36 protein-coding genes, 3 tRNA genes, 2 pseudogenes and 2 riboswitches are annotated in these 42481 nt (G+C 58.2%); of the genes and pseudogenes, 23 read left to right on the forward strand and 18 right to left on the reverse strand.

Features of this window, described 5'->3' with window-relative positions; all coding sequences use genetic code 11:
• The 3 genes and pseudogenes from HMPREF3055_RS00005 to HMPREF3055_RS00015 all read left to right on the forward strand — a co-directional run.
• Nucleotides 1-196 (forward strand): annotated as a pseudogene (locus tag HMPREF3055_RS00005) (amino acid ABC transporter substrate-binding protein); the annotation flags it as partial.
• Between the two features lie 28 nt (nt 197-224).
• A complete protein-coding gene (locus HMPREF3055_RS00010) occupies nt 225-899 on the forward strand; it encodes an amino acid ABC transporter permease (RefSeq protein WP_049346553.1) in 675 nt (224 codons plus the stop codon).
• Nucleotides 892-1641 (forward strand): amino acid ABC transporter ATP-binding protein, encoded by a 750-nt coding sequence (locus HMPREF3055_RS00015; protein ID WP_070505786.1) that lies wholly within the window; start codon nt 892-894, stop codon nt 1639-1641. Before HMPREF3055_RS00010 ends, HMPREF3055_RS00015 begins: the two co-directional genes overlap by 8 nt.
• A gap of 99 nt (nt 1642-1740) precedes the next feature.
• Here the strand turns inward: HMPREF3055_RS00015 and HMPREF3055_RS00020 are convergent, their stop codons facing one another.
• Nucleotides 1741-2532 carry a trimeric intracellular cation channel family protein gene (locus HMPREF3055_RS00020; RefSeq protein ID WP_070737205.1) on the reverse strand — a complete coding sequence of 264 codons (792 nt, stop codon included), beginning with the start codon at nt 2530-2532 and terminating at the stop codon, nt 1741-1743.
• 272 nt (nt 2533-2804) lie between these two features.
• Between HMPREF3055_RS00020 and HMPREF3055_RS09255 the strand changes: the two genes are divergently transcribed.
• On the forward strand, nt 2805-2978 hold the full coding sequence (locus HMPREF3055_RS09255; RefSeq protein ID WP_168162422.1) for a hypothetical protein: 174 nt from the start codon (nt 2805-2807) through the stop codon (nt 2976-2978).
• 42 nt (nt 2979-3020) lie between these two features.
• Entirely contained in the window at nt 3021-3671 is a 651-nt protein-coding gene (locus HMPREF3055_RS00025) for an L-alanine-DL-glutamate epimerase (RefSeq protein WP_070593076.1), read from the forward strand.
• A 129-nt stretch (nt 3672-3800) separates the two neighbouring features.
• On the opposite strand, the gene HMPREF3055_RS09525 is transcribed toward HMPREF3055_RS00025, so the two are convergent.
• The 3 genes from HMPREF3055_RS09525 to HMPREF3055_RS00040 form a co-directional block, all read right to left on the reverse strand.
• A complete protein-coding gene (locus HMPREF3055_RS09525; protein WP_371326322.1) occupies nt 3801-4325 on the reverse strand; it encodes a GNAT family N-acetyltransferase in 525 nt (174 codons plus the stop codon).
• A gap of 73 nt (nt 4326-4398) precedes the next feature.
• Entirely contained in the window at nt 4399-4929 is a 531-nt protein-coding gene (locus HMPREF3055_RS00035; RefSeq protein ID WP_049327399.1) for an alkylhydroperoxidase, AhpD family, read from the reverse strand.
• A 3-nt stretch (nt 4930-4932) separates the two neighbouring features.
• Nucleotides 4933-5514 (reverse strand): peroxiredoxin, encoded by a 582-nt coding sequence (locus tag HMPREF3055_RS00040; protein ID WP_070689975.1) that lies wholly within the window; start codon nt 5512-5514, stop codon nt 4933-4935.
• A 223-nt stretch (nt 5515-5737) separates the two neighbouring features.
• Here HMPREF3055_RS00040 and HMPREF3055_RS00045 point away from each other — a divergent pair, with 223 nt between their 5' ends.
• The gene (locus tag HMPREF3055_RS00045) at nt 5738-6370 is read left to right on the forward strand and encodes a GNAT family N-acetyltransferase (protein WP_070737208.1); all 633 of its coding nucleotides are present in this window, start codon (nt 5738-5740) and stop codon (nt 6368-6370) included.
• A 36-nt stretch (nt 6371-6406) separates the two neighbouring features.
• Here the strand turns inward: HMPREF3055_RS00045 and HMPREF3055_RS00050 are convergent, their stop codons facing one another.
• Nucleotides 6407-6724, reverse strand: a complete 318-nt coding sequence (locus HMPREF3055_RS00050) for an acylphosphatase (RefSeq protein ID WP_049334014.1) — start codon at nt 6722-6724, stop codon at nt 6407-6409.
• 281 nt (nt 6725-7005) lie between these two features.
• Between HMPREF3055_RS00050 and HMPREF3055_RS00055 the strand changes: the two genes are divergently transcribed.
• Both HMPREF3055_RS00055 and HMPREF3055_RS00060 read left to right on the forward strand, forming a co-directional pair.
• Nucleotides 7006-8589 carry a DHA2 family efflux MFS transporter permease subunit gene (locus tag HMPREF3055_RS00055; RefSeq protein ID WP_070737211.1) on the forward strand — a complete coding sequence of 528 codons (1584 nt, stop codon included), beginning with the start codon at nt 7006-7008 and terminating at the stop codon, nt 8587-8589.
• Nucleotides 8590-8744: 155 nt separating this feature from the next.
• A pseudogene (locus HMPREF3055_RS00060) lies at nt 8745-8882 on the forward strand (C4-dicarboxylate ABC transporter substrate-binding protein); the annotation flags it as partial.
• A 176-nt stretch (nt 8883-9058) separates the two neighbouring features.
• Here the strand turns inward: HMPREF3055_RS00060 and HMPREF3055_RS00065 are convergent.
• Complete coding sequence (locus HMPREF3055_RS00065; protein ID WP_049350464.1) at nt 9059-9667, reverse strand: DUF1269 domain-containing protein; 609 nt, start codon at nt 9665-9667, stop codon at nt 9059-9061.
• A 170-nt stretch (nt 9668-9837) separates the two neighbouring features.
• The gene (locus tag HMPREF3055_RS00070) at nt 9838-10689 is read right to left on the reverse strand and encodes a transcriptional initiation protein Tat (protein WP_070737213.1); all 852 of its coding nucleotides are present in this window, start codon (nt 10687-10689) and stop codon (nt 9838-9840) included.
• 232 nt (nt 10690-10921) lie between these two features.
• Here HMPREF3055_RS00070 and HMPREF3055_RS00075 point away from each other — a divergent pair, with 232 nt between their 5' ends.
• The gene (locus HMPREF3055_RS00075; RefSeq protein WP_070737216.1) at nt 10922-12010 is read left to right on the forward strand and encodes a C4-dicarboxylate ABC transporter substrate-binding protein; all 1089 of its coding nucleotides are present in this window, start codon (nt 10922-10924) and stop codon (nt 12008-12010) included.
• Between the two features lie 178 nt (nt 12011-12188).
• Here the strand turns inward: HMPREF3055_RS00075 and HMPREF3055_RS00080 are convergent, their stop codons facing one another.
• The 4 genes from HMPREF3055_RS00080 to HMPREF3055_RS00095 form a co-directional block, all read right to left on the reverse strand.
• A complete protein-coding gene (locus HMPREF3055_RS00080) occupies nt 12189-14312 on the reverse strand; it encodes an AMP-binding protein (protein WP_070737219.1) in 2124 nt (707 codons plus the stop codon).
• A gap of 418 nt (nt 14313-14730) precedes the next feature.
• Nucleotides 14731-15573 carry an ABC transporter permease gene (locus tag HMPREF3055_RS00085; RefSeq protein WP_070615486.1) on the reverse strand — a complete coding sequence of 281 codons (843 nt, stop codon included), beginning with the start codon at nt 15571-15573 and terminating at the stop codon, nt 14731-14733.
• A complete protein-coding gene (locus HMPREF3055_RS00090) occupies nt 15573-16637 on the reverse strand; it encodes an aliphatic sulfonate ABC transporter substrate-binding protein (protein ID WP_070615489.1) in 1065 nt (354 codons plus the stop codon). Before HMPREF3055_RS00090 ends, HMPREF3055_RS00085 begins: the two co-directional genes overlap by 1 nt.
• Before the next feature lie 64 nt (nt 16638-16701).
• A complete protein-coding gene (locus HMPREF3055_RS00095; protein ID WP_012904246.1) occupies nt 16702-17538 on the reverse strand; it encodes an ABC transporter ATP-binding protein in 837 nt (278 codons plus the stop codon).
• A 4-nt stretch (nt 17539-17542) separates the two neighbouring features.
• A riboswitch (SAM riboswitch) is annotated at nt 17543-17639 on the reverse strand.
• A 175-nt stretch (nt 17640-17814) separates the two neighbouring features.
• Nucleotides 17815-17923, forward strand: a riboswitch (SAM riboswitch).
• 114 nt (nt 17924-18037) lie between these two features.
• Between HMPREF3055_RS00095 and HMPREF3055_RS00100 the strand changes: the two genes are divergently transcribed.
• Both HMPREF3055_RS00100 and HMPREF3055_RS00105 read left to right on the forward strand, forming a co-directional pair.
• The gene (locus HMPREF3055_RS00100) at nt 18038-19465 is read left to right on the forward strand and encodes an LLM class flavin-dependent oxidoreductase (protein ID WP_070634277.1); all 1428 of its coding nucleotides are present in this window, start codon (nt 18038-18040) and stop codon (nt 19463-19465) included.
• A gap of 169 nt (nt 19466-19634) precedes the next feature.
• Nucleotides 19635-20078 (forward strand): YchJ family protein, encoded by a 444-nt coding sequence (locus tag HMPREF3055_RS00105; protein ID WP_070666917.1) that lies wholly within the window; start codon nt 19635-19637, stop codon nt 20076-20078.
• A gap of 142 nt (nt 20079-20220) precedes the next feature.
• On the opposite strand, the gene HMPREF3055_RS00110 is transcribed toward HMPREF3055_RS00105, so the two are convergent.
• Nucleotides 20221-21669 carry an NCS2 family permease gene (locus HMPREF3055_RS00110; RefSeq protein WP_070737222.1) on the reverse strand — a complete coding sequence of 483 codons (1449 nt, stop codon included), beginning with the start codon at nt 21667-21669 and terminating at the stop codon, nt 20221-20223.
• Between the two features lie 346 nt (nt 21670-22015).
• Nucleotides 22016-23482 carry an NCS2 family permease gene (locus HMPREF3055_RS00115; protein WP_070737225.1) on the reverse strand — a complete coding sequence of 489 codons (1467 nt, stop codon included), beginning with the start codon at nt 23480-23482 and terminating at the stop codon, nt 22016-22018.
• A gap of 359 nt (nt 23483-23841) precedes the next feature.
• On the opposite strand from HMPREF3055_RS00115, the gene HMPREF3055_RS00120 reads away from it, so the two are divergent.
• Both HMPREF3055_RS00120 and HMPREF3055_RS00125 read left to right on the forward strand, forming a co-directional pair.
• Entirely contained in the window at nt 23842-24207 is a 366-nt protein-coding gene (locus tag HMPREF3055_RS00120; RefSeq protein WP_070737228.1) for a DUF2218 domain-containing protein, read from the forward strand.
• A 315-nt stretch (nt 24208-24522) separates the two neighbouring features.
• On the forward strand, nt 24523-25926 hold the full coding sequence (locus HMPREF3055_RS00125; RefSeq protein WP_070737232.1) for an FAD-dependent oxidoreductase: 1404 nt from the start codon (nt 24523-24525) through the stop codon (nt 25924-25926).
• A gap of 356 nt (nt 25927-26282) precedes the next feature.
• Here HMPREF3055_RS00125 and HMPREF3055_RS00130 read toward each other — a convergent pair whose 3' ends face one another.
• A complete protein-coding gene (locus tag HMPREF3055_RS00130; protein ID WP_049358906.1) occupies nt 26283-26864 on the reverse strand; it encodes a hypothetical protein in 582 nt (193 codons plus the stop codon).
• Between the two features lie 950 nt (nt 26865-27814).
• Between HMPREF3055_RS00130 and HMPREF3055_RS00135 the strand changes: the two genes are divergently transcribed.
• From HMPREF3055_RS00135 to HMPREF3055_RS09050, 6 genes are all read left to right on the forward strand, one after another.
• Nucleotides 27815-27887, forward strand: a tRNA-Glu gene (locus tag HMPREF3055_RS00135).
• 68 nt (nt 27888-27955) lie between these two features.
• Nucleotides 27956-28029 (forward strand) — tRNA-Asp (locus HMPREF3055_RS00140).
• Between the two features lie 73 nt (nt 28030-28102).
• Nucleotides 28103-28175 (forward strand) — tRNA-Phe (locus HMPREF3055_RS00145).
• A 201-nt stretch (nt 28176-28376) separates the two neighbouring features.
• On the forward strand, nt 28377-28859 hold the full coding sequence (locus HMPREF3055_RS00150; RefSeq protein ID WP_371326324.1) for an ATP-binding cassette domain-containing protein: 483 nt from the start codon (nt 28377-28379) through the stop codon (nt 28857-28859).
• A gap of 86 nt (nt 28860-28945) precedes the next feature.
• On the forward strand, nt 28946-30145 hold the full coding sequence (locus tag HMPREF3055_RS09180; RefSeq protein ID WP_141758460.1) for a hypothetical protein: 1200 nt from the start codon (nt 28946-28948) through the stop codon (nt 30143-30145).
• Nucleotides 30129-31394: an aromatic amino acid lyase gene (locus tag HMPREF3055_RS09050; RefSeq protein WP_168166570.1), complete on the forward strand. Its 1266-nt coding sequence runs from the start codon at nt 30129-30131 to the stop codon at nt 31392-31394. Before HMPREF3055_RS09180 ends, HMPREF3055_RS09050 begins: the two co-directional genes overlap by 17 nt.
• Nucleotides 31395-31590: 196 nt before the next feature.
• On the opposite strand, the gene HMPREF3055_RS00160 is transcribed toward HMPREF3055_RS09050, so the two are convergent.
• Nucleotides 31591-33429 carry an alpha,alpha-phosphotrehalase gene (locus tag HMPREF3055_RS00160; protein ID WP_070737237.1) on the reverse strand — a complete coding sequence of 613 codons (1839 nt, stop codon included), beginning with the start codon at nt 33427-33429 and terminating at the stop codon, nt 31591-31593.
• Nucleotides 33430-33844: 415 nt separating this feature from the next.
• Between HMPREF3055_RS00160 and ilvD the strand changes: the two genes are divergently transcribed.
• Complete coding sequence (gene ilvD / locus HMPREF3055_RS00165; RefSeq protein WP_070737240.1) at nt 33845-35689, forward strand: dihydroxy-acid dehydratase; 1845 nt, start codon at nt 33845-33847, stop codon at nt 35687-35689.
• Between the two features lie 252 nt (nt 35690-35941).
• On the forward strand, nt 35942-36976 hold the full coding sequence (locus HMPREF3055_RS00170; RefSeq protein ID WP_049338253.1) for a hypothetical protein: 1035 nt from the start codon (nt 35942-35944) through the stop codon (nt 36974-36976).
• 113 nt (nt 36977-37089) lie between these two features.
• Here the strand turns inward: HMPREF3055_RS00170 and HMPREF3055_RS00175 are convergent, their stop codons facing one another.
• Entirely contained in the window at nt 37090-37368 is a 279-nt protein-coding gene (locus HMPREF3055_RS00175) for a putative quinol monooxygenase (RefSeq protein WP_044150828.1), read from the reverse strand.
• Nucleotides 37369-37672: 304 nt separating this feature from the next.
• Between HMPREF3055_RS00175 and HMPREF3055_RS00180 the strand changes: the two genes are divergently transcribed.
• Together HMPREF3055_RS00180 and HMPREF3055_RS00185 are read left to right on the forward strand one after the other, a co-directional pair.
• On the forward strand, nt 37673-38869 hold the full coding sequence (locus tag HMPREF3055_RS00180; protein WP_070541814.1) for an RNase H family protein: 1197 nt from the start codon (nt 37673-37675) through the stop codon (nt 38867-38869).
• Between the two features lie 232 nt (nt 38870-39101).
• Complete coding sequence (locus HMPREF3055_RS00185; RefSeq protein WP_246826862.1) at nt 39102-40202, forward strand: YdcF family protein; 1101 nt, start codon at nt 39102-39104, stop codon at nt 40200-40202.
• A 139-nt stretch (nt 40203-40341) separates the two neighbouring features.
• Here HMPREF3055_RS00185 and HMPREF3055_RS00190 read toward each other — a convergent pair whose 3' ends face one another.
• Nucleotides 40342-40899: a hypothetical protein gene (locus HMPREF3055_RS00190; RefSeq protein WP_049340248.1), complete on the reverse strand. Its 558-nt coding sequence runs from the start codon at nt 40897-40899 to the stop codon at nt 40342-40344.
• Between the two features lie 63 nt (nt 40900-40962).
• Nucleotides 40963-42441 carry a cardiolipin synthase gene (cls, locus tag HMPREF3055_RS00195; RefSeq protein WP_070737244.1) on the reverse strand — a complete coding sequence of 493 codons (1479 nt, stop codon included), beginning with the start codon at nt 42439-42441 and terminating at the stop codon, nt 40963-40965.
• Nucleotides 42442-42481: the final 40 nt, after the last annotated feature.

Here is a 42481-nt window from a genome sequence, read left to right on the forward strand (position 1 = left end):
GGAGCACCCGGACGCCAACCTGCGCCTGCTCTCCGGTGACCTGGGCACCGGTAGCAACTCCTCCATCCTGCTGCCTAAGGGTCAGGATGCCCTGCGTAACGCTATCGATGAGTCGCTGAAGAAGCACCTGGAGAACGGTGACATCAAGGCGATTTACGAGAAGTACGTGGGCGAAGACCTCTCCCCGAAGAACTAACACTCTCATAAGGAGCTGAGTTCCGCGCATGGAACGCTACCTCAACCTCTGGGCAGAATCACTGCCGCAGCTGCTGACCTCGACGGTGGCAGTGACCATTCCGCTATCGCTCATCTCCTTCGCGCTAGCGCTGCTGGTGGGCATCATCTCCGCCGGCGCGCGCACGAGCCGCTTCGCCCCGGTGAACTGGCTGGCGTGGCTGTATATCTGGGTTTTCCGTGGCACCCCGCTGCTGGTGCAGCTGTTCATCGTCTTCTACGGCTTGCCGAAGGTTGGTATCGCCCTGGACGTGTGGAGTGCCGCGATCATCACGATGAGCCTGCACACCGGCGCGTACGTGGCGGAAACCTTCCGTTCCGCGGTGGCGGCTATTCCGCGCGGCCAGTTTGAGGCGGCGGCAACCCTGAACTTCACCCGCATGCAGACCCTGCGCCACGTGGTTATTCCGCAGGCGGTGCGCATTGCTCTGCCGAACCTGGGCAACAACTTCATCGACCTGATTAAGGGCACCTCGCTGGTGTCGGTTATTTCGATGGTTGACCTGTTCCAGACCGGTAAGCAGATCGCGTCGCGTACCTTCGAGCCGCTGGCAATGTACTCCGAAGTCGCCATTATTTACCTGGTGATTTTCACTCTGCTGACCGCCGCGCAGTCGGCCCTGGAGAAGTACAGCAACCGTTACGTGAGGAGCAACAATGCTTAGCGTTGATTCCCTGTCGAAGAGCTTCGGCGAGACGCAGGTGCTCAAGAACATCAGCCTGGACATCCCCGACGGTGAGACCACGGTGATTCTGGGCCCCTCCGGTAGCGGCAAGTCGACCCTGCTGCGCTGCCTGAACCTGCTGGAAACCCCGCAGTCCGGCACGCTCACCATTGATGACGCGCAGGTGGATTACAGTCAGAAGCTCACCGACGCGCAGGTGCGTGATATTCGCTCCCGCTCGGCGATGGTGTTCCAGCAGTTCAACCTGTTCCCAAACTATACGGCGCTGAAGAACGTGGCGCTCGCCCCGACCCTGAACGGCACTCTGAGTGCTCAGCAGGCGCAGGAGCGTGCCCGCGAGCTGCTGGCGAAGGTGGGTCTTGCCGATAAGGTGGATTCCTACCCGGATGCCCTTTCGGGTGGTCAGCAGCAGCGTGTGGCGATTGCCCGCGCCCTGGCGCTGGAGCCCTCTTACCTGCTCTTTGATGAGCCGACGAGCGCCCTGGACCCCGAGCTGGAGGCGGAGGTCATCCGCGTGCTCATGCAGCTGGCGAAGGAGGGCCGCTCCCTGGTCATCGTGACGCACAATATGGCGTTTGCGAAGAAGGTTGCGGACCGTATCGTGTTCCTGGAGAACGGTACCCTGCGCTATAACGGTGAGCCGAACGGCTTCTTCGCCTCGGATGATGAGCGCATCCGCAAGTTCCTGACCGTGTACGACAGCACCGAGTACACGATTTAGCCGTACTGCATATAGTAAATATGGGCTGTTTTCTGCCGTCAGATAAGCATCTGACCAGCGGAAACCAGCCCATATTCTATATTCAGCATATATTGGCTTTTATTCCGAAAGCCCCTTAGAGCGGCGGTACTCCTCCAGCTGCTCAGCGTTAATAACCTCAAGCTGCTCAGTGAGCGGCTCACCGGGCGACCAGCCCTCATTAGCGACGGTGCGGTCCTCCTGCTTACCAAAATTGAAGAGGCGCGGGCGAGGCACACGAAGCTCAGCCGGAGTGGTCGGCAGCTGCCAATTCTTCATATGGGAGAGCACACCCAGCACCAAACACAGCAGAATGGACAGACCCATCGCCAGGTTCGGGCGGTGGAATAGGCCCGTCACGAGGGCGGTCTCGGCGGCACCCACAAACGCCACGGTAGCGTACAGAGAGTTACCACCAAAGATTGCCGGAATACGGTTGACCATGATGTCACGAATAACGCCGCCACCGACCGCGGTGGTCACACCCAGCGCGATAGCGGGCAGCCAGTGCAGACCCAGGTTCAGGGACTTAATGGTGCCGGTTGCCGCCCACGCGCCCATGCCGATGAAGTCAATGATGAGCATGGTTCGGGTCGCCCAGCGGGCACTCAAATCGATGCTGTACGCCAGAATCGAGGAGCCGATAGCGCCCACCCAGTAGCCGCCGTCGGTGAGCGCCACGGGCAGACCCGAATTCAGCAGGATGTCACGGATCATACCGCCGCCCATGCCGCAGGCGACCGCGAGCAGCAGGAAGCCCACGATGTCGAATCGGAAGGCGCGCGCCACGGCACCGCCGAGCAGGCCGTTGGCGACAACGGCGGCAATGTCGACGATGCGGAATACCTGGTCGGGGTCAAAGAACTCGTGCATGGGCTCTCCTGCGTGCGTAATGTGTGCTGTGGGGTGCCGACAAGGGGAGGAGCGCGCAACGGGGGGGGGTCGGGTGACGACGTTATCACCGCATCCGGCTCTGTCAGCCTGTGCTCGCACCTGATATGGCACCGATTCATTGTAGACCCGCCGCCGCTCCTGCTCCTATTTGAAAGGTGCTCATGACGAGCTCTGAGACGGAACCAAGAAGCTTGTGGACGCGCTAAAAGATGGGCGTAGAATGAGTGAATCTCCACCCCCAATGTTCTGTCATGATTGTTTTTGCGCTGGGTTCTTTCCAGTACGGTAACGGCATCATTTCTTCGCTACTGTTGGCGTTGAGCCCCCTGAATGCGGTGGAGTCCATGGCGGTCATGATGTTTGCCGGCACGGCGCTGTCGGCGCTCATGGTGTGGTTGCCTTCGCGTAGCCGGAACGCTCGCTAAGCTGGGACTAGACGAAATCTGCGTAAGGTGAAAGGAGCCGCTGTGGCGGTATCTCGCGACGAAGTTTTCGGGGTCCTGCAGGGAATCGTACCCCGTCTGGAGGAGGCGCTTCCCGGCTGGTCGGTGCGCCCCAACATTACGGGTACCGGCGCGGTGGGGCTCTATCTGGACGGCCCCGCAATCTACCGGGACGGCGAGCCCCTGACCGGCGTGAACGCCGAAGGTGAGCCGGTCGTTCGGCACCTGTGCGGCACGATTCAGACCGCTGACCGCGGCCTGCCGCAGGAGCTCGGGCAGGTGCGCTACCAGTACATCCTGGGCGTGAGCGTGGCGGAGCACGAGAGCGAGTATCCCGAACTGGCCGACCTGGCGAGCGTGGGGGAGCCGAGCTGGGTTCCTGCGCTGAGGGCCCTGGAGGCGCTGGTGGAGTTCGAGGGCCGCGAGACGCTGTTCATCAGCCGCGGCGGGTACGTGCCCGGTCGCCGCGCCCTGGGTAAGCGCCGCGTGGCGCTGCGGCGCGAGTTCTTCCCCGGTAAGCCCTGGCTGGGTTTGGGCACGATTGACTGGTGTGCGGGCGTGCGCTCGACCCCGGTGTACGCCGAGGATCTGGTGGCTCTGGTGGCCGCGGCGACGCGCCTGGCGAGTAGCTGGGATGCAGCCCTGCGCATTGGCGCTGCGGACAGCCAAAAGTAGTTAAAACAAAGCGGCGCATCCGACCCGTGATGGGGTGGATGCGCCGCTTCTGTGTGTGCTCTAACGCTGAGTGGGTTTAGTCCAGTGCCTCAGCCAGTTTGAACGAGTCGAGCCGTATGAGATATTGCCTCATCGATAGCATGCAAGGGTGATGCATCCTGCTACCTCTACGGGGGCGTAACCGTAGCATTTGTAGAGCGCAACGGCGTGTTCACTAGCGACGTCGGTAGTAATGAGTCGCTGTCGAATGTCTTCTCGGTCAAAGTCATCAATGACACGCTTTAGAAGCGCAGAGCCAACGCCCTGACGCTGGGCGTGTGGATGCACTAGGAGGTCCTGAATGTAGGCGATAGATTGTCCGTCCCCGACGGCGCGGACTAGCCCGACGAGTCGTCCCGTTCCGTCCGTGGTTGCCTCTCGTGCGGTGTATAGATACCGCGACCCTTCCAACATCGGGATGAGACGTTCGGGCGTTTTGGTATAGGCGCTCCAGCCCACAGAATCGTAAAGCTCAGTAAGTTCTTCTACGCTGGGAAGAGGGCTGGTGGAGTCCAAAATACAGTACCGCATACAGGCATTGTATAGCGCCAAATCGAGGGAGCTAGGAAAGCCGTCCAACGCGTTTTTAGCTACTGCAGGGCTTGATGTGCGCATAAAGGAAGCGGCGCATCCGACCCGGAAAAGGGAAGGATGCGCCGCTTCTGTGTAAGCTCTAACGTTTAGTGGTTTAGCCCAGTGCCTCAGCCAGCTGAATGCCCTGTGCCACGCCACCGAGGGTTGCAGCAATACGGATCAGGTCGTTGACCTGCTCCTTGGTTGCGCCCTCTTCACGCAGGGTGTGCTCGTGAGCCTCAACGCAGTGGGAGCAGCCGTTGACTGCGGACACTGCCAGAGCGAACATCTCGAAGTCCAGCTTCTCAATGCCACCGTTCTTACCGATGATCTGCATACGCAGGTTTGCGCGCTGGTCATCGTATGCACCGTTCAGGAAGCCACGGGTGCGGTAGAAGATGTTGTTCATGCCCATGATGGATGCAGCACCCAGAGCAGCCTCGTAAGCGGTGTCGCTCAGGTGCTCCTTAGCCTCTGCAGCAATCTCAACAACAACAGAGTCAACCTTGGTTGCTGCTGCGGTTGCGAGGATTGCGCCCCAGAGCTGCTGCTCGGACAGGGAGGTGATGCGGGGCAGGGAGGACAGGTTGAGGTTCATGTCCTTCGCGTAGGAAGGCAGAGCCGAACGCAGGTTATCGATGCTCATGGATTACTTCATCTCCTTGAATGCGTCGATGGTCTCTGCACCCTTCTTCCAGTTGCATGCGCACAGCTCGTCGGACTGCAGTGCGTCCAGCTGGCGGAGCACCTCGTCGGTGTTACGGCCGACGGAGTCAGCGGTAATGGAGACCGACTGGATGGTGTTGTGGGGGTCGATGATGAAGGTTGCGCGGTCTGCAACGCCGTCCTTGTTCAGGATGCCCAGTGCGCTAACCAGCTCACGCTTGAGGTCGGATGCCATGACGATGGGCAGGTCCAGGAGCTCTTCGTGGGAGCGGCGCCATGCGTAGTGGGTGTACTCGTTGTCAACGGAAACACCAATCACCTGGGTGTCGCGTGCCTCGAACTCGTCAGCGAGCTTGCCGAATGCTGCAATCTCGGTGGGGCAAACGAAGGTGAAGTCCTTCGGCCAGAAGAAGACGACGCGCCAGGTGTCTTCGTCCAGACCCTCGGAGGAGACGGTGGTGAAGTAGTCTTCGGGCTTGGTTGCTTCGATGTCAGCCAGCTTACCGGGGACAACGCCGGTGAGCTCGTATGCGGGGAACTGGTCGCCGATGGTCAGAACTGCCATAGTGTTCTTCTTTCTGCTTTGTGCCGCGCGGATTCGTTGCGCGGCGCTTATTCTTACTGCCCAGTGGGCGGGCTCGATAACTATTTTATTATGAATAATTCATAATAATCAAGTGATGTTGGATTAAAACCCGAAGGTTTAACTATGATTTGCATCACCGAGTATCCTGGGATGCTCACAAAAGCTTTTCCGGCGTACAAACCTGAGGGTTTAAGCTCGAATCATGACCCCCGAACACAGCGACTTTTCTGAGCACAGCGAACACGTAGAGCCCAACCAGCCCGAACTCATTACCGAGCGCCTCACCCTCCGCCACCTGTGCGAGGCGGACATCCCCGACATCGTGGAATCCTGCCGCGACGAAGAAACCCTCCGCTACACCCGCCTCCCGTTGAACTACACGCGCGCCGACGCCGAAGACTACCTGCTCACCACCGCCCGCCAGATTGCCGCCGGGCAGATTCAACGCTGGGCGATTGACGCCTCCGGCGTGTTTGCCGGGACCATTGAACTGCGCCTGCCCGAGGGCACCCCCGAAAGCCCCGGAACCCGCGCCGAACTGGGCTATTATGCCGCCCCGAAAGTGCGCGGCAAGGGCTACATGACCGAGGCGCTGCGTGCCGTCCTCGGCTACGCTTTCGACCCGCTTGGCTTGGGGCTTGAGAGTGTGCGCTGGACCGCCCTGGCGGGTAACGAGCCCTCGGAACGGGTGGCGGTTAAGGCGGGTTTCACCGGCATCTACGACGATATTGACCCGAGCTCCCGCCGCCCCGACGAGAACGGCCACCCGGTGCAGCATCGGGTGCGCCGCGCCGATATGACCCGCGCCCAGTTCGCGGCGCTCTGGTCTGACTAGCTCTGGGCTAGCTAAACCGCGCTACTTTAGTCCGCGCTACCTGATGCCGAAGCCGCGGAACGAGCCGGACGGCTCCTCCCACTCGACGAGCACCTCATCCACGCGGCCCGCGGTGTCGCCGCCGCGCAGAATATCTACCAGGCGAGCGCAGGAGACGGCGGTACCTTCCGCAACGACTTTCACGCGCCCGTCGTCGAGGTTTTCGGCGTAGCCGGTCAGCCCCATGGGCTTGGCGGTTCCGGCGCACCACCAGCGGAAGCCCACGCCCTGCACTTTGCCGCTGACGAAAGCGACGAGGCGGATTTCGGCGGGTTCTGCCGGGGTGCGGTCGGTGAAGAAATCAAAGAAACCCATGGGTCCTCCCGTGGTCGTCTCGTTGAGGGTGGTTTGATGGGGGTGAGCGCCGGTTGCGGCGCCCGGATTAGCTTTATAGCTTCAGTCTAGTGGGTTCAGAGTGCTTCGGGGTGGCATCAGGGCGCCTGTTGCCTGGTTGCCTCGCGCACGCGTCGTGAACAGCTGAATTAGGGTAGAGCAACCGGAGCCGTGCCCACAAGGGGAGTAAGATGGGGTGATATTTATTAGCGGCAACGCTGAACACGCAGACTGTACCCGCAACGCTCATCCACTGGAGGATCATGAGTTCCCGCCCCAAGAAAGCGCCTCTCGTCGGTAACCCGGCGAAGGCACCGTACAAGCCCTGGCCTGCTCTCTGGTCCCTGGTTGTTGGCTTCTTCATGATTCTGGTGGACGGCAATATTGTCACCATCGCCCTGCCGCACATGCTGCAGGATTTGGATGCGTCGCTGTCGGCGGGCATGTGGGTGACGAGCGCCTACCTGCTGGCGTATGCGGTGCCGCTGCTCATTACCGGCCGTATGGGTGACCGCTTCGGTCAGAAGAACCTGTACATGATCGGTATGGCTATTTTTACGCTTGCCTCCCTGTGGTGTGGTCTGTCGCCGAATGTTGAGTCGCTGATTACCGCCCGCGTGGTGCAGGGCCTGGGCGCGTCGCTGATGACCCCGCAGACCATGTCTCTGATTACGCTGATGTTCCCGCCGAATGCGCGCGGTGTCGCCATGAGCATTTGGGGTGCGACTGCGGGTGTCGCCTCGCTGGTCGGCCCGATTCTGGGCGGCGTGCTGGTGGATACCCTCGGCTGGGGCTGGATCTTCTTCATCAACATTCCGGTTGGCCTGGTCGGCCTGTTCTTGGCGTGGCGTAACGTGCCGGTGTTCGAGCAGAAGAAGCACAGCTTCGACTGGTTGGGCGTGGTGCTTTCGGCGGTCGGTCTGTTCCTGCTAGTTTTCGGTATTCAGGAAGGTGCCACCTACGACTGGGGCACCATGACCGATTCGTTCCTGGGCACCGGTATTGCGGTGAGCGTGTGGGGTCTGATTATTGCCGGCATTCTGGTGCTGGGTCTGTTCATTGGTTGGCAGGCTATTAACCCGCGTGAGCCGCTGGTTCCGCTGAGCCTGTTCAGCGACCGTAACTTCTCCGTGTCGAATGTGGCCATCGCGGCAATGGGCGTGGTCGCTATCAGCATGGCATTCCCGCTGACCCTGTACCTGCAGCAGGTGGAGGGCCTGGACCCGACCCAGGCTGCGCTGATGACCGCCCCGATGGCGTTGTTCTCGGGCGCGTTGGCGCCGGTGGTGGGTGCGCGTCTGAACCGTAACGACCCGAAGTGGATTGCCGTGATTGGCTTTACGCTGATGGTTGTTGGTTTTGCTCTGCTCCGCCCGACGATGGTTGCGGACGGCAACCTGTGGCTGATGGTTGGTCCGATGATTATTCTGGGCGCGGCGAACTCCTGCATTTGGGGTCCGCTGTCGGTGTCTGCGACCCGTAACCTGCCGCCGCAGCGTGCCGGTGCCGGTTCGGGCGTGTACAACGAGACCCGCCAGATGGCGTCGGTGCTGGGTTCGGCTGCGATTACGACGATTATGGCTTCTGCGATTACCTCGCACCTGTCCGCGTTGGGTCCGGCTGCCGCAGCGGGCGGTAGCTCTCACGGCAGCGCTGCTGGAGGCGTGCTTCCGCAGGTCCTGCGTGAACCCTACGCGGCGGCAATGGCTGATTCCATGATGCTGCCCCTGGTTGCCGCGGCGGTGGGCGCGGTCGTGTGCCTGTTCTATGCCTCCAAGAAGACCTCCGAGGCGAAGGCTGCCGCGCAGAACGCTGAGGCAGAGCCTGAGTCAGAAAACACTAAATAGAAGGCTTATCAGAGCGCTTTTACGGCATAAGCGGTGCATAACCTGAGATGCGGTGCAAATACCGGGACAAACTAGATGCACTCTGTGTATGATGAAGCGGGTTATTGTTGCCCTGAGGTGTTGAAACCTCGTGAGAGCGCAATAACCCGCTGTAGAAGGACATCTTCGTGGAGATGGATTACATGCCCGGCCTGCTCGCCAGCGAAGAAGAGCTGGACCGCATCACCGAATCCTTCGCCCAGCTTCCCCTCCGCAACCCGAACGGCACCACCGGCATCAACATTCACCTGGAGAAAGAGAGATGGCTAAAATCCCCACCTTGAGTTTGGTATTTTTGCCATTGTCTTCCTTGATTTGTTCAAGATCTTGAGCCAAAATCCTCACTTCCTCTTTCTAAAATCTAGTTTTTAAAAAAAATAGGCTATCTACCAGAAGTAGATAGCCTATTTTTTATGAGATGCTTGGGTGCTTACGCTTCCAATTTGTCAAACTTTGCTTTGACATTCGCCTTGAATTCTTCACGCTTAGCCTTGCGTTCGGCTTTACGTTCAGCCTTCATCTGTGCACGCGCCTGGTTGTAGAGGTCTTCTTGGACTTGCAGAGCTGCTTCGATTTCGGCTACGACGGTTGCTACATCCCAACGCATGATTTGGGTGTCGTACTTGGTGAAGTAAGCATCGATGACTGCTTCGTTGTCTTCTTGCACCAAGGCAACAACGGCTGTTTCACCGTTAGTCAATTTCTGAGAAACAACGTCAATCAGGCCAGCTTCTGCCGTATCAACGGTAGCACCAGCAGCCAAACCATAGAGGCTACCCATACCATAACCAAACAAGACGCCGATAGGACCACCCAAAAGCCCGATAACTGCACCGAGCAAGCCACCTTTTAGGGTTGCATCCGTCGTTGAATCTTCAAAATCATAGCGTTCTTTTTCAACGATATGACCGTTTTCATTTTTGACCAGGGCGATTTGAGCAACCTTGGTCGTCTGAGTTTGGCGGAAAGCCTTCAAATCCGCAAAGGACTGATAAGCTTCGCTTTCGGTGTTAAAGACTGAAATTACTAGGTTTTCCATAGTTGGTACCTCGTTCCTAAAGACTATATATACATTGTAATACAGTTCTCTTTTTTTGGGAACTACTTTTTGCGACAATTTACCTCGGCGGCAGCCGGTAGGCTGAGTCCTAAAGCAGAGGGGCCCGGCATCCAGTATGGATGCCGGGCCCCTCTCTGCTTGCTGTGGCGTTAGCGGCTGATGGTTGCCGAAGCGCGCAAACCAGCCAGGTCCTGGAAGGTGTACTCGCCACCCTCGGTCAGCTGCATTGCGACGTTACCGCTGGTGATCTGAGCGGTGGTGGTCAGGGTGTAGCTGGAGGTCACCTCGGTGAAGTACACCGGAACCAGCGAAGCCAGAACCTGCGCGTAGCTCACGCCGTCCTTCGCGGTGGCTTCCAGGTAGTCGGAGGTGCGGATGTCCAGTACGCCGGTCCAGACGTTGTCCTCGATGGTCGGCTCGTAGAACTTCGCAGTGTATGCGATGCCGTTGAACGCCGCCACGGCGGGGTTGTTGGTCTTTGCGCCGCCCGCACTCTTGGCGAGTGCCGGGATCTCAACGTCGTTCTCGGTGTCCCACAGCAGCGGGTCGGTGACATCCGCGGCGGTGGGGAAAGTGAACTCGAAGGTCACCTGCAGGTGCGCCTGAGGGTACAGCCAGGAGCTACCCTGGAACTCGCCCTTGGAGTTGATGGGTGCAGAAATCCACAGGCCCGCACCACCGTACAGGCCTGCACCGACGCTACCGCCGGGGGTGAAAGTGCCGCCGCCGCGGCTCTGCGGGGTGGTGGAGGTTGCGGTGATGTTGGGTACCTGCACAGTGTAGGAGTCCAGGCCGTAGCGGGTATTAAAGTCGTTGGAGGGGTTCGAGTTGAACGCCTGAGTGAAGACACCGAACCTCATGGTCGGGGTCTCCTGCGCGTCGGTGGATGCCGCGTAGGCGGGTACCGCTGCGGCGGTTGCGATAACGGGGGCGCTCCAGACGGCACCCTTGACGAGGGAGCGGCGGTTCAGGTTGCGCGCGGTATTAGGGGAAGAAGTCATGGGATCTCTCTTGTCATTAAGAATGTGGTGATGCGTGTGATTTGAATTACTGATACTCTAATGTAATTCAGCTCATCTTCAAAATTATCTCAACTATTACCTCAATGTATGAACATTACGGCACCCAGCTCACCTAGCGCGTGAAACGGGAGCATCATGGAAACCGTGGAGAACGTCCTCCCGGCAAGCTCCACCGAAACACCACCGGTCACCACACACTAAGGAACACAACATGGCATTTCTGAAGAGCGCACGCGTCACGCTTGCCTCCCTCGCAGTGCTCTGCCTGGGCACCATCGCAGCCCCCGCGGCAAACGCCTACAGCCCCGATATTGACGGCGACGGCATCCCCAATACCTGGGAAATGAAGGGCTATGACGCCGACGGCGACGGCAAAATCGATGTCGACTTCCCCGCACTGGGCGCAGACCCCAACCACAAGGACATCTTCGTTGAGATGGACTACATGGCAGGCCTGCTGCCCAGCGAAGACGAGCTGGACCGCATCACCAAGATTTACGCCGACCTGCCCCTGCGCAACCCCGACGGCACCCACGGCGTGAACATCCACCTGGACGCCGGTGACGCCCGCAGCGCCAAGTACAACCTCGGCGGCGGCAACGAAATCAGCTACCAGGCACTCGACAGCGAATTCAAGGCGCTCCACCGAATCAAGGCAACCGAAGGTAAGTTCAACCCCGCCCGCGAAGGCACCTTCCACTACATGATCTGGGGCGACTACTACGACAACAGCTACTCCTCCGGTATCGCTAACTTTGGCGGTCGTAACTTTATGGTCACCGTCGGCCCGACCTTCTGGGGCGAGGCAAGCAGCAACATCCGCGTGGCAGTGTTCGTGCACGAGCTCGGCCACAACCTCGCACTGAGCCACGGCGGCTGGGACGAAATCAACTACAAGCCCAACTACTACAGCGTCATGAACTACCAGTACACCCTCACCGGCGTGCCCATGGCTGACGGTAGCCGCTACTTCGGCTACTCCACCGCCGAATACCGCATGCTCAACGAGGCGAAGCTGTACGAGGCGCGTGGCTTCGGTCCCCGCGCGGCTGGCTTCCTGTACAAGGGCAAGCCCGCCAACCAGCCGATTGACTTCAACGGCAACGGCAAAATCGACACCGAGCCGGTGTCCGTGGACCTCAACGGTGACGGCATGATTACGAACCTGGGTGCCGCAAACGATGTGAAGATGATCCGCTTCCAGGCGACCGAGCACCCCGAGAAGGACAAGGGCCCCGAGCACATTGAGCCGAGCGGTATTACCGCCGAACACGCTCGTTCGCTGGGCCTGATCAAGTAGGCTGACTGGTCGGAATCTAACCGGTCTACACACCGCCGATAAAGAGACTTGTCAGCTCAATAAAACGGTATAACAAAAGGTGCGGATACCGAATCATCATTCGGTATCCGCACCTTTACTCTATGCAGCTTCCAGCTCAGCGTGCAGCTCGGCACAGTGCTCAGCCCAGCAACAGAGCCTAGACTGCCTCGCTCACGCGGCCGGTATCCACCAGCACCTGCGCAATGTGGCCCAGCGCCTCCTCATTCTGCAGCGAAGAAACATCGCCCAAAGAACGGCCCTGGTACAGCTCACCGAGCAGACGGCGAGTAATCTTACCCGAACGGGTCTTCGGGATATCGGCAACCGCCACAACGTCCTTCGGCTTAGCAATCGGGCCAATGTGCTCACGCACGTGCGCGGTCAGCGCCGCCTTCAGCTCATCCTCAGTCAGGTCCTTACCCTCATCGGTGAGCGTCACGTAGGCGACCGCCTGGTGACCGGTCAGCTCATCCTCCACGGGGCAGACACCAGCCTCAACCACAGCCGGGTGAGTCACCAGAGCCGACTCAATCTCAATCGTGGACAGGCGGTGACCCGAAATGTTAATCACGTCATCAATACGGCCGAGGATGTACACGTTACCCTCTTCGTCTTCCTTCGCGCCGTCGCCAGCGAGGAACCAGCCGCGCTCGCCGTAGTGACGCCAATAGGAATCCAGGAAACGCTGCGGGTTCTGCCACACGGTACGAGCCATCGAGGGGCCAATCTTATCGACCACGATGAAGCCCTGCTTGCCGGGTTCGACCGGGTCGCCGTGCTCATCCACCACGCGGGTGGACACGCCGGGAACGGCGCGGGTAGCGCAACCGGGCAGGGGAGTGCAGTGCGGGGTGCCCTCCGGGTAGGTGCCCTCGGGTGCGAATGCCGGGTCGTGCGGGCGCGGGGAGCATACGGTCGAACCGGTCTCGGACTGCCACCAGGTGTCGATGAACGCCGCGGTGCCGCCGCCCACGTGCTCGCGCAGCCAGCGCCACGCCTCCGGGTTAATGGATTCACCCACCGAGCCGAGCAGGCGCACGGTCGAGAAATCGTACTTGCCGGGCTCCGGGCCGTTCGGGAACGCACCCATGAGGGAACGAATCAGGGTCGGGGCGGTGTAGTAGTTGGTCACGCCGTAGCGTTCGATAACCTCAAAGTGGCGGCCGTAGTGCGGGGTGTTCGGGGTGCCCTCGTAAATCACCTCGGACGCACCGTTGACCAGCGGGCCGTAAATTTCGTAGGTGTGCGCGGTAACCCACGCCAGGTCGGCGGTGCACCAGTGAACGGTGGACTCAACCTTTTCCGGGTCGTTGACCGCCGACAGCTCGTCGGGGCGCAGCACGCCGTTCTCGTCCACGTAATCCGGCAGCAGATCGTAGAGCAGCGCGTGGGTGTACGCGGTCTGCACCAGGTATCCAGCCATGGTGTGCACCAGACCCTTGGGCTTACCGGTCGTACCGGAGGTGTAAATAATGAACAGCGGATCCTCTGCGTCATGCAGTTCGTAGGCGTGGGTGTCCGGCTGGTCGTCAACCAGGTCGTGGTACCAGACGTCGCGGCCCTCAGTCCACGGCACAGCGGCGTGCGCTACCGGGTCGGAGGCGCTGGTGCGGTCCACCACGATAACGTGCTCAATGTTGTTCTCACCGGAGCATGCTTCGTCGGCGTTCACCTTCACGGGAACGACCTTGCCGCGGCGGTTCTGACCGTCGGTGGTGATGAGAACCTTCGCGCCGGTGTCTTCCACACGGAACTTCAGCGCCTCAGCGGAGAAACCACCGAAGACGAGGGAATGGATCGCGCCAATACGCGCGCAGGCGAGAGTGAAAATAATGGTTTCGGGGATGACGGGCAGGTAGATGACCACACGGTCACCCTTGCGCACGCCCAGGGACAGCAGTCCGTTCGCAGCCTTCGCGATGCGGCGCTGCAGTTCGGCGTAGGTGATGGCTTCACGGTCGCCGGGTTCACCTTCAAAGTAGAGGGCTACCTTGTCGCCGCGGCCCGCCTCCACGTGGCGGTCTACGCAGTTGTAGGCGACGTTCAGCTTGCCGCCCTCGAACCACTTAATTTCGGGGATCGTGAACTGTTCGATGCCTTCCTCATCGAAGCCGAGGGACTTCGGCTTCTCGAAGCGGTGCGCGGTGTGCCAGGGCTCAGCCCAGGTGAGTCGCTGCGCCTGCTTCTCCCAGAACGCGACGCGCGCCTCGTCAGATTCGAGGGCGGGGTTCGGGGTGGGGTTCAGCGGGTCGGTGAACGAGTAGGGGGTGGGCAGTCCCATTATTCTCCCATCGGTTGCTGGCATTAGCACCCTTGCTCGCCGTGCCGCTGTCTGTGTGACCGTGGGGTCTGTGTGTGCGTTGGCGAGGGGGTTGCTGCGACGTCACGGAGCCAGGTCTCTCGGTCGCTCTGGATGGTTTGCCTTCTTAGTAAAGCGCGCCCGAGGGGGTGGACGCAAAGGGAACCGTCATATTCGGTGTGCTGTGTATCGGTTCGTAATATAACGACATATTTAAAGACCCCGCCCCGCGCTCACTGCTGTGGGGCGCGGGGCGGGGCACATCATCATCATTCAGTAGGCGACAGGTTTCCCCGCCGACTTCTTTCTCCGGCGCGTAGCGATGATTTGCTCACTGTCGGGAGCAACCACGCGGCGGACATCTCTCCTAAAACTCAGCATGAACGCCGAGCCTTCTCTATTAGTTGCTGGGGTACTTCGCCTTCACCCAGCGCTCGAAAACACCCACCAGCGCGTCGGTAATCTTACCGAGCACCGCCAGCGCCACAATAGCCAGCAGCAGGCGGTCGGTGCGGCCGTTGTTCTGCGAGTCGGTCAGCAGGTAACCCAGACCCATGGACGCACCCAGCAACTCAGCGGCGACCAGGAACAGCCACGCCTGAGCCAGCGCCAGACGCAGACCCGAAACAACCGACGGCAGAACCGCGGGAAGCTGAACCGTGGTGAACAGGCGCAGACCCTTCAGGCCGAAGGCGCGGGCCATCTCCACGAGCTTGGGGTCCACGTGGGCGAGGGCTGCGGAAACCGTGGTGTACACGGGGAAGAACGCGCCGATGGCCACGAGGGTCACCTTCGAGTTCTCGCCGATGCCAATCCACAGCAGAAGCAGCGGGACCCACGCGAGTGAGGGGACTGCGCGCAGAGCGCCGATGGTCGGGGCGACGAACACGCGCACCGGGGCCGACAAGCCAATCAGCGATCCCAGCACCAGGCCGAGTACCGCGCCGATGCCGAAGCCAATCAGCACGCGCTGGGTCGAAATCGCGACGTGCTTGGCCAGCTCACCGCGCTGCGCCAGCTCGATACCGGCGCCCACCACACGGTCGGGGGAGGGCAGCTGGACCTGCGTGAACACGCCGTTGGTGCTCAGAATATACCAGAGCGCAATCAGCGCCAGGGGAAGAATCAGGCCCAGGTACTGCTTACCGGCGAACGGGTTCGACGGCAACTTCACGGAAGAGGCACGCTTCTCGGCACGCTCAGCGTGAGCGCTGGAGGCGGCGGTAATCGTTGCGGCGGTCATTACTTCTCCACCGCCTTGGCAATCTTCTCGACTGCGGCGCTGTCAGCCTTCTTCGCGAACTGGTCGTCCACGATGCTGTTCAGGGCCTTGTCCACGTCGGACTGGGAGGGAACGTCGCCGGACTCCACCAGGATCGGGCCGACGCCCTTGAGAACCTCAACCTGCTTAGCGCCCGGAACCGGGTCGATATCCAGGTGGGTGCGCTCCATGACGACCTGGGCGGTCTCGTGCTTAATGCCGGACTCCTCCTCGACAATCTTCACAGCCTCTTCGGGGTTCTTCTTAGCCCAGGCGCGAGCGTACTCGTACACGTCCACGATGGCCTGTGCGGCGGTCGGGTTGGACTGAATGAACTTCTCGGTCGCGTTCAGGAAACCGTAGGTGTTGAAGTTCAGGTTGCGGTAGAAGAGCACGTCGCCGCTTTCCACCTCGGCGGCAGCCATGATCGGGTCCAGGCCGCTCCACGCGTTGACCTGACCGTTATCCAGGGCGGTGCGGCCGTCGGCGTGCTGCAGGTTCTGAATGGTCAGATCCGAAGCGGAAATACCCTCCTGCTTGAGTGCCTGCAGCAGCAGGAAGTACGGGTCGGTACCCTTGGTCACGGCAACGGTCTTACCCTTCAGATCCGCAACCTTGGTGATGCCCGAATCCTTGCGGGTCACCAGAGCCGACCATTCCGGCTGCGAGTAGAGGCTAATGACCTTGATGGGGGAGCCATTAGCGCGTGCCAGCAGTGCCGCCGAACCGGCGGTCGAGCCAACATCAATATTGCCGCTACGCAGCGCCTCATTCGCCTTGTTCGAACCAGCCGACTTGACCCACTCAACCTTCTTACCCTCCGCGGCAAGGGCGGTCTCAAGCCAACCCTTCTTGCGGATAATCAGGGACAGCGGGTTGTAGGTCGCGTAGTCAATGGTCACGGTGTTCTGATTGCCACCACCGGCAGCACCGGAGGCGTTAGCGGAACCGGAACCTTCGCCAGCGCAGGCGCTGAGCAGAGTAGCAAAAGCGGCGGCTGCGGCAAGGGACTTGAGGGCGGTACGGCGAGACGGGGAGTAAGTCATGATGAAATCTTTTCGCTTCTGAAGATGATGATGTGATGTGTGAGAAATGTGTTGCGTGGCGGCTTTAGGCGTTATCTTCCACGCCGAGCTCAGCCAGCAGTTCGCTGCGCAGCGCCGTGATCTCTGCATCGGCGCGGTCACGCGGGTGAGAACGGTCAACGGTCACAATGCGCTGGATGGTGGCGGGCGCCTCCGGGGTGTCCTTACCGAGGACAATCACCCGGTCAGAGAGGTACAGCGCCTCTTCCACATCGTGGGTGACCAGCAGAATCGTGGTCGGGTCTTGACGGTGCACGTCCAACAGCAAATCCTGCATGTTGATGCGGGTCAGCGCGTCCAGAGCACCGAAGGGCTCGTCGAGCAGTAGCACGCCGGGGTTGCGTGCGAGCGCTCGCGCCAGGGACACGCGCTGAGCCATACCGCCTGAAATTTCCTTGGGACGGTGGGTTGCGTATTCGCCCAGGCCGACCAGGTCGAGCAGGCGCGCTACGGATGCTGCGCCTTCAGATTTTTTGGTGCCCTGCGGTAGTCCGAGAGCCACGTTGTCGGCGACGGTGCGCCAGGGGAGCAGGCGCGGTTCCTGAAAGCCGATAGCTACGCGGGGGTCGAGGCCGGTCACTGCCTTCTCGCCGATACGCACGGTACCTGCGGTGATGCGGTTCAGGCCTGCTGCTGCACGCAGGAGAGTGGATTTGCCGCATCCGGAGGAGCCGATGACGGAGATAATCTCGCCGGGGGCTGCGGTGAAGGAGACTCCGCGAAGAACTTCGTGGGTTCCGCCGGGCACGGGGAAAGATTGTCCGACGCCTTCAAAGCTCAAGGGGACGGCGGCGGTGGATACGGCACGGCGGCCGTTCTTTTCACTGGTGGGTACGTCAGTTACTGCACTGTTGAGTGTCATGTCACTTCCATCGTTCCTGGCGTTAGCACCGGGGGCGGAAGAATCCGTGCCGGTTGCTGCGACGTCGTGGAGCCAGGTCTCTCAGTCGCTCTGGATGGTTTGCTTCTCCCACCCTATGGGCTGTGGCGTGCCTCAATCAACCCGGCGGGCGCGTATGAATTTCTATGACCGTATATTTCGCATTTATCACGAAATATTTCGGTTCCACGTCACAAAAAGATTTTTTCGTCACAAACGTGACCTCCCTCCCGTGCGCCCCGTACACTCAAACCACGAGATCATGAGTCCCGGCGCTAAGCTCTGGCTAGCCGGGCGGCAACCCTCTCCCGTAGCGGGGTGCCCCAGATGATGATCTGGCCTCAACGTTACGAGGCAAGTACGGCGCGAACGCGCCACCTGCACGAAGGCCACCACCGAACGCAGAAGGCAAGAAGGAGGCGGCGCGCGGGGTGCAGGGCACTAACCCGATCGTCCCCGATCATTCGCGAAAGGAAAATCGATGGCTGAGCAGAAGAAGCGCATCGTAGTTAACGCATTCGAAATGACCTGCATTGGTCACCAGAGCTTCGACCTCTGGCGTCACCCGCGCTCCCGCGCAACCGAGTACAACACCATCAAGTACTGGACTGACCTGGCTAAGACCCTTGAGCGCGGCCTGTTTGACGCCGTGTTCATCGCTGACGTGGTCGGCATCTACGACGTGTACAAGAACTCTGCCGCTCCCGCCATTGAGGGTGCCGCTCAGGTTCCCGTGAACGATCCCGCAACCCAGATTTCTGCAATGGCTGCAGTGACCGAGCACCTCGGCTTCGGCGTGACTGCTGCCGCTACTTTCGAGCAGCCCTACACTCTGGCTCGCCGCTACGCCTCCCTCGACCACCTCACCGAGGGCCGCGTCGGCTTCAACGTTGTGACCTCTTACCTGCCTTCGGCTGCTGAGAACCAGGGCCTGCCCACCCAGATTCCGCACGACGAGCGCTACGAAATCGCCGACGAGTTCCTGGACGTCTGCTACAAGCTGTGGGAAGGCTCCTGGGAAGACGGCGCAGTCATCAAGGACCGCGAGCGCGGCATCTACGCTGACCCCTCCAAGGTCCACCCGATTGGTCACAAGGGCAAGTACTTCTCCGTACCCGGCATCTCCCTGACTGAGCCGAGCCCGCAGCGCACCCCCGTGATTTTCCAGGCTGGCGCATCCAGCCGTGGCCAGCAGTTCTCCGGTAAGCACGCTGAGGCTGTGTTCATCAGCGCCCTGCGTCCCGACCTGACCCGCGTTGTGACCGACCGTATCCGTGCCGCTGCCGAGGAGCAGGGCCGTAGCCGCGACGACGTCAAGATCCTCGCAATGCTCTCCGTCATCGTGGATGAGACCGAGGAGAAGGCAAAGGCAAAGTACGAGGAGTACAAGAAGTACGTGAACCTCGACTCTGCACAGGCTATTGTCGGCGGATGGTCCGGTGTTGACCTGTCCCAGTTCGACGAGGATGAGGTCCTGAACTACGTGCAGACCGAGTCGATTCAGTCCTTCCTGACCCCCTTCACCCTGCAGGCGAAGGACAAGAAGTGGACCCGCAAGGACATCGCTGAGCACACCACCCTCGGCGGTATGGGCGAGGTCATTGTTGGTGACCCGGTTCAGGTTGCTGACGAGCTGGAGCGTTGGATCGACGAGGGCGGCCTGGACGGCATCAACCTGGCGTACCACGTCTCCCCGGGTTCCTTCGAGGACTTCATCGAGTACGTTGTTCCCGAGCTGCAGAAGCGCGGCCGCTACCGCACCGAGTACGAGGGCAACACCCTGCGTGAGAACATCTTCGGTAAGGGCCACACCAAGGTTGCTGACAGCCACCCGGCTGCTAAGTACCGCGGCGCATACGTGGGCAAGCCTTCGGCTGCTGACACCCCGGCTCGCGCAATCGCTGAATAAGCGTTGCCGCTGAAGCGCACCGTGTAGGTTCGCTCAAACTTAACGATTGAAAACAAGAACGCCCGTTCTGCTGGAGGATTTGTATCCCCGGCGGAGCGGGCGTTTCTTTGCGCTGTGCTTTCTTGATGCGATGCCTTCTTGACGTGGCACGTTCTTTATACTGGGTGGCATGACTGAACTGAACCAGGTTGAACTTAACCATGATGACCGCTGCCCCTGCTCGAGCGGCGAGGTGTACGGCGCCTGCTGCGGCAGGTTCCTGGGCGAGTTTGCCGCCTCCGGCACGCTGACTGCTCCCGCGCCGGAGCAGCTGATGCGCTCGCGTTTTACCGCGTTTGCGACAGGGGATGCGGCGTACTTGCTGGCGAGCTGGCATCCGAGTACTCGCCCGGCGACGCTGGAGTTGGAGGATAATATCTGCTGGTATCGCCTGGATATTCTGGGTGCTTCGGGTGGCCCGTTTGATGCGTCCGGTACGGTGGAGTTCGTTGCGTATTACCGTTCGGTGCCGGGTGTTCCTGCGGAGGAGCGGGTGAAGGGCAGTATGCATGAGCTGTCGCGCTTTGAGAAGGTGGGCGGCGCCTGGTTCTACGTGGATGGAGACGTCCGCTAAGTCTCGTCACTTTCCCTGCCTCTCGTACATGCTGAGTGCGGGTGGGCAGATAAAGAAATGGCAGAATCATTCCGAAACCGGAACGATTCTGCCATTCTTTGTTGACGCCTCTCAATGAGGCTAACTATCGGGGCTAGCGGACTTAGCTAGTCCAGCCGTTAATGATGCCCATACCGAAGTAGATCACGAACACCGCGGACACCAGGTACATCAGCCAGTGCACGTCCTTACCGCGGCCCTGCACCAGGCGAATGAAAGTGTACGCCACGAAGCCGGCACCAATACCGTTCGCAATCGAGTACGACAGCGGCATGAAAATAATGGTCAAGAACGCCGGAATACCCAGACCCCAATCGGTCCAGTCAATATTCACGGCCTGGCGAATCATCAGGAAGCCGACCACGACCAGCGCCGGAGCAACCGCCTCGAAGGGAACGATGGTGACCAGCGGCGAAATGAAAATCGCCAGCAGGAACAGCACACCGGTCACAATGTTCGCAAAGCCGGTGCGTGCACCCGCACCAATACCGGTAGCGGATTCCACGAAAATCTGGTTCGCCGAACCGGACGCGCCACCACCGACAACGGAACCGAAAGCGTCCACGAGCAGGACCTTGTCGATGTCCTCAACCTTGCCGTCCTTCATGGTGCCAGCCTCGGCGGCAAGGCCAACCGAAACGCCCATCGCGTCAAAGAACACGGACAGCAGAATGGTGAACACCAGCAGCGATGCGGCCAGCGGACCGATGTGGGTGAACGCGCCGAACAGGTCAGCGGAACCGATGAGGGAGAAGTTCGGGGTGGTGAACTCCATGTCCGCCAGGGAAGGCACGTTCAGGGACCAGCCGGTCGCCGCCTCCTTCACGGAACCGGAGGGGACAACCGCCTCCAGAATCAGGGACAGCGCGGTGGAGGCGAGCACGCCCCACAGGATCGCACCCTTCACGTTACGGATGAACAGGGCGATGGTGAAGAACAAGCCGAAGAGGAAGACGAGGGTGGGCCAGCCGAGCAGGTGACCGCCCGCGCCGAGGCTCACCGGAACGGTGGTGCCAGCTGCGTCAGGCATGCGGCGGATAATGCCGGAGTCGACCAGACCGATAAAGGAAATGAAGAAGCCGATACCGACCACAATCGCGGTCTTGAGCGACTCAGGGACCGCCTCAAACACCGCGGTACGGAAGCCGGTGAGCACCAGAACGGTCATGATTAGACCGGCAAGAACGACCAGGCCCATGATGTCTGCCCAGGTCAGGTTCGGGGTGGTGGCAATGGTGGAGGCGAGCAGCGCGTTCACGCCCAGGCCAGCCGCCATGGCGAAGGGCTGCTTGGCGATAACGCCCATGAGGATGGTCATCACGCCAGCAACCAGCGCGGTCACAGCCGCGACGGGTGCGATACCGAGAGTGCGTTCGGAGGCGTCAGCACCGGTACCGATGACGAGGGGGTTCAGCACCACGATGTAGCTCATGGCGAAGAATGCGGCGAGGCCGCCGCGGAATTCTGCGGCGATGGAGGAGCCGCGTTCGGAAATCTTGAAGTAGCGGTCGAGTGCGCTGGTGGGCGCTGCCGCCTTCTGGGGTTCAGACATGTGAGGATCCGTTGATGTTGTTCGGTGTGTACTGTTGCGCCGCCGGTTTCGCAGGTAAAGCTCGCAGGTAAATTTCACGGGCTAGGCTCGCGGGTAAGTCTCGGGTTGGGCGCCACAATGGTTCAACCATTGTAGGCGCCGCCTCCTAACTTGTGCCATTGAAACGCGTTGTGTGCGGCGGTTCAGTCGGTGATGTGGTGTTTCCCCGGCCCCTGCAACCAGAATTGGGTAGTTGGGGTAGAGGGAAGAATAGCGCAGGGCGGGGTACCGGCACTCCAAAGGTGCCGATACCCCGCCCAGCTGGTGCCTGCGCCTCCACGTGTGGAGGGTTCGGCACCCGATGTATTTAGTGCATCCAGCCGGTAATCAGGCCGTTAGCGAAGAAGATGAGGAACACTGCGGAAACCACGTACATGAGCCAGTGCACGTCCTTGCCGCGACCCTGCACCAGGCGGATGAAGACGTAGGACAGGAAGCCTGCGCCGATACCGTCCGCGATGGAGTAGGACAGGGGCATGAAGATGATGGTCATGAACGCGGGGATACCCAGACCCCAGTCGTTCCAGTCGATGTTCACTGCCTGGCGGATCATCAGGAAGCCAACGAACACCATTGCGGGTGCAACAGCTTCGAAGGGCACGATGGTGACCAGCGGGGACAGGAAGATCGCGACGAGGAACAGTGCGCCGGTGACGACGTTCGCGAAGCCGGTGCGTGCGCCCGCGCCGATACCGGTTGCGGACTCCACGAAGATCTGGCTTGCGGAGGAGGAGGTGCCACCGCCGGCTACGGAGCCGAGAGCGTCCACGAGCAGGACCTTGTCGACGTTCTCGATCTGGCCGTCCTTGATGGTGCCTGCTTCGGTTGCGAGGCCGACGGAGGTGCCCATTGCGTCGAAGAACGCGGAGATGAGGATGGTGAAGATCAGCAGAACTGCAGCCATGCCGCCGAGGGTGCCGAAGGCGCCAAACAGGTCAGCGGAGCCGAACAGGGAGAAGTCGGGCAGCTTGCTGGTGTTGGAGTCCCAGACGGGGACGTTCAGGGACCAGCCGGTGGGGGACTTAACCGAGCTGCCGGAGGGTACGACCTTCTCCAGGATGATGGAGAGGGCGGTGGAGGCGAGCACGCCGTAGAGGATGGCACCCTTCACGTTGCGGATGAACAGCGCAATGGTGAGGAACAGGCCGAAGATGAAGACGAGGGTGGGCCAGCCGAGCAGGTGGCCGCTGACGCCGAAGGAGACGGGCACGGTGGTGCCTGCTGCGTCGGGCATGCGGCGGATGATACCCGCGTTGACGAGGCCGATGAAGGCGATGAAGAAGCCGATACCGACGACGATTGCAACCTTGAGCGATTCGGGAACCGCGTTGAACACTGCGGTGCGGAAGCCGGTCAGCACGAGGATGGTCATCAGCACACCAGCCCAGACGACGAGGCCCATGATGGCGGGCCAGGTCAGTCCGGGGGTGGAGGCGATGGTGGTTGCCAGCAGCGCGTTCACGCCGAGGCCTGCCGCCATGGCGAAGGGCTGCTTGGCGACGACGCCCATGAGGATGGTCATGACGCCTGCGACCAGTGCGGTCATTGCTGCGACCTGCGGTACGCCGAGGGCGTTGCCGGATGCGTCCTTGCCGAGGCCGATGATGAGGGGGTTCAGCACGACGATGTAGCTCATCGCGAAGAAGGTGGCGAGGCCGCCGCGGAATTCTGCGGCGATGGTGGAGCCTCGCTCAGTGATCTTGAAGTAACGGTCCAGTGCGCCCTTGGCTTCTGCCTTGGGGCTCTGGGGAGCCGCGGTGTTCTCAGAAGACATTCGTGAAAATCCGTAGATACTCATAGTCGGGGCGGGGTTCGGGGTTCCGATCCCGCATAAAAAAGTGCCACTTCCCGGTGTGTTGGGGAGGTGACACTGTTGTACCGAAATATTCTACGGTTAAAGTTTCTCTAAGCGTTAATCCAGGAAATTCCCAGCTTTCGTTCAGAGATTTTTTGGGGGCGTAATAGCGGTAACTATCTCTCGCCTCTGCGCGAACAATGATAGTTTGTTAGGTTAGTAGACCCTAAGTTTCTGCTATATTCGAGGTGAAACATGCGTCGCCGGATGCCAGGTTCTGTGTGGTGAGCCTTTTCCGGCATAGATGAGAATTCGGCATAGATGAGAAGGAACCCACCGTGACTGAAACTCCCCAAGAAAACACCGCTGAGAATTACCCCGCCGCGGAATCCCTGCCGGTACGCCAGCGCGCCATCGTAGCAACCGACCGCCCCGCCCGATACATCAAGCAGCTCGGCTCGCACATGGGCCGCAAGCTCGGCACCGCAGAACTGCCCGACGGTCTGCGCCTCACCTTCAACCGCGACGGCATTTTCCGCGGCTACGGTGACCTGCGCGAAACCGACGGTGCCCTCGTCCTGGAGGTGCGCGCCGAAAACGACGAGTTGGCTGCTGGTCTGGTGGATGTGCTGGACCGCCACCTGGTTCGCTTCGGTGAACGCGAGGAACTGGTCGTAACCTTCGAGGCGGTACCCGCCTCCTAGTCCCTGCTTTCTAGTCTTCGTTACCCTGCCCCGCCCTCCTGCACCTCGGAGGGCGGGGCAGTTTTTATGCCCACTGCGTGCGGAGCTACACGGGGCCGGATGCGCCGCGCTGCCCGGATTAGGTGACTCCTCCTGAATTACGCGACCCCCGCCCGGATTAGGTGACAGAAAATTGTCCTATTTAGTGGGCGAAGACATATAAGCCCCCGAACACCCGTCAATCCCCGGTAAAATAGGCAAGAAGTGAACACTAAGCTCACCGCCTGTTCGCGCCGCACTGGGCGCCGGACGGTGAACTTCGAAAGGAAGATTTTCGTGTCTGAAGCAGCACGCCCCCTGCGCGTCGCCGTTATTGGTGCAGGTCCCGCCGGTATTTACACCGCCGATATCCTCACCAAGTCTGAAGAGGTCCGCACCGGCGCCGTCGAGGTCGCCATCGACATCTTCGACCGCTACCCCGCCCCCTTCGGCCTGATCCGCTACGGTGTGGCACCGGATCACCCCCGCATCAAGGGCATCATCACCGCGCTGCACAAGGTCCTGGACCGCGGTGACATCCGTTTCTTCGGCAATGTCGAATACGGCAAGGACCTGACCCTCGCCGACCTGCGCGAACACTACGACGCCATCATCTTCGCAACCGGCGCGATTTTTGATGCACCCCTGAACATTAAGGGCATCGACCTGGACGGCTCCTACGGCGCAGCAGACTTCGTCTCCTGGTACGACGGCCACCCCGACTACCCCCGCACCTGGCCGCTCGAAGCTGAGCAGGTTGCAGTGCTCGGTAACGGCAACGTCGCCCTGGACGTCTCCCGCATCCTCTCCAAGCACGCTGACGACCTGCTCGTCACCGAAATCCCCGACAACGTCTACCAGGGCCTGAAGGCTTCCCCCGTGACCGACGTGCACGTCTTCGGTCGCCGCGGCCCCGCACAGATGAAGTTCACCCCGCTCGAGCTGCGCGAACTCGCACACTCCCGCGACGTGGACATCGTCCTGTACGAAGAGGACTTCCAGTTCGACGAGGCTTCCGAGGAAGCAATGGAGAAGAACGCCCAGACCAAGGTCATGATGAAGACCCTGCGCGGCTGGCTGGAAGACCAGAAGAACAACGAGCAGACCGCATCCCGCCGCCTGCACCTGCACTTCCTGCAGTCCCCGCACGAAATCCTCGGCGAAGACGGCAAGGTCGTGGGCCTGCGCATGGAACGCAACAAGCTCGACGGCAACGGCGGCATCATCGGCACCGGCGAGTACGTGGACTACCCCGTACAGGCCGTCTACCGTGCAATCGGCTACTTCGGTTCCGAACTGCCCGAAATCGGTTACGACGACAAGCGCGGCGTCATCACCAACGTTGAGGGTCGCGTCGTGGACGAGAACGGCGAAGTCGTTCCCGGCCTGTACGCATCCGGTTGGATTAAGCGCGGCCCCGTCGGCCTGATCGGCTCCACCAAGTCTGACGCACTCGAGACCATCACCCACCTGCTCGAGGACCGCGAGAACCTCTACACCGCATCCGAGCCGGAGGCAGAGGCATTCAGCGCCTACCTGGATTCCAAGGGCATCAAGTACACCACCTGGGAAGGCTGGCACCGCCTGGACGACCACGAGAAGGCACTGGGCGCAGCATCCAAGGATGCTGCCGGTGAGCCTCGCGCCCGCGTGAAGGTTGTGGACCGCGACGAGATGATTAACATCTCCCGCGGCGAGTAATCTTCTAGCACGTAGAACATAGAAATCGACCCCGTACCGTGAGCCGGTGCGGGGTCGATTTTTGTCTATACATAAGGAGGCGGGGGCGGCAGGAAACAGGGGAGCCACGGGGAGGAAGCTCGAGAAGCGCTCGCCCGAAAGAGAGGTTAAAGAAAACCCACCCCGCACCATGAGGTCATGCGGGGTGGGTTGGGTAGGTGCCGAAGACACTCGAGGACATACCCTCCGGCTACCCGGACGCGCAACGAGCCCATGCAGTGACTCCACGTGCGGCGCATCCCTTAACGGGGTCTAGAAAGCTAAAGAAACACCAAGATTAGCTCTCTAAACAAGCGCATAGCCGTACGGTGTGTAGACTATGCACACTTTTTGAGGACGTCTTCAATGCCCAAAATGGCCTTGAGTACGGTTTCAGTTTCAGTACCCAGCTTCTTGCGGGCTTCACCAGAAATAACGGCCTTCACGATGTTCTTGAAGGTCTTCCACTGCTTGAAGGCGTTAACGAGTGCCTTAATAAGCTTGTAAATGGCGATGCCCAGCTGAATGACAAACTTTGCAATACTGACAACGCAGGCAATAACACCAACGGGGGAGAGCGCTGCGTGGGCGCGTCCATCAGACTTACGAACAGCGGCCTTAGCGCTTGCAATCTGACGGCCTGCGTCAGTGCCCTGGACGGTGGTCAGGTTGCCCAGTGCGCTCTCAATGCCGCTATTAACGCGGTTGGAGGATCCAGGCTTCGCATACTTCAAACGGGCAGGTACCTGCTCTAGGCGGCGCAGGATCAGCTTGAGCTGCTGGTCGGCAGTCATTGCCTTCTGCGGGTGCGCCATCTGCTGTGCCTGCGCTGCGGGTGCAGCTACACAGCCGAGAGCGATGGTTGCGGTGCCTACGCCGAGTGCACGGAATGCCATGCGGCGATTCATCGTTGCGGACACTGGATCCCCCTTTGGATCTCTATGCGGTTTATCGGTGCTGTAATGTGCGGTGACTTTACGTCTGGGGCTCCGGAAGTGGCCCCGTGCAAGGTCCGGAAGTGACCTCACGCCCTCTATAGTACGGTGCTCAAAGAGGGGGCTTCAAGCTATTTCAGGGGGTATTTTCAGCCAGCTTTCATCTCTCCTTGTCAATCGCTAGAGGTTTATCAAATCTTTATATTTCTGCGTCGTCATAATTGCGTAGATATCTGCACTGAGAGAAAAATAAGCGTCTGACAAGCTGGTTTATTGTATTCCCAAGAGTGAATATTTGCATCTATGTGCATTCTGGCCTGTAGTTGCTTTGCGCGGCACATTTTTGAGGGCTCCGGGGAGGCTGGGGTGAACCCCCCTAAAGAGGTGTTGCCGTGCACTCTCTTGCAGATATTTGCACCCAGGGTAGCGTCTTGCCTGCATGTCCTATATAAGCGTGTAGAAAGTTGTCGAAAATTTTTTGGAGATATTGTGGAGTTTTTTGGCCGCTGCGATGCGCATAAGAGGGGTGTATAAGAGATGTGAAGGTGGGTTTTCGGAATTCTTGCGGGACTGATGCCGGCATCTTCAAAACAAAATTTCGGAGGAGTTTCGGAGGAGTTTGTAGAAAATCTGTAGAAATGGAGGTGGCGAAAAAGTCTTTCTCTGGGCTCCTGTAGGTACCCAAACGTGTCTAAAAACCTTCCAAAAGCCCCTGATTTGGGGTGTTGTGAAGAAATTTTAAAATTTTTTGAAGTTTCTCTGAATCCTCATTGACAAGCTTAAACACATATGTGCCAGGCTATAAATGGTCGAAAATGGGGGTCAAAATCGGGCAAAATCGAACAAAACGGTTTGCGTGCCTCCGCAAACCTGTCATAGACTAGTGGAGGTTCGAACGACGGGATGAAGAAAACGGAACCTGTTCGATCGACTAGGCCCCCATCGTCTAGCGGCCTAGGACGCCGCCCTTTCACGGCGGTAGCACGGGTTCAAATCCCGTTGGGGGTACTTGCAAATCTCACGATTTGCAAAGCCAAGTTAGATGATATAGAGTTTACTTCTGTTGATTCCAACAAGGCCCCGTAGCGCAGTTGGTTAGCGCGCCGCCCTGTCACGGCGGAGGTCGCGGGTTCAAGTCCCGTCGGGGTCGCTCTGGCCGCGTAAGTTCAGATGATTATTCATCCGAAGACGCGGTCATTGCGTATCTAAAAGTAAATACGCAAGGCTCTGTAGCTCAGTTGGTAGAGCGTACGACTGAAAATCGTAAGGTCACCGGATCGACGCCGGTCGGAGCCACGAAATCCGCCTCCAGGCTTCTACAGTGGGGCGGGTTTTGTTTTTAAAAAACTTTGCGGTTGCAGATACTGCAAAACCGTCGAAAAGGCGGCATCTTGGGAATAAAACCCTGAGATGCCGCCTTTTCGTATATAGAATTGTATACAGATTGTATACAGAGTCACCTGCCCTATAGCCACTGCAGAAAGCACCAACGCACCCATGACTGCCCAAAATTCAGCCGCCCAAAATTCAACTCACCAACACCTAGAGGACTCACCTCAGATTCCCTGGGCAAAAAATACTGCCACTGGTAGCGCGCAGGCGGGCGGAATCCGCTTCGAGAACATCACCAAAAGCTACCCGAGCCGAACCGGTGAACCCACCACGGTGCTGCAGAACCTGAACCTGCATATTCCCGCCGGGCAGATTACCGTGTTCGTCGGCCCCTCCGGCTGCGGTAAAACCACTAGTCTACGCATGATTAACCGCATGGTGGAGCCCAATAGCGGCACCATCACCATTGACGGCGTGAACGTGCACGAGAAGAACCCCTACGAGCTGCGCCGCGGCATTGGCTACGTGATGCAGCAGGGCGGGCTCATGCCGCACCGCACCGTCGCGCAGAATATTGCCACCGTACCGCGCCTGCTCGGCGCCTCCCGCAAGGAGGCACAGGCGCGCGCCCGTCTTGTTAAAGATTAAACATATTTGAGTTATATGTGAGACAATTGGTAGAGCATATTGATACCTTGATCTGCTCATAAAAGCATAACTATGGGGGAAATATATTGGATATTATTCTTGTCGTTCCAATTCGTGAAAAGGGGTACGCCCCTGGAAATGCACACCTTCCGTATCAGCAATTCTACAGGAAAGGGTCAAATAAAGGGCCTGATAGGGGTAAATTAACATCGATTGCTGGTAGTGAAAGTTATATTGCCGTAGAACTTTCTCAAGATTTGCAGGAAATTCCTCTAGTAATTCCTGAAGATATGGATAAATATATAAATAAAGGAAGGCTCTGGGTCTCCATTTCTCAGGGCGTTCCTATATTAAGTTTTTATATAGCTATGGCAAATGACTATTCTATCGAGTCTAGAATTGCTTGTGAAGATTTGTGTAAAAAAATGGTAGACAGTGTGATGGCTGGTGAAAAATGGAGTAAATACGACTATCTATGGATAAGTCGAACACTAGTTATTGACGTGGATGAGAAAACTCCGGAAGAGCATTTAAAACTATGGTTAGTTAAGGAACCAAAAGAATCTGATATAAATCTATTTAATGATTCAGGCGAATTCTTAAGCGCGAAAATGGAGATCTCGTGGGCAAATAATATTATTCGACTAAAAGATAAAAATACAATTGACGGAGATTGTATTCATGAATACTTTAGGGAGTATCTAAAGGGCAATATGGATGCCCAAAGAATATGGATTCATCACGAATATCTCCTGGATAGAGCGCAAGCAGTAAGTAGAGACCTTGCCCGTGATGAAGATAAAAACATGAACTATAAATCGAATGCGCAGAAAATTCTTGATTTGTCTGTTGACTATTCGGTTGTAACCATTTCTCTTGATGAATTATATTCGGATATTCAAGGGGTACGTGCGAATGTAGCACAAGATTCTCTGGAGTTTTGGAATATATTGAACCTAAAAGATAGCCTAAAACTAAGACTTGATATGCTTGAGTCTATCAATACTCAAAAAAATGAACTTCGCCAGTGGAATTATCAAAAGACAGTTGACGTTGCATTGATTATTCTGGCACTTTTGACTATAATCCAGACTCTCTTGGGTGTAGTTGATGCAACATATAATGGTGGGGTTGATAAAATTCCGGGTGATGGGTTCTTGGCGTTAGATATTGCTAATTTTATTCGGAGTGTTAGTTTTGATTTTTGGTTCATTCTTTCAATAGCTCTGACAGTTATTGCATTTTGTTCTATTAGAATCAGAGGTAATCGTGGTAACAAAAAATGATAGAAGGAATCTAGCAAGACTCCATCGTTATGTGTGGGGAAAGGTTCTTCCAGTAGATTTCCAAGAATCCAAATCTCTTTTGGCAACGGAGCGTCAGCTGATAGATATTGCTCTTAGTGAAAAGCGGCAATCGGCGTATGGGTTTACAACTTTGTTTGGGCCGAACGATAATGTTTCTGCGTCATCTAAAGAGCAAAACTTACTCCTAAAATCTCACCTTTTAGGTCAACCTGAAAAACTTGATAAATTTACATCTAGGGCAATTATTGGTGCTAAATTATTGCAAATTTCATTAGGTGGTAGCGGGCTTTCGACCGATACTTTTGTTGATTTATATAATATTGCAGGTGAAGAATATAGCATATCCATTCCTTCAAACCTTTCCTATGGTTCTGGAGATGTTGTTCCGGGGGCATGGGTTGTATATTCAGTTTTTGGTTGTCAACGTGAATGGAACGCGGGGGATATTATTTCCTTGATAAATGGAAACTATATATCCACCGCATATGCATATATGGTATTGCATGCATTGCTTTCTGCATTCTCACGATTTTTGTGTATGCTTGGAAATTTCGCTATTTCTCCTCCTCCTCCATATAAAGGTAAATTTTTTGGAGGAATTTTTGATGAAATTGGTGTATTCCGGAGTGCCTGGAACACTCCCCCGCAACTACCAGTTTCAATTAGGGATATATCACCAATACTTGAGGTTTCTGAAGAATCTCTAACTGGCTTAGCTTCTCGCATTGATAAATCGTTAGGTCAGCCTTCTGCAAATCCTCTTTTTTCAATAACAGATAAAGGAGTTGAATGCTATAGTCAGTCGTCATTTATGAATTTCGGCATTCGATTTGCATTAGCGAGTGTAAATGATTTTATCTGCCTTATGTCATCATATGTACAGCGTTCCACAGAGTATCTATCGAAGATTAAATATGCAGAAAGTAATTCTGTAAATTTAAATCTATTGGAGCTTACGCAGGCACCTAAGGTGTCTGAAGCGTTACGCATCCAGATAGAGTCGAATCATTTGCCTCGTGATTTCTCTGGATCCATGTCTGGTGGAGTGGAAGATATTTGGGATACAGCACTTATGTCCTCCAATAAAATATTTCATAATATTGAGATTTTGGAATCGCAATTAAATATTCTTGAAAAATGCATTAGAAGTAATGGGTATCTGGATGAATGTAACTTTAGGGAAGTTGAAAGTTCTTTATGGGAATATCTATGCTCGACTAAGATTTAGCATGTACTTTGATTAGTGGGCGGCTGCCTGGCTGAACGAGCACGGCTTCTAAAAGTCTGCCTGATATTCCACATAAATTCCTCTATAGGAATGTCTATAAACAAAACCGACCTGGGAATATTCTCGAAATAGAATATTGCCAGGTCGGTTTATATCGTCCCGCCCCACAGGCTAGGGGAGAGGCGCGGAACCGCTTTTAGCCCTCAATCAGCAGCGCCAGAGCCTCGTAGGGGCGCAGGCTCAGCGTCACCGTCTCAGCCGAATCAGATACAGCAGAATCCGCCGCAGTGGAGTCGACCGCAGAATTCTTGTAATTACACACCAGCACGCGACCGGAACGAACAAACTCAGCCGGAACCTCAACCTCGGTCGGCTCACCGTAGAAGTTCGTCAATACCAGCAGACGCTGCGCCGGGCTACCCTTCTCAGCTTCGGCGGGAAGCTCACGCAGGTACGCAAACATCCGCTCGTGATCTAGCGCGTAGGGCGCGTACGACCCCACAGAGATGACCGGGTACTGCTTACGCAGGGCAATCAGGTTGCGGTAGTAGGGCAGAATCATGCCGTCGCGTTCCTCATCTTCCACCGAAATACCGGCACCGGTCGCCGCATCACGAACCGGGGCGGGAGCCAGCCACGGCGACGTGGAACCAAACCCGGCAATCACCGGATCCGCGGTCCACTGCATCGGCACACGCGAATTATCGCGAGCCTTCGACGCCACAATCTCCAGGGCCTGCTGCTCGCTCAGACCGCGCTCACGCAGCATTGCGTAGGCGTTGTGCGCCTCCACATCCACATACTGCTCGATCGAGGAGTAGACCGGGTCAATCATGCCGATTTCCTCGCCCTGGTACACGTATGGGGTGCCGCGTAGCAGGTGAATTACGGTCGCCAGCATGGTCGCCGACTCGGCACGGTAACGCTCAACGTCACCAAAACGGTTCAGCGCGCGCGGCTGGTCGTGGTTATTCCAGAACAGCGCGTTCCAGCCGCCGCCGGCCTGCATACCCAGCGCCCACTCGTTCAGGATTTGCTTCAACTCGGCAAAACGGAACGGCACCTTCGACCACTTCTCGCCGTTCTCGTAGTCCACCTTCAGGTGGTGGAAGCTGAACACCATGTCTAGCTCGTGGTTTACCGGGTTGGAGTAGCCCACGCAGTTTTCGATGCTGGTCGAGGACATTTCGCCCACGGTCACGGTGTCATCATACTGACCGAACGAGGCGCGGTTCAGCTGCTGAATGCGAGTATGCACAATCGGGGTGTCGGTGTATTGTGCCTTGTCCACGGTGCCTTCGGGGGCGTCGAATAGCTCTTCACCCTTACCGATGACGTTAATGACGTCGAAACGGAAGCCGCGCACGCCCTTCTCGTACCAGAAGTTCACGACCTTAAACAGCTCGTCGCGCACAGTCGGGTTGTACCAGTTCACGTCCGCCTGGGTGCGGTCGTACAGGTGCATGTAGAACAGGGGAGTGCCGTGCTCATCCGTGTACTCGCCAAAGCGGGACCAGCAGGAGCCGCCGAACTTCGACTCCCAGTTGGTCGGTTCGCGCAGCTGACCGTCCTCGGTGTATTTGCCGGGGCGAATGTAGAAGTAATCCCAGTACTCGCGCTCACCGGCGAGCGCACGCTGGAACCACTCGTGCTCGGTCGAAACATGATTGAGCACCATGTCGAACATGACGCCCACACCGTGCTTGGCAAGGGCGGCAATCATCTCTTCGACGTCCTTCATGGTGCCCAGGTCGGGGTTGATGGCGTAGTAGTCGGAGATGTCGTAGCCATTGTCGTTCTGCGGGGAGGCGAAGAACGGGTTGAACCACACCATGTCCACGCCCAGGGATGCAATGTAGGGCACCTTCTCGATGACGCCGCGCAGGTCGCCGTAGGCGCCACCCGCCGAGGAGTAGAAGGACTTGGGGTACACCTGGTAGATGACGGAGGACGCAAAATCTTTGCCGCCTGCCGGGGTGGTTGCCGGGCTGGTTGCCGGCGTGAGGGTGAGCGATGCGGTGGGTGCCTGTGTCATGGAAACCTTCTGAAACGTAAGCAGGGTTCAGCGTGTATAAAAGCGTGTATAAATCAGTGCGTTGGAAACGAACTGCGCCGGTGCTACGGATGTTGCTACGTATGCACAGCGAGGCCCGTACGCGGCAGGCACGGCAGCCCGCCGCCTCCCGGTGCGTTCGCCGACTGAATATCGACGCCCGCAACCTGGGCTCATTCCAGATTAGGGGGCATAATGGGGTGATGTCCCCCATATACCCCAAAGGGGGCAATTCTGCCGCAGATCCGGCACAACCCCCGTGGCCTCAACCCTCCCACCGATAGGCGGTTGCAGGCTCGTGCGCGTTTCGATGCATGAAACCAAAGTGACCCTGAGCTGAAGAGCGTTGGACGCCGCGCGTAAAATCAGTACTTGCATCACTACGGAAGGTAAAACAATGCCAGAACTGCGTTCACGTACTTCAACTCACGGCCGTAACATGGCTGGTGCCCGCGCCCTGTGGCGTGCCACCGGCATGGGCGATGACGACTTCGGCAAGCCCATTATTGCTATTGCGAACTCCTTTACCCAGTTCGTGCCCGGCCACGTGCACCTGAAGGACATGGGTGAGCTGGTCGCCGGCGCGATTCGTGAGGCTGGCGGCGTCGCCAAGGAATTTAACACCATCGCTGTTGATGACGGTATCGCGATGGGTCACGACGGTATGCTCTACTCGCTGCCTTCCCGCGATCTGATTGCTGACTCGGTCGAGTACATGGTCAACGCGCACCGTGCCGACGCGCTGGTCTGCATCTCTAACTGTGACAAGATCACCCCCGGTATGCTTCTGGCGGCTATGCGCCTGAACATCCCCACCATCTTTGTCTCTGGCGGCCCCATGGAGTCCGGCGAGGGCATTGAGGGTATTGTTGAGCACCGCCTCGACCTGGTGGACGCCATGGTGATGGCTGTTGATGACAGCGTCAGTGACGCTGCGCTCGCCCAGATTGAGAAGAATGCGTGCCCGACCTGCGGTTCGTGCGCGGGTATGTTCACCGCGAACTCCATGAACTGCCTGAATGAGGCGATTGGCCTGGCGCTGCCCGGTAACGGCACCACCTTGGCTACTCAGGTTGCTCGTAAGGAGCTGTTCCTGGATGCTGGCCGCCGCATCGTTGAGCTGTCCAAGCGCTACTACGAGCAGGATGACGAGTCGGTTCTGCCCCGCTCCATTGCGACTAAGGAAGCGTTCGAGAACGCTATGGCGCTGGATGTGGCGATGGGCGGTTCGACCAACACCGTGCTGCACACCCTGGCGATTGCTCACGAGGCGGGTGCTGACTTCACCCTGAAGGATATTGACCGTATTTCGCGTCAGGTTCCCTGCCTGGCGAAGGTCGCCCCGAACTCCACTAAGTACCACATTGAGCACGTGCACCGTGCCGGCGGTATCCCCGCCCTGCTGGGTGAGCTGAACCGTGCCGGCCTGCTGCACAAGAACGTTCATTCTGTTCACGCTGACTCGCTGGACGAGTGGCTGGATGAGTGGGATATCCGTAGCGGCAAGGCGAGCGAGAAGGCGAAGGAACTGTTCCTCGCGGCTCCCGGCGGCGTGCGCACCACTCAGGCGTTCTCCACCGCGAACAAGTACGAGTCCCACGAGACCGACGCTGAGAACGGCTGCATCCGCTCCGTGGAGCACGCGTACACCAAGGATGGCGGCCTGGCGGTCCTGTACGGCAACATTGCCCAGAACGGTGCGATCATCAAGTCCGCTGGTATTGATGAGGAGCTGTTCCACTTCAAGGGTCGCGCCTTCGTGGTCGAGTCGCAGGACGAGGCCGTGTACGAGATCCTGTCGAAGAACGTGAAGGAAGGCGACATTGTCGTCATCCAGTACGAGGGCCCGAAGGGCGGCCCCGGCATGCAGGAAATGCTGTACCCGACCTCCTACCTGAAGGGCCTGGGCCTCGGCAAGAAGTGTGCACTGATTACTGACGGTCGTTTCTCCGGTGGTACTTCGGGTATTTCGATTGGTCACGTCTCCCCGGAGGCGGCCGCTGGCGGCGCTATCGGTCTGGTGCAGACCGGCGACGAGATTGAGATTGACGTGAACAACCGTATCCTGCGTGTGAACGTTTCGGACGAGGAGCTTGCTGCTCGCCGCGAGGCGAAGGGCGCTGCACCGTGGCGTCCGACCAAGCCGCGTGAGCGTCAGGTTTCGAACGCTCTGAAGGTGTACGGCATGCTGGCTGCTTCGGCCGATAAGGGTGGCGTGCGCATCCTGCCCGAGGACGCATAAGCCCCTCACGTATCGTGTGAGAATTTAATATCTTGCCCTGATGGGCTGGCGCCCCGTTCCGCGGTTTTTCTGCGGGCGGGGCGCTGTTCTTTGTTCGCGTATTTGTTTACCGTCGTGGGATACCCGGTGCGGCGTATTGCCTTGTCAGTTGCGGTGCAGTAGGGTGTAAGAAGGTATTTAGGTACCCGATTCACCGACTCAGCACAACCACTCAAACACAACGCAATTCGCAACCCTCACAAGGACGTATTCATGGTTACCCTGCCCGCACGCGCACAGCGTGCTTTTACTCGTCGTGCCCTGACGGCTCTTGCCTGTATCGGTGCGCTCGCTTTGAGCTCTTGCTCTGCTCAGCCGCAGGCTGATGATTCTGAAACCGCCCCGATGATGGTGGCGACTTCTTCTGCGCCCGTTGATGCAAAGACCCTGTTCACCGCGGCGGATGGCTCCTGGAAGCCGAATACTGTGCAGATCTCTGCCGGCCTGGATTCCCCGGTAACGTACGACTCGGTAGCAACCCCGACCGATGAGCCGAGCACGGACGCCGAGTACGAGGCGGCATACGCCTCGGCGAGTGGCTCTGCGAACACTATTGATGCGGGCACCCGCTGCGGTGTGACAAGCCTGCTGGGTGGTTCCGCCGGTATTTACGTGTATGACGGTTCGGATTGTGCCAAGGCTCAGGAGGCGGTGCGCCTCTTCAACAGCCGCAAGAACCAGGACGGCGCGGCGAGTGTTGAGTGGTACCAGTGCGCTACGAAGGTGCAGGGCCGCGACTACATTACGGGTGCCTGCTTCACGCAGGGTGGTAGCGTTGAGAAGCCGCGCCTGGCGCTGATTCCGGCACAGACCCGCATGCTGTCGGGTACGCTGACTTTCGCTGAAGCGTACGGTGGCGGCACTTTCGGTCAGGGTGATTCTGCGAAGACTGTTGAGGCGCTGCGTTTCACCAGCCCGGACTCTAAGGTCGCGTGTTCGGTGACCCCGTCAGGTGTGGACTGCCAGGCGCTGGTGGGCGTGACCCTGGAGGGCTGGGATGCCGCATCCGGTAAGGCGCAGCAGCGCGTGCACATGGTGCAGGGCCAGGCGCCCGAGGTGAGCCTGGTCGGTCAGACCGCCACCCCGGAGCCGGTGAATACCGAGGGTATTACTGCACTGCCGACCGGTCAGGTGGTGACCGCGTATGGTTACACCTGCAAGTCGGTGAATAGCGGTAAGGTGCATTGCGTGAGCGCGACGAATGGTTTCACGCTTGATTCGGTGGAGGTCGGTTTGGAACGCCGCTAGACCGAGCATAAAGGCGCGCCGCGAGTAGCTGCGCTCGTCTCCAAGGGTGATATACGAAGGTGCCCGGCACCCCTCACTTAGGGGGTGCCGGGCACCTCGGTCTTTAACGTCGTTTAGCGGAAGTTGACGATGCGAACGTCCAGCTCGGAGGAGAGCAGCGGCTCCCATGCGGCGACAGCCTTCTGGAAGTGTTCGGTGCCCATGTGCTTTTCGAGCAGTTCCTGGGATTCCCAACGCTCGATGAATGCGAAGTCGGTGTCGGAGACGGCACCGAAGTCGTAGCTGACGTTGCCTTCGTCCTGGCGGCTTGCGGTCACGAGCGGTTCGATGGTCTTGAGGAATTCTTCGACGTGCTCGGGCTTGACGGATACTCCGGCGTAGACACCAATCATGGGGCTCTCCTTGTGGGGTGGTGCGGCGGTTGCCGCGTCGTATATGACTCTTTTACCGTACACCTTTCCCCGCGCCTCGGTGAGGTATGCGCGGGGGTTTCTCGCGCTGTGTTGTGCGCTGTGTTCTGTACTGGGTTTTGTGCTGTGCCGGCGTGAGAGAGGAATTGCGGTGATCCATTCGCTAACTGTAAAAAAGGTGTTTTATATTTGCGTGCCCCTTTCTTTTCGACCTATAAAAGAATGAGGACGATACACCGCATGAATGGAAGGAGACGCGGTATGGCACACATGGGGGGTGACACTCATGGGATTTTCACCGGCGCATATCAAACGATGCACCCTGACCTGGGAGGCGCCCGACTATAGCGCCTCGTACCCTGCCGGGTACACGGATCAGGGCGTTGCTGTGATTGCGGTGGCTCAGGAGCATCGTAAGGCGCAAGGTTTTTGTTATTCGGCGTTGTCGACGGTGGTTTTTATTTCTAAGCAGGACGGCACCCGCACCGTGGTGAATGAGGAGCCGATGCTTTTCACTCACGTTCATTCCCTCATGGAATGCTGTGATGAGGTGCATCCGCGTCTGCTGGGTCGTGCCGTGCTTTCTGCGTGGGATGTGGTTCCTGAGCAGTACCGTCAGAACCTGGTGACGATTGCTGCGGACCGTAAGAATCTGAAGCAGCTTTTCCGTGATTGCGACCAGTTGAAGGGGATTATGGAGTACCGCGCCTTTGAGAAGGTGCTGGACCCGTACGATAACCATTCTTTGGGGGAAGTGCATGTGAAGCTTGCTGGCACGCCCGCGTATGAGCGGATGCAGGCTGAGGTGTGTGCGGCACGTACCGCCGTGGATGAGATGGTGGAGGAGGCGCTGACCCCTCGACCGCTGGACCAGCTGCAGGACTATAGCGTTTTCACGGATTGTTCGTTCCGTTCGACTCACAATAAGAAGTATCAGCGTGGCGGCCGTATGGGTATCGCCGGCGTGAGTGAGGACGGCTTCTATTTTCATACCCACTATGATGGCGTGAATATTATGACCGGTGAGCTGTCTGCGATGTTGGCGGCTTATACGGTGTTCCATAGCGGTTCGCGCCGCCTGATTATTCATACGGATTCTTTGGGTGCGTTGACGTTTGTATTGCGTTTGGCGCATAGCCGTTGGGCTTTTGAGGCGTGGGTTTCTGAGGGTATTCAGGATGAGCGCGTGGTGGCTCAGATGCGTGCTTTGACGGAGGCTATCCGCGAGAAGCGTGTGCTGGTGAAGCATGTTCCGGGCCATACGGGCCACGGTTTGCAGGAGAGTAGCGACTCTGTGTCGAAGATGCATCGCCATTTTCCGGGGCAGATTGTGGATAAGCGTCATCAGAGCGAGTTTAATCAGCGTTGCGAGTCGATTATTACTGCTTTGTCGGGGTGTGCGAAGGCTGTTCGCCTGCTTGCGCCGGAGTGGTTGCAGATTAAACCTTCTTCAATCCACACGGGAAACCGTTTATGGCGCTAAACTAGTCCAGGGTAGAAATGAACGCGCGATACATTCGCCGCATACGAAAGTATGCAATGTCGGAGGTGTCGCGTGTTTCTTTTTGCCCTTTTGCCTTTTCTGCATGCGCTTGTGTGCGGCGGGCCTGCAGCGATAGATGTACAGCGGTGGGGATAGAATTGTGTGAAGAATTTTTTTGATTCTCCCGATTTTCAGCGGGCGCACACTTTACTTATTCTTTGGGATCCAATTTATGCAGTTTCTTCCTCCTCCCGGTTCTTCTCTATATATCCCGCTGGTGGTGCTGTACGCGCTGACGGCGCTTTCGCCGGTGCTTTTTATCTGCCTCTACCTGCGGGAACGCCGTAGCGTGTTTGTCGGCTGGCTACTGATTGTGACCGTGGGGTTGCTGGGTACGAGCCTGGGCGCAATGGCGGTTGTGTCAGAGAACCAGATTTTGCTGGTGCTGGCGCTCCTCATTGTTATCATTCCGGTGATTCTTTCGCTTTTTACGCCTCTGGGTTTGACCGGTCTGTTCCTTTATAGCGGTGTGCGCCTTATTGCTCGTGAGGGTTTTTCGCTCACTAATTCTTTGGCATTGGCTGCCGGTGTCGCTCTTATTGTGGGGCCGTTCTTTGTTCCCGGTTCGGTGGAGAATGTTCCGTTTGGCGGCGTGTGGGGCACTATTTATTTCTATTTTTCGCTGGTGCTGACCTATTTCACTATCTACGCGGTGGGCTTTACTGTGGCGGCAGCGTTGAACCTGGTAAATTTCCGCCAGCAGGCTGACTATGTGGTGGTGCTTGGTTCGGGTCTTATTGGTGACCAGGTGACTCCGCTGTTGGCGGGTCGTATCGATCGCGGCATTGAAATTTACCGTAAGAACCCCGGCTCGAAGCTGATTATGTCTGGCGGTCAGGGCGCGGATGAGGAGGTGCCCGAGGGCGTGGCGATGACTCGCTACGCTGTATCCCGCGGCATTCCCGAGGCGGACATTATTGTGGAGGACCGCGCGGTGAACACCCGCGAGAACCTGCTCTTCTCTTACGCCTTGATGCCGGAGGTTGCCGAGGGTAAAACCCCGAAAGTTGCTGTGGTAACAACCAGCTACCACCTGTTCCGTGCGTTGCTGTTGGCACGTTCGCTGGGTCTGGAATGCTGGGGTGCGGGGGCTCGTACGAAGCTGTATTTTGCGGTGAATGCTTTTATCCGTGAGTTTATTGGGTATTTGAGTATTACTCGCCGCCGCCACATCATCACTTTGAGCCTGTGCACGGTTCTCTACATTGCAGTGGCGCTCTTCGTGTGGTATTTGTACTTCGCCGATTTGAAGGGCCCGGGCGAGCCGATGTAGCATCCAGCTACGGCTCTAGCCGGTAGCCCTGTCCTAATGTATAGCGCTGCTCTAGCTTGTGGCCCGGCGCATCCCAGCGATGGTGCATACAAAAGCTCCCCTGATCTCGGTTAATCTGAGCTTCAGGGGAGCTTTGAGGTTATTTACCAGCGTGAGTGAACATAATCTTCACAATCGCGAGAACAATAACGGCGAAGGTGAGCCACACAGCGCTTCGGAAGGTACGCCAGCAGAGCGGTTCGCCGCGGTAGCGAGCAATCGCGAAGTTGAGGCTAAAAATACGCCACACCACGGTCGCAAGACAGAGGAGAATAGTGTAGTCAAAAATGATCTCGTAGGTGGCGCCGGGCGGTAGGATTGCCGCCAGAATCAGCAACAGCACGGGGTATACGGTCGTACCCAGAATCGGGCTTGCGTTGCCCAGCGCGTGCTTGACGAATTCTCGCGGCGGGGTGCCGCCGTGCAGTACCCGGTACTCCTGCATTTCTGCGATGACGTGGGCAATGTAGGTGGTCAGACCGGTACCCGTAATGTAGAGAATCGCGGTGCCGTCAAAGATAGCGTTCGCGTCGTAGACGCTCAGCAGAGCCGCCAGCACCAAGAAATTACCGTAGGTGTACGCGGAGATGCGGTGGGCTACATCGTGTGCATCGAGTTCAGCGAATTTGCGCCGTGCTTTACGAATTAGAAGGGGCAACCGATAGTCCTTTGGCGAGTGCGGGGATGAAAACTCAGACCCTGCGAGTGTGCGAAAAATAGTTTAGAGGAGCGATGACCACAGTCGGCAGAGGTTCTCCGTCATCTTGATGCGGCGCGGGCGCTCCGCCCACTGGGTGTACAGCAGCTCGGTGCAGACCTGCTCGTATTCGGCGCATACTTCATCCAGCATCGCGACCATGCCGCGGTCAATGACGAACGTTGACACTTCCATGTTCAGTGAGAAGGAACGCGGGTCCATATTGGACGAGCCAATGAACGCGATTTCGTCGTCGACCATCATGAACTTGGAGTGCAACACGGTCGGGCTGGGGTACTGCAGAATACGCACACCCGCCTGCAGCAGCTGCTCGTAGTAGGAACGCTGCGCCATGTTCGGCAGGAACTGGTCGCCCTTCTCGCACACAATCACGGTGGTTTCAATACCGGAGTAGGCGGCGTTCGTGAGTGCCTGCAGTAGGGTCTCTTCGGGCACGAAGTAGGGCGAGCAGATGGTAATACGCCGCTCGGCGTTGTAGATCAGGTAGTTAATGAGGCGCAGGTTGTTTTCGGTTTCAAAACCGGGGCCGGAGGGCACAACCTGGGCGCGCATCCCATCCTTGTAGTAGGGGATATTGGTGTTAATTTCTGCCAGGATCAGCTGGTTCGTTTCGGAGTACCAGTCGGAGACGAAAACGGCGTTGAGCTCTTCAACGATGGGGCCGGTGCAGGAGAAGGTCAGGTCCTTCCACTCCAAGCCCTTCTTAATGTTTTCGGGCATGTCGTAGGAGCGGTGAATAGCGTTCTGCGAACCGGAGAACGCGACGCGTCCGTCCACGACGAGGACCTTGCGGTGGTTACGCAGGTCGGGTCGCTGCCACTTGAGTTTCCACGGTTTGAGCGGCAGCATGAGGCGCCACTGCATACCCGAGTCGTTGAGCATTTTCACGAGTTTCTTATAGGACGGGTATTTGCAGGAGCCGATGTGGTCGAGGAGTACGCGCACCTGTACACCGCGTTCGTGGGCTGCGAAGAGGGCGTCCCAGAGGACTGCGCTCGCCTCGTCGTAGGCGGTGATGTAGAACTCGAAGTGCACGTATTTGGTGGCGCGGTCGACTTCTTCCGCCATGGCGACCATTGCCTCGTGGTTGTCGGTGTGGAGGGTGAATTGGTTGCCGCCGACCAGGGGGAGTGAGCCCAGGGTGTAGTTGAGCTGGCTGGCTGCCTTTGCGGGGTCGGAGAGGTCGTCGGTGCGGGTGAGGAAGGGCTTGTTCTCGCTGACTTCGCGGATCAAGTCGTTCATGGCGTGTTGGCGTGCGCGGCGGTAGGCGGGCAGGCGCGAGGAGCCGAAGACGAGGAATGCGATGAACCCTACGAAGGGGATGAAGAAGATGGCCATGAGCCAGCCCAGGGCAACCACGGGTTTGCGGTTGTAGGGGAGCCAACAGAGGGCTGCGAGTCGGATGAGGATATCGGCTATGCCGAGTGCGAGGCGTAGCCAGTCGGGCAGGAAGTCGAGGTAGGCGGGGGCAAACAAGTTCATCCCTCTATTATGCCGGTATTTCGTGTGGGGCGGGGGGGGG

This window comes from Rothia sp. HMSC061C12 (genome assembly GCF_001815755.1).
Lineage (GTDB): Bacteria > Actinomycetota > Actinomycetes > Actinomycetales > Micrococcaceae > Rothia > Rothia mucilaginosa.

Bases quoted from the DNA above. Each gene is read 5' to 3' on its own strand.
- HMPREF3055_RS00010 (WP_049346553.1), top strand. From the start codon at position 225: ATGGAACGCTACCTCAACCTCTGGGCAGAATCACTGCCGCAGCTGCTG.
- HMPREF3055_RS00015 (WP_070505786.1), top strand. From the start codon at position 892: ATGCTTAGCGTTGATTCCCTGTCGAAGAGCTTCGGCGAGACGCAGGTG.
- HMPREF3055_RS00020 (WP_070737205.1), bottom strand. From the start codon at position 2,532: ATGCACGAGTTCTTTGACCCCGACCAGGTATTCCGCATCGTCGACATT.
- HMPREF3055_RS09255 (WP_168162422.1), top strand. From the start codon at position 2,805: ATGATTGTTTTTGCGCTGGGTTCTTTCCAGTACGGTAACGGCATCATT.
- HMPREF3055_RS09525 (WP_371326322.1), bottom strand. From the start codon at position 4,325: ATGCGCACATCAAGCCCTGCAGTAGCTAAAAACGCGTTGGACGGCTTT.
- HMPREF3055_RS00035 (WP_049327399.1), bottom strand. From the start codon at position 4,929: ATGAGCATCGATAACCTGCGTTCGGCTCTGCCTTCCTACGCGAAGGAC.
- HMPREF3055_RS00040 (WP_070689975.1), bottom strand. From the start codon at position 5,514: ATGGCAGTTCTGACCATCGGCGACCAGTTCCCCGCATACGAGCTCACC.
- HMPREF3055_RS00045 (WP_070737208.1), top strand. From the start codon at position 5,738: ATGACCCCCGAACACAGCGACTTTTCTGAGCACAGCGAACACGTAGAG.
- HMPREF3055_RS00050 (WP_049334014.1), bottom strand. From the start codon at position 6,724: ATGGGTTTCTTTGATTTCTTCACCGACCGCACCCCGGCAGAACCCGCC.
- HMPREF3055_RS00055 (WP_070737211.1), top strand. From the start codon at position 7,006: ATGAGTTCCCGCCCCAAGAAAGCGCCTCTCGTCGGTAACCCGGCGAAG.
- HMPREF3055_RS00065 (WP_049350464.1), bottom strand. From the start codon at position 9,667: ATGGAAAACCTAGTAATTTCAGTCTTTAACACCGAAAGCGAAGCTTAT.
- HMPREF3055_RS00070 (WP_070737213.1), bottom strand. From the start codon at position 10,689: ATGACTTCTTCCCCTAATACCGCGCGCAACCTGAACCGCCGCTCCCTC.
- HMPREF3055_RS00075 (WP_070737216.1), top strand. From the start codon at position 10,922: ATGGCATTTCTGAAGAGCGCACGCGTCACGCTTGCCTCCCTCGCAGTG.
- HMPREF3055_RS00080 (WP_070737219.1), bottom strand. From the start codon at position 14,312: ATGGGACTGCCCACCCCCTACTCGTTCACCGACCCGCTGAACCCCACC.
- HMPREF3055_RS00085 (WP_070615486.1), bottom strand. From the start codon at position 15,573: ATGACCGCCGCAACGATTACCGCCGCCTCCAGCGCTCACGCTGAGCGT.
- HMPREF3055_RS00090 (WP_070615489.1), bottom strand. From the start codon at position 16,637: ATGACTTACTCCCCGTCTCGCCGTACCGCCCTCAAGTCCCTTGCCGCA.
- HMPREF3055_RS00095 (WP_012904246.1), bottom strand. From the start codon at position 17,538: ATGACACTCAACAGTGCAGTAACTGACGTACCCACCAGTGAAAAGAAC.
- HMPREF3055_RS00100 (WP_070634277.1), top strand. From the start codon at position 18,038: ATGGCTGAGCAGAAGAAGCGCATCGTAGTTAACGCATTCGAAATGACC.
- HMPREF3055_RS00105 (WP_070666917.1), top strand. From the start codon at position 19,635: ATGACTGAACTGAACCAGGTTGAACTTAACCATGATGACCGCTGCCCC.
- HMPREF3055_RS00110 (WP_070737222.1), bottom strand. From the start codon at position 21,669: ATGTCTGAACCCCAGAAGGCGGCAGCGCCCACCAGCGCACTCGACCGC.
- HMPREF3055_RS00115 (WP_070737225.1), bottom strand. From the start codon at position 23,482: ATGTCTTCTGAGAACACCGCGGCTCCCCAGAGCCCCAAGGCAGAAGCC.
- HMPREF3055_RS00150 (WP_371326324.1), top strand. From the start codon at position 28,377: ATGACTGCCCAAAATTCAGCCGCCCAAAATTCAACTCACCAACACCTA.
- HMPREF3055_RS00160 (WP_070737237.1), bottom strand. From the start codon at position 33,429: ATGACACAGGCACCCACCGCATCGCTCACCCTCACGCCGGCAACCAGC.
- ilvD (WP_070737240.1), top strand. From the start codon at position 33,845: ATGCCAGAACTGCGTTCACGTACTTCAACTCACGGCCGTAACATGGCT.
- HMPREF3055_RS00170 (WP_049338253.1), top strand. From the start codon at position 35,942: ATGGTTACCCTGCCCGCACGCGCACAGCGTGCTTTTACTCGTCGTGCC.
- HMPREF3055_RS00175 (WP_044150828.1), bottom strand. From the start codon at position 37,368: ATGATTGGTGTCTACGCCGGAGTATCCGTCAAGCCCGAGCACGTCGAA.
- HMPREF3055_RS00180 (WP_070541814.1), top strand. From the start codon at position 37,673: ATGGGATTTTCACCGGCGCATATCAAACGATGCACCCTGACCTGGGAG.
- HMPREF3055_RS00185 (WP_246826862.1), top strand. From the start codon at position 39,102: ATGCAGTTTCTTCCTCCTCCCGGTTCTTCTCTATATATCCCGCTGGTG.
- cls (WP_070737244.1), bottom strand. From the start codon at position 42,441: ATGAACTTGTTTGCCCCCGCCTACCTCGACTTCCTGCCCGACTGGCTA.